We start from the raw sequence: 57,671 nt of genomic DNA on the forward strand, positions 1-57,671 counted from the left end.
TCCGAACGGTGTCGGCATCCCCAGCGGCCTCCGGCTTATCCGGAAGATCCATTACCTAGAACCTATCCCGGCCCCCAGACACTGTCGATGGGGACCGCTGCCCATACAGCCCTCCCCATGGGTCCAGCCCGGAGCGTGCCGGCTCCACGGAAGAGCCGGCTCAGTAGTGCGATGCGAACCGGTTCCGGCCCCACCACGCGAACGCCAGGCCGGCAGCGCCCACCAGCAGCACCCCGGCCATGATGGCCAGCAGTCCGGGGCTGCCGAAGAGGGTGCCGCCACCGTTCCGCGACACGGCGGCGGCCTGGGTAGGTGTGGCCGATTTCGTGATGGGCTTGTTCCAGTTCGATTCGGTGGAGGGTCCGGTGGCGGACGGCGACGCACTGGCCGCGGTGGTGCTGGGAGCGGCCGACGCCGTTTCCTCGGTTGGCGTATCGCCGGGTTCCGGAGCGAGCGTGGGAACCGGAGCGGGAGCCGGCTCTGCGATTACCGGCGGGGGCGCGGGCGCTGCCGGCGCGGGAGGCGCTGGCGCGGGTGGTGCAGGTTCCCCGGTGGGCTTGGGATCCGGTTTTCCCGGGTTGCCGGGCGGCGTTTTCTGGTCTTCGGCGTCGAGAGGGACCACTTCGCAGAACAGCAGGCACGTCGGGGTTGGCTCACTGGTTTCGGCGTGCGCCGGAACGGCGGCCGAAAGCCCCACCGAGAGCGCCAGTACCGTGCCGGCCACTGTAGCGGACACGTCGCGGAGCACCGAGGAGGATCGGGTCATGGGTTACCTTTTCGACGGCGCGCGGCCCCCACCGCGGCGAACTTGTGTTTCCGGTAGTCTGCTACAGCCACAACGGGGCCGCAAATCCTCCCGGACTCACGGCCCCGCCGGGCATGGTTGTTTGTCAGTCCCTGTTTTCGGGAGGCAAGGCCACCTGCAGTTTCCGGGCTTTGCCACGTCCCACGATGTAGCCTCGGCCCGGAATCAACTCCGGACTGATCCGGCCCAGCGACGTATTCAGCAGGCTGTCGCCTTCGATGTCACCCGGGTTCATGAGCAGGCCCCGGCGCCCCGACTTGAAGGGTTGGGACAAGGACCAGGCCGAGGACCAGGTGGAGGTCTCGGACTCGCCGATCACCCACTGATCGGCTTTGAGCGATGCCGTCACCAGTTGCGAGACGCCCGATTCGGCGATCGAATCGGTGAACTCGGTCAGGCCCTCGATGAAGATCGCCACCTTGCCGGGATTCCCGGTGGAGTGTTCAATCAGGTCCTCGACGACGTCGGCCAGGTCGTCCGCACCCACCACCGAACGGTTCCAGACCGGGAGCGAGGCCACAGCAGAGCGGCGCGAACCGATGTAGACCAGTTCCGTGTCCGGATTGGACCGGCGCAGGGCGTAGGCAAGGCTGACCAGTGCGACAGTCCGGCCGGCACCGGGAGGACCTGCCAAAAGCAGGGAACCCTGGGCCATGATCTCCGCCGGCTCGAGAGTTTCGTCGTCGACGCCGATGACCGGCAGATCCGGGCTGCCCGCGGGGAGCATGTCCAGGTCCACCTGCTCCGGTAGCCGCTGGATTTTCGGCGCCTGCTCCAGGCCCTGGCGCAGCATGGCCTGGCTGAGTTTGTGGACCTCGCGGGCCTGCAGAGCCAGGTTGGAGTTGCCGCCCAGGACGGCGAGCTGGACCTCCAGGCCGCCCAGGAGTCCACGGCCTGGCGGTGAGGAGCTGCTCAGGACGTCCTTGGGGACGTCCAGAGACAGGTAATCGTCCTCGGAGGAAAGCCGCAGGACCAGCCGGCGCTGAATGGAAGCGAGCAGCGATGCCGGTACGGAGTTGGGCCGGTCCCCCGTGACCACGAGGTGGATTCCGAGGGGCCGGCCGTCGGTGGCGAGCTGAAGGAAGATATCCCAGAGCGCGGACAGCCGGCTGTATTCGTAGGTCTCGCGGAATGCGGACATGCCGTCCACCAGCACAAAGATGCGTTTCTCGTCCGGCCGGTTGGCGAGGGTCCGGTATTCACCAATGGTGGACGCCCTGACGTCCGCGAACCGGGCAGACCGTTCCTCAGCGAGGTCCCGGAGCATTCGCAGCAGGCGGCCGACGCGTTCGACGTCGTCGCCGCTCATGATCTCACCCACGTGCGGGAGGTCCTCGAGCATGCTCAGCCCGGAGGAACCGCAATCGATCCCATAGATGTGGACCGGGCCCCCACGGGGCGTCACGGCGGCGGCAATTGCAATCCCCCGGAGGGCAGCCGACTTGCCGGAGCCGCCGGTGCCGTAGATGGCCATGTTGCCGTCCTGGTCCGGCTCGTAGAAGACTGTGGGCTGTTCCTGACGGGCGGGGTCATCCGCCACACCCAGCAGCAGCCGTTCGTCGGTGCGGGGATTTGGCAGCTTGGAGAAATCGTAGGTTTTGGCGAGCTCGTCGAGCCACGGTTTGCGCGGAGGCTTGATCGCCAGGGATTCCGCGGCACTGACGATGTTGGTGGTCATCCTGGCGATGTCGTTGGGGCCGGCGGGAGCTTCTCTGACCGATTTCTCCGGGGCAGGCGCTTCCCAGCTGGGACCGGAACCGAACGCCATTTCCACGATGTCGATCTGGGGACGCTGTGGCTTCTCGGTGGTCCAGCCGCCGGCGTAGCCGGTTTGGAACCCCTGGATGCGGCCGGGGCCGGTTTTGGCGGCGCCGCGGCCCGGGATGGTCGGGTCGAAGTAGGCCGCGTCAGGCACTCCGAGGATGTCGGTGGCGTCGTCCTCGTCCGCCATGCGCAGGGCAACCCGGAGGTTGGTATTGGCGCGCAGGCTGTCCTTGATGACGCCGGCAGGGCGCTGCGTGGCAAGGATCAGGTGCAGGCCCAGGGACCGGCCGCGGGCAGCAACATCCACCACCCCGTCCACGAATTCAGGTACTTCCGTGGCCAATGCAGCGAACTCGTCCACCACGATGATCAGGTAGGGCGGCGCCTCCGGATCGGCTTCGCGCTGGAGAGCCAGGAGGTCTTTTGCCTTCTTCCGGTTCAGCAGGTGCTCGCGGTAGTGGAGTTCGGCGCGGAGTGACGTCAGTGCACGGCGGACCAGGTGCTGGGACAGGTCAGTGACCAGGCCAACGGTGTGGGGCAGGTTAAGGCAATCCGCGAACGCGGCACCACCTTTGTAGTCGACAAAGAGGAAGCTGACCCTGTCCGGGCTGTAGGCGGCGGCCATGCCCATGACCCAGGACTGCAGGAACTCGGATTTGCCGGCACCGGTGGTGCCGCCCACCAGTGCGTGCGGGCCCTCGTTCTTCAGGTCCAGGTAGAGGGGTTCAATGCCCTTGGACCCCACGAGCGCCCGGAGTGTTCCGTTATCCTTCCGGTTGGGCACGGCGGAGGCATGGACGGAGTTATTCTCCTCCCAGCGTTCGGCGACGGCCTGGGGATTGTCCAGGAAGTCCTTGCCGATCAAGGTGGCGTAAGAGACAGCGCGCGGCAGGTCAGAGTCGTCGCTGACTGGCTTGCCGACGTCGACCACGGGCGCGAGCATCCTGGCAAGCTGGGCGGCCAGTTCGGCGTCGAGGCTTTCACAGCTCACGGGATAGGTGTGGCGGCCCAGCCGGACCTGGCCGGTGGTGGTGCCGTTCTCACCGTCCACCACCATGAAATCCCGGCACGCGGCCGGGAGGGCCTGGATGTCGGTGGCAACCCACATCACGTGGACGCCGGAATCCGGCCCCCGCTCAGCGAGGCGCGTCAGCCTGCCACGGTCAACCGGGGCATCATCCTCGACGATCACCAGCACGGCCGGCAGCACCGGCGCCGGAAGCTCGTCCTTGGCGGGGTTGAAGGCTGCCTTCGGCTCCGGGGCCGAACGTTTGGCCATCGCTTCCCTGGCGTCCAGCAGGTCCTCGAGCCTGGCCAGCAGGGTGGAACCGCCGGCCGAGCCTGCGGCGAGGTGGTCGCCGGTGAGGGGGCTGTGGCCCGAGCCAACGTGCGGCAGCCACTGCAGCCAGTCCCAGCGCTGCCGGGACTGGGCCGAGGTAATGGCAGTCACCACTGCCTCCGCCGGCGAGTGCAGCCCCACGAACTGCAGCACCATGCCGCGGGCCACATCGTCCACAAGGCCGCGTGCCCCGGCAACCCCGAAGGACCCCGCGGTCCGCAACTGGGAGACCACCGGAACACCCTCGATGTCCCGGAACTGCTTGAGGCAGTCCTGGATCTCCCGCATGTGTTCAACTTCGGTATCGTTGCTGGCCGGTTCGTCGAAGTTGATGCGTGACGGGCTGGTACCGAGCCCGAACCGGAGTCCCAGGAAGCCGACGTGCTCCGGCCGGTGGGTCCACAGGAGCGGGCCAAGTTTGTAGATGGAATCCACGGTGTCGCTGACTGACGGGGCTTCCTGCAGGCGTACCGCGCGTTCCACATGCTGCAGTTCGGTGATGTCCTGGCGGAAAGCCGCCATGGATTCGCGGAAGTGCTTAAGCTGTTCCTTCTGCTGGCGCCTGGTCTGCATCTTGTGGTCCACGTAGTGCCCCACGATGAACAGCGGCATCATCATCATAAAAACCACAGACAACACGTTCCGGGTGATGGCGAACATCACCCCGCCCATCAGGAGCGGGGCCATCAGCATCAGGTAGGGGAAGGCCTGGTGGTCGGGCCTTTTGGGCCCGGCCGGCGGTACGCGTTTGGGGGCGTCGAAGCGGGGAACCACCCGCGGGGAACGGTTGAAATCGACAAGCGGCGACGTCGGCGCTGCGCCGTGGTTGCGTCCCAGCGGAACCACAGTGAGGGTGGTGTCCCCCAGGGTCACCGTGTCAGAGGAGTTCAGCGTGGCCCGGGTGACAGGAAGGCCGTCCATCAGCAGCCCATTGGCTGAGTTGGTGTCAACGATTTCCACGATCTCGCCGACCGTGATGCGGGCGTGGCGTTTGGACGTCATGGGGTCGGAGAGGCGGATGTCCACGTCCCGGTCCCGGCCGATGTAGCTGGTGCCAGAGGGCAGCGAAAATTCCTGGCCGACGTCGGGCCCTGAAAGGATCCGCAGCGTGGCAACGGCGGGACCCCGGTTGGCGCCGGGGGCGTTGAAGAGTTCACTGACCTCGGTCAGGGAAACCACGGAACCCGGGCGCAGGCCCGATTCCAGCAGGTTATCCGTGCGGGTCAGGACGTTGCCGCGCATTCCCCCCGCCACAAACGCCTCGTCGATCCGCAACGAGAGGTTCTCCGGGGCGGCCGATCCCTTCCGGTCCGGATCAGCGGCCCAGAGTTGGGTGGCGATGTCCGCCACCGTGGCCAGCCCGTCCACCGTCACGGCCAGGTCCTTGGTTTCCGCCGGGTCCCGGCGGAGTGTCAGCCGGATCCTCATCCTTCGTCCACGCCCCTCATCTTTTCGAGCAAGTACAGATCATCGGCCGTGACCAGGTGCGAGGTGACAGCGTGCTCGACCAGCCTGGCGCGCCGGTTGGTGGCCAGCTTTCCGCCGCCGCCGCGCAGCCCCACCACGCCGACCCGGTCAAGTTTGTCGCAGACGTTGTCCAGCTTCCGGTTGAAACGGGTCAGGGCCCAACCGAGGGTCTTCGCCGCTGCGGCCGAGGACGGGATGGCACTGAATCCGGTTCCTTCCCGGCGGAGCATTGGTTCGGCGAGAGCCACAATCAGCGCCCGCTGCGAATCGGTGAAGACTACCGGGCCGATGGTGGTTTCCCCGTTGCTGTCGTCTTCGCGTGATTCCTGGCGGAAGGAGGGGGTCTTCAGGTGCACGGCGAACTCGTAGGTGGTGGGGCCGGCGGTGAAGATGACGTTGGTGTGGCTGAAAACCAGCGGAATGCGTGCGCCGGGCGAGAGCCAGGCCTGCATGCCCCCGGAGCCGTCTGCCACCGTGGCGGAGAGCATCCTGCCCACGTTGCTGAGCCACCAGATCCCGTCGTAGCGGGCTACCTGCAGGAACTGGCGGTGCAGGTACGGGTTGTCGTCCACCTCGAGGTCGCCTTCGCGGCCGATGTTGAAAATTTCCTCATCGGACGGTTCGTACCATTCACCACAGAAATCTATTGCTAGATCCCCCATTTTCCGTGCCTCCTCGATGGGCCGTGCCCACGTTCTAAAGCGTTTATGCGTCTGCCTGCAATCACTTGCGGATGCAGGCGATCGAATCTTCCTCCAGGGGCGAGAACATGCCGTCGCTCCTGACGAGCATCACCTGGATGCAGGTGGGCTCTGTGGGGTTGAGTGCCACCTGGGCTGCCGGTTCCGCAGTGGACTGGTATTCGCCGCTGCCGTCGATGGCGTAGACGCGCCATTTGTACGCGTCACCGGCTTTCGGCTGCGGGTTGGTCCAGGTGAACGTCGCCTTGCCGGTGGCATCCACGGTTCCCGCCAGGTCTGCGACGTCGGGGACGGTGCCGTTGTCCAGGGCGTCCGCCGGCGGCTTGCTGATCCCGGCCGATGGCGCCACCTTCGGCGCCGGCGAGCTGGTGGCGAGCACAATTCCCACGATGACGGCGACCACCAGCAGCGTCCCGCCGGCGATGGCGAGCCACAGATTCCGTTTGCCGTGATCAGCTGGCTCTCCAGCGGCGGCCTGGGTGACGGGAGCGGGACGGCTGACTGTCGCGTCGATCGCCGGTTCGGCGGAACCGGGCCGGCCCGGCCCGGCGTGCTGGCCCTGTCCGTACTGCGGCGAAAGCAGGCCCGGGCGCTGCACGGTGGAGTCCTGGGGAGTCCCGTACTCAGTGGCTGCGGGCGCACTGCCCCGCAGCATGGTGGCATGGGCCCACTCCCCGGCCGGGTTCGCACCGGGTTGCTGGCCGGACGGCCGGCCGGACTGCTGGCCGGCAAAGAGGTTGCCCGGCACTTGCGGCTGGGCCCCCGCCGGTTGCGTTGGCGCGGGTGTAAAGCCGGAGGGTGTGAAGCCCGACGGCGGCGCGCCGTTGCCGGGGCCCTGCGGCCGGGTGCGTGCCGGGAATGTCGGCGCACTGCCGGTGCGCTCAGGGTCGATGGCAGCGATGCTCCGGACACGGGTTTCCTCGAAGCCGTCATCCGGGTGGCTGTCATCCTGGTGCTGCTCTTCGAGGACCTCGAAGGGCGTGACCGAGAGGTTCAGTTCGGCCTGGATCCGTTGCAGGGCAAGGGCAAAGGCGTGTGCCGAGGAGTAACGGGACGCAGCGGACTTCGCCATCGCCGTGGACAGTGCACGTTCGAGCGAATCCGGGACGTCGGCCCGGCCCAGCCGTGGCAGGGGCGAGTTCGTGATCCGTGAAATCAGTTCACGCTGGGAATTATCGGTGCCCGGCATAACAAACGGGGATCTGCCGGCCAGCAGGGTGTACAGCGTCGCACCCAGGGCCCAGACGTCCACCATGATGCCGTCCACCGGGCCGTCAGAAAACTGCTCCGGCGGCGACCACGGGATGGACATGCCGGCGTCCTCGTCCGCGGTGTCGCCCAAGGTTCCTGAGATACCGAAGTCCGTCAGCGCGGGCCTGTTGTAGTCCGTCACCAGGATGTTTGCAGGCTTGATGTCGCGGTGGGCGATGCCCGCGCGGTGCGCGGTTTCCACCGCGGAGGCAACCTGGATTCCTACGGCCAGGACCTCGTCCACGCTGAAGCGCTGGCGGCGGTACCTGACGTCGAGGCTGGGCCGGGAGCAGTATTCCATCGCCAGGTAGGAGTGCCCGGCGTCGGTCACCTCCGCCTCGTAGATCGTCACGATGTACGGGTGGGAGGACAGCTGGGCCATCAGGTTCGCTTCGGATTCGAACCTCCGCCGGGCACCCTCGGTCTTGAGGTCCGAGAGCAGGACCTTGACTGCCACCTTCCGGCGCGGCCGGTCCTGCTCATAGAGATAGACGTCGGAGAACCCGCCGGAGCCCAGCAGGCTGATGTACGTGAACCCCGGAATAGGGGGCGGCGGCGCGATCGGCCGTTTGGAACTCAAAGAATCTCCTCAAAACGCAGCGAGATATCGTCCCCCAGTTCGGCGATGTCGCCGTCAAGCAGGATGGCCATTTCGTTCTGGGCCAGGCGGCGGGGCTGCTGTCCCTCGCGGACCAGGACTGTCCCGTTGGTGGCCTTGAGGTCGCAGAGCATCACATGCCAGCCCTCAAGCCTGACCTCAACGTGCGACCGTGAAATGTCCCCGCTCGGGCTCGCCACCTGGACCAGCCGCGGCATCCCGCCGCCCTGGACCCGGGAAACGGAAGGCTGGCGGCCGATCACCAAGGACTGATCGAGATCCACGAGCTCGCCGCTGGATACCCGCATCCTGCCCAGCCGCGGCCGCGCGACCTGGACGGCGTCGGCCGGCAGCGGCGAGCGGCAGAGCGCGCACTGCGCGTGTGTGGGCGGGTTGGCATGCCCGCGTTCGCAGACACGGGCCAGCACCAGCGGTCCGGTGGCGGCATCGGGCTCCCGCACCGGGGCGGGATGCGGCGCCATTCCGGCGAGGTCGCTCTTCATGATGGTCTCGCCGTCATGGTCCGGGTCGAAGCCGTCCGGGACAGCGGCGTGCCCGGCGTCAACTGCAGATCCCGGGGCTGGCGTCGGAATGGGCGCGGAAATTGAAGTTGATGCAGGCGCAGGCGATGCAGCACCCGGCGCTGACGGCGCGGGCGGAAAGTTGAACGACGACGGCGTCTGGGCACCGGAGGTGCTGGTCCCGCCGGTCCTCCACGGGACCGAATCGATCAGTCCGCCGCCAAGGACGGTTGACGGTGCAGGTTCAGCGCGCGGTGCAGGCGGGACTGGCTGATCAGAGACCGGCGGGGCAAGGGAGAAGCCGCTGAGGGCCTGGGGCGCTGGCCTGCTTGAATCCGGCTCGCTGGCTGCAGGTTCGGACTCACCGGACCCGGACCCGCTCGCCTGCGGCTCTGTTTGCGGGTTTTCAGCTGAGTGCTCTTCTGCTGAGTGGTCCGCTGCTGACTCGCCCGCCGCGTGTGCCGGGTCTTCGTCCTCAGGTTCGTCGCGGACGGCGGCGTCCTCAATGCGGCGGACGACGGTCTTTTCCCAGAGGTGGTCGTAGCTTCCGGTCAGTTCGTGGGCAGGCACCTGGTCGGCAAAGGATGCCGGGGCTTCAGGCTGCGCAGGCTCAGGGTCTTCCGAGGCGTACCGGGAGTCCTCGTCCGTCACACCCATAACCGTTTCAGCCGAAGCCTCGCGGTCCGTCTCCGCGGTGCCGCTGCTGTCCGGTTCAGCTGCCGGCCCGGATTCCTGTTCCTGCTCCGGTTCGCTTTCGGCCTCAAGGGAGGTTTCGGGGGCGGATGCAGGGGCAGTGCTGGATGCAGTCTTAGGGCCCGGTGGAGCTTCAGGGCCGGAGGCAGTTTCAGGACGGGCTGCAACTGCAAGCGCCGGTTCTGCTTCAGACTCCAGTTCAATGTCCGGCTCTGAGTACGTTTCGTCCAGCCCTGAGGCGGTCTGCGGCTCCCCGGCAACGGCAGCCGTCAGAGCAGGCGCAGGCACTGCTGCAGCGGCTCCAGCAACAGGCGCAGCCATTTCGGCAGCCGGCCCGGCAAATGCCACGGTCAGCGACTGGAGCAGGACCACGCCCTCCACCAACGGCAGCGCGTTACCCGGCTGGCCATCGCCGGCCACGGTGAGGACGTACCCCTCGGGAGCACCGAGGCGGCGCTCGGTCCACGTGGTGACATCCCGCCCATTCAGCTCCACGGAACCTGAGGGTAGTTGGACGACCAGGTCAAGGTCACCGCGTAGGAAAACCCGGAGGGATTCGTGGAAGGACACGATCCCGAACGCAGGGATCTGCGCCAGGGAAACTCCGAAGCCGCTGGTTACCGCATGAAGTACTTCGTGGACTTCCGGGTTCTTCCCCAGCAACTCCCACAATGACTGGGCAAGTTCCGGCGAAGACCCCGGTCCCAGCAGGACCGCCGTGCCGGACCGGATCACGCCAAGCCAGGTACCTGAAATGTAGTTGGCGGCAGCCATATCAGTGCTCCCCATTTTCTTCTTCCTGGTCCGCCGGCCTGCTGGCATCGACAATCTGCGCCCGCGGCAGCGTGACTTCCTGCTCGGCATCCGCGGTGCGGCGGGGCGCAGTGATGGCGATGCCGGCGTCGTTCATCACGTTCTTGGCGTCAATCACAATGACGGTGACGTTGTCCCGCCCGCCGTTGCGCAGCGCTGCCTGGATCAGGGCGTCCACCGCGTCCTGCGGGTGGCCAACAGTGCTGAGGATGCGGAAAATGTGCTCGTCGGTCAGCTCGGCGTTCAGGCCGTCGGAGCAGACGAGGATCCGGTCGCCTTCTTCAACCGGCAGCAGCCAGTAATCGGCCTCGGTCTCATCACCGGTGCCAAGGGCCCTCGTCACCACGTGGCGGCGGGGGTGCACGGCGGCCTGCTCAGGCGTGATTTCGCCGGCATCCACGAGTTCCTGGACCTCCGAGTGGTCCACGCTGACCTGGGCGAAACTGCCTTGGCTCAGCCGGTAGGTGCGCGAATCGCCGATGTTCACCACCAGCCAGTACGGCATTCCCATTTGTTCGACGACGACGGCGCCGGTGAGGGTGGTCCCGGCGCGCGCACCGGTCACCTCCCTGATGGAGCTGTCGGCGCGAAGCAGGTACTGCTGGAGGACCGAGGCCGTGACGGAGCGCTCTCCGGTGGCGAGCTGCGGCATGGCGGCCAGGGCCCGGACGCACATCCCGCTGGCGATCTCCCCTGCCTCGTGCCCGCCCATGCCGTCAGCTACGGCGAACACGGGATCTGAGGCAATGAAGGAGTCTTCATTGAGTTCCCGACGCAGGCCGCGGTCGGTCCCGTAGCCGTAACTCAGGCTGAGGCCGGAGGCGTGGTCATCGTCAGTGGAGACGCTGTCCGGTTGTAAATTCATGCCTGTCCTAGGTGGAAGGAACGGTCACCAAAATGGACAGTGGATCCCGGGCTGACAAAGGCGGGTACACCGGGCTGCAGCGGTGTCCGCTGGCCGTCCGGGGTGGTGACGGCGCTGCCGTTGGTGGAGTTCCGGTCGGTGACCCAGATGCCCGCACCGTCGGTCAGCAGGTGGAGGTGCGTCTTGGAAATCGAGCGGCCGGGGTCGGTAATGGCCAGGACCTGGGACTGCTGCTCCCCTGTCTGGCCCACCGGGTTCCGGCCCACCAGGACGTGGCGGTCCAGCTGGAAGTCCCGGCCGTCGTCGAGCTTGATCCGCAGCACGGCCAACGGTGCGGAGTACGCCGCGCCGCCGCGCATCTGCGTGCGGTCGTGGTCATCGTCCGGGTGGGCGTGTGCCGGCTGCGACTGAGCCGCCAGGGCCGCCGGCGCGTTCGGCACCTGGTAGCCAGGGGCCGACGGCGGGGTGAACGCCGACGGCGGGGTGAACGCCGACGGCGGGGCCGTGTAGGGCTGGGACGCTGCGACCGGTTGGGCAGGTTGGTTCGGCTGGGCAGCCTGCGGCTGGGCTGGTCCCTGCTGGAGCGGCGGCTGACCCTGGTAGGGCAACACCGCCGGCGTCGCAGAAGGCTGGTGCGCCGGCGTCGGGCTGTGCGGCGCCTGGTTCACCTGTGGCTGGTTCACCTGCGCCTGAGAGGCCTGCGCTTGATTCCCCTGCGCCTGATTCATCCGGCCGGCGCCGGCCACGGGCGAGGCAACCTGCTGGACGGGCGGCAGATCAAGGGGGGCGAAGCTGTAGGGGCCCTGGATCCCGCCCGAGGTGATGGGGTTACGGCCGGACTTCACATCGAACATGAGGGTTTTAGCCGCAGTGTCATGCCAGCCGCGGAGCCTGCTGTTGGGATCCCAAGTGTTCGAAACCACTACCAGGACTGCCCAGACAGCGCCGATCAACACCAGCGGACCCAGGATGAACATGGCGATGTTGAACCACTTGAAGATGATGACGGCCACGGCGGCCAGGAGCGCCAGAATGACCCCTGCGCCAATAATCAGGCCCCGGAGGGCTACTCCCCCGGCCCCGGGTGCGTAGCCGTCCTTGTCAGCGCTGCGGATTCCCATGACCCGGTTGCCCACGGTGTTGCCCGTGCGTCCTTCCAGGCTCATGAGGACCACCAGATAAACCAGGGTCAGCCCCAGCCCGATGCCGCCGTACAGGACCAGTGACGCCGTGTCATAGATGATGAACCCGCCGCTTTGGGTGCGCGTGATGCCCGCGAAACCGATGGCAAAGGTCACCACCAGCACTGCGACCGGCGCCAGCCAGTCGAGCACTGCGGCGCCAAGCCGCTTACCGGCCGTGGCCGGTACAAGCTCAAGTTTGGCTGCCATGCCCGTTCCTCCCCCTGGAGCCGTTTGTACTACCGGGATAGTACCGGGTATCTGTTGCTGCTGCCCCGCCGCACGATCCATCAGCGCCCGCTGGGCGTGATCCACATTGCGCCCGCTGCGGGCAGACCTGTTCGGCAGCGGAGCCCCGCAGGCTGTGCAGAACGTGGCGCCGCCGCGGATCTGTTGCTGGCACCGCTGGCAGCGCTCGGCCTCGTACGTCATGATTCAGTGTGTTTCTTCCTGCCAGGGTTCCGTAGAACAGTGGACTCATCGGCCTCCGAGGCCGCCGCCGTCGTCGCGGGTCCGCTTTCCTGAACTGCCGGACCGGGGTTGCCGGAGGTGTCCGGGCCGGTCTCCACCCTACCGGTGGTGGACGGTTGCGGCGTGGAACCATTCCGTGACGGCGCCAGTGGGCCCAGCCCCAGCCGGGCACCGCGCAGCTTGAGGGCGTTGCGGCCGTCGGCAAGCAAAGACCGCGGCGAGAAACGGGCCTGCTGGCGGCGCCAGAACCCCACCGTCCCGGTCATTTCCTTCAACGAACCGTCCACGATCTCCCAGTACGCCTTCACTTCCTCTTCGCTCGGCTGGCCCGCGCCGAAGATCGAGGCATCGGCCCGGTGCGCGAGCATGGTGGTGGTCTGCCCTGACGCGGGGAACGCATCGGCCACCACGGCAGCACTCTCGCGCCGGGTTGAGCGCGTATCGATTCCCGCGCCCATGTCCGTGGCCAGGCTCAGGACTTCATTCCAGCCGCCACCCACACGTTGCGCGGGGTGCCCCTCGGTGAAGCGGGCCTTCCGGCGCCGTGATTTGAGCAGCGCGATGAGCAGCAGCGGCAATGCCAGGATGGCGATCGGAATGAGGGCAATGCCCAGCGCCTGGAGCAGTGCACCCCAGAACAGCCAGGGATTGTTCTTCTTCTGGTCAGCGTCCAGCGCATCCGGCGAGGAATCCGGCGGCAGGTCCGCCGGCTCCTGCGGCGGGGGCGGCGGCTGGAGCACCTGGGGCTTGGGCTTGGACTTGTTTTCCGGGTCCGGCGGGATGGGGATGTTGTCCTTGGGCGGGGTGGGATCGAAGCTGACCCAGCCCACCCGGTCGAAGGCCACTTCAACCCAGGCGTGGACGTCCTTGCCGGTGATCTTCACTTCCCCGGCACCGTTCTCGGGACTGGTGGGCTCGGGGTAGAACCCCATCACAACCCGTGACGGTATCCCGAGGTGGCGGAGCATCAGCGACATGGACACGGCGTACTGCTCGTCGTCTCCCAGCATCTGCTTGGCGGTCAGCAGGTTCCGGATCCGCGATGAGCTGTGGCCGGAAACGCTGGGTAACTGCCCCTCGGTGACGAGCCCGTTGCTGAAGGCACCGGTCTTCTGGAAGTGTGCTTCGATCTGGCGCACCCTGTCGATCGCGGTGGGGGCATCGGCCGAGAGGTCGTTGGCCTGGGAGCCCACCACCGGCGGGACTTCGACCGCGTCCGGCAGGGTGATCTTCGCGAAGTCGTACTGGGTCAGCTGTCCGTGTTCGAGCTTGACGGGATCGGAGACCTGGACGCTGTACGAATCACCTTTGGACAGGCCCTTGGTGGTCACCGCAGTGTCCGTGCCTGCGTTGAAGTACAGGCCCGAGGCCGCGGCAGAGGCACTCTGGTCAAAGCTGAGGCCGGTGGTCTTCCGGCCGCCCGGGACGAAGTACCCCTGGTAGTCCTCGATGGTGATGTCGATCGAGTAATCGTTGGTGGGCACCACGCTTGACGTATCGGCCAAGGTGTTGATGGACTCCGTGTCACCCACCTTGCTGAAGCTGCCGGAGCCGTTGGGGTCCATGTTGTAGTTGGTGCCGTTGAAGGTATCCAGGGCACCCAGCCTGACCCTGCCGTCACGCGGCAGGCCCTTGACCACGAACAGGGTGTCGTCCTTTTTGTCCTTGACGAACGTCCGGAAGCTGGCCAGCGGTGTGATGTAGGCCTTGGGATCAAACGGCGGAACCACCACGTTGCGCAGGACCTTGCGGTCGGAACTGGCGGTGACCAAGGGCGCGGCCAGTGAAGTGATGGCCACGCTGGCGGCGATGACGGCGGCGGCGGTACCGAGCCTGCGGAGCCGGGCCTTCCGGGCGGTGGCCGTATCGGTCACGGGGCTGTTGACGGCGACCTTCCGGGTATCACTGCGCCGCAGCGCGTCGCGGCGGAAGGTGGCCCAGGCGATCGCAATAACTGTGAGCCCGATCCCGCGCTCCACCGTGAGGAAGGCTGCGTTGGTGCTGAAGGCAATGCCGGTGACGAACAGCGCCAGCACCGGGAGCAGCGGCCAGTAGGGGCTCTTGAGCCGCCAGGTGAGGATGCCGGCCATCAGGGCGGTGAGCAGGGAGCTGAGGAAAGGCACAATCAGCACGCCGCCCGCTGACCCTACCGGCACGCCGACGGTGAGCATGTCCTTCCAGGCGAAAACGACGCCCAAGAGCAGGGTCCGCAGGGAATCAAGGCTCGGCAGGAAACCGGCCACCGCGGCGTCGGGAACGGCCAGCACTGTGCCCAGCAGCAGGTACGCGCCCAAGGTGATCGCCGAGGTGATCAGCAGCCCCAGGCGCAGGTGCGCGTTGGCGGCTGCGATGCCAAGCCCCAGGACGATGCCGCCGAAACCCGAGATCAGGTAGTAGGGGTCACCGCCGTAGCTGAGGCTGAAGCCGAGCAGACCCAGCCCGAGCAGGAGGGTGAGGGCACCGGCGTCGAGCATAAAATGCCAGGCCGGCTGGCCGTCGGCAAAGGCTGATTCGTTCTGCCGCTGCTGCTGCTGGCGAGGCCGGAGGCCCGGTTGGGCGCTCATGCGGCGGCCTTTCTGAGGACGATGGCGAGGTCGGCGAGGTCGCCGAGCGTCAGTACGGTGAGGTCCGCGATGTTGGCGCGCGTGGGTGCTGCTCCGGTCTGGAGGCGGACGGCCAGGCTGCGGACGCCCGGCGGCACGGATGCAGCCGCTGATCTGAGCTGGGTGGGGGTGACATTGCTGCCCACCACAAAGAAAACCACCGACGCGTTGGGAACCGTATCAGCCAGGGTACGGGCGAGGTCGACGGCGGTCCGGCGCATGGGTGCCCCGACGATCCGTGTCATGTCGTCCAACATGTTCCGGCCCGTTTCGCAGCGAAGCGGCCCTTTCTGGGTGAGGACGTCCAGTTCGCGCTGCTCCCTGATGGCCTGCCTGCCGATCGAAGCGGCGGCCGAGATGGCCATTTCGAATTCCTGCTCTGACGCGTATTCGTCGGTGTTAATGGACAGCGAGATGGCCAGGTGGGCGCGCCGGGTTTCCTCAAACTGGCGCACCATCAGCTTGTTGGTCCGTGCCGTGGTTTTCCAGTGGATGTGCCGCCGGTCATCGCCCGGTACGTAGTCGCGCAGGGCGTGGAAGGAGACGTCGGCACTGGACAGGTCCGTGGTGGGCATGCCTTCAAGGTCGCGGATGAAGCCGGCCGCGGACCCGGCCAGGGCAACGGTGCGCGGGTGGACAAAAAGGTCCTCCGGCTCAGTCCACATGACCTGGCGCCGGAGCAGGTGCAGCGGGTCTGCCCGGACGGAGCGGACCGGTCCCACCACGATGACGGCACGGCGGGCGGTGGGGATGGTGAAGAGATCCTCATGCACCTGCTGGGGCTTCATCCGGGGCAAGTGGAAGATCGCGGTGGCGTTGCCCACCGGCAGTTCCAGCGCGGCCGGCAGCAGCGGGCGGGTCGAGGTATTGGAAACGGAAATGCTGCCCACCGCACTATCGCCAACGGCCACGCGGGTCCGTGCCAGGTCCAGGATCACACCGTAGGACGAACGGCCCATGATGAAACCGACGGCAATCAGGAGGAGAACAAACGCGGCGATGGCTGCGGCCTTCGCTTCCTGCCACCCGAAGGCCTGGCCGAAGCTCCACAGCAGGATGGACGCGGCCAGGACCGACCAGCCCAGGACGCTGACCACCGAGACCACCGGCCACACGAAGCGCAGCCATAGGCCGCGCACTTTCTGCCACGCCGGGGTCAGGGCGAGGGCGGCGGTGCTTGTGGCCTCGGCCCAGACGGCCGAGGGGTGCAGCCGGGTTGGCCGGCCGTCCCGGTGGAAGGGCTGCCGAAGCAGGTCAGCAAGCCGGGTCAACGGTGTGCTGCTGGACATAGGGGTGCCTTTGTTTGCGCTGGTGGGTGGTTGTTCTCAGGTCCGCGGGACCGTCAGGCGTTGGCGCGCTGCTGCGGTGCGGCGACGTCAGAGAGGACCCGGGCAAGGACGGCCTCCGGGGTGGCACCGGAGAATTCGGCCTCCGGGTCCATCACAAAGCGGTGGGTCCAGACGACAGGCGCGAGTTCCTTGACGTCGTCCGGCAGGACGAAGTTCCGGCCCTGGCCCGCGGCCCACACCTTGGCGGCCCGGACCATGGCGATGGCGCCACGCACCGAGACACCCAGCCGGGACTCGGGCGCGTTGCGGGTCTCCTCGCAGAGCCGGGAAATGTATTCGAGCACGGCAGTGTCCACGTGCACCGTGGCGGCCAGATCAGCCATGTCCGCCACAGCCTGGGTGGTGATCACCGCGGAAAGCTCCTTGGAGCGGTCCTTCAGGTTCGATCCGCCCAGGAGCCGGACCGTGGAAGCGTGGTCCGGGTAGCCGATGGAGGTCTTGATCAGGAAGCGGTCCAGCTGTGCTTCAGGCAGCCGGTAAGTACCCGCCTGCTCGATCGGGTTCTGGGTGGCCATCACCATGAACGGCCTGCCGGCCTCGTACGTGACACCGTCCACGGTGACCCGGGATTCCTCCATGACCTCCAGCAACGCAGACTGCGTCTTGGGCGATGCGCGGTTGATCTCATCGGCCAGGACGATGTTGTTGAAGATGGGGCCCTTGTGGAACTCGAACTTCTGCGTCTTCTGGTCATAGATGGTCACGCCGGTGACATCCGAGGGCAGGAGGTCAGGAGTGAACTGGATGCGGTTGTTGGAGCCCTGGACGGTGGCTGCCATGGCCCGCGCAAGCATGGTCTTGCCGGTGCCGGGGGCATCCTCGAACAGCACGTGCCCTTCGGCCAGCATCGCGGTGAAGGTCAGCCGGATGACGTGTTCCTTGCCCAGCACCGCCTGGCCCACGTTGGCGACGAGCTTTTCGAAAGTGCCTGCAAACCATTCGGCCTGCTCGGTGGTCATGGTCATGGAGTAAGTCCTTTGCTTGGGGTCTGAGTGATCATCGTTGCGGCATTCCCGTTGGCGGGTTGCAGCCCAGGGACACGGTATTGCACCTGGCGTAGTTCCCTGTTGCGCCGCCGCTGGTCAGGTGGTACCAGATTCCGGTGGGGTTGTTCGAGGTTTTGTACCAGACGGCGTATGAGTCGGTCTGTGCGGTATAGCCGGAGTTGAACCAGATGCCCGGACTGATGCACTGGTCCGGGTTCGTGTCGCGGTAGCTGTCCGTGCCCTGGCGGGGCTCCGTGCAGGTGCGAACGGGTGCGGTGACGCCCCACGATGTCGGTACCGGCGGCGGCGGTTCGGCCCCGCTGCGTGAGGTGTCCTGTCCGATCCTGCCCGGCTGGTTGGCGCTGATAGCGCGGACCCGGAGCTGGACGGTCTCGCTGTAGCCGACCGTCTTGGAGAAGCTCCGCTGATCGGTGTTCTGCCAGCCACCGTTATCCACGCTGTACTGGTAGCCGGTGACCGGACGCCCGTTGCCGCTGGGCTGGGTCCAGGTCCACGAAACCGTCCTGTCGCCTACACCGCTGCTGTTGCTGCCGGTGACCACCGGGGCAAACGCCAGCCCATACGGGTTCACCGTGTTGGAGGCCGGACTTGCGTCACCGGCGGTGGAACTGCGGGAGGACACAGCCCAGACCACCACGGCGGTATCAGTGCCGTTGGCTGCAGCCACCACAGCCCCGCCGGCAGGGATGCTGCCGCTGCCGCCCCCGGAGGTCAGCCGGTACATGTAGGAGATCTCGCCGGGGGCCGATCCGTTGCGTTGGGCATCGGTCAAGGCGGTGAACCGCACATCGATCTTTCCGCCGTTATTGTCCGTGTCCACCAGGGTGGCGGCCGGCGGGCTCACCATGCCCGGCTTGCCCACCGCGCGGACGGCCGCGGACTGCGCGCTGGTGCCGGAGGTACCCGCCTTGTTGGTGGCGGAAACGGTGAAGGTATAGCCCGCCTCGGAGTTGTCCACCGTGACGTTCTGGGTTGTTCCGGCAACCTGCTGGGTGGCCACCGCGGCACCGCCGCGCAACGTGGTCAGGGTGTAGGCCGAGACGGCATCCCCGTTGTTGTTCGGAGCGGTCCAGCTGACCTTCAGCTGGGTCTGTGTCCCTACGGATCCGGCCTGCGCGGCCGTGGGAGCTGCCGGCGTGGTGGGAATGCCTGCCGGAACTTCTGCTGCCGAGTAGGCGCTCCATTCGGAAGGTTCCTTGGCGTCATTTCGTGCCAGGACACGGACCTTGTAGGACACCCCGTTCTGGAGGCCCTTCCAGACGAAGCTGACCGCAGTCAGGTTCTGGATCTGCGCGTTCTGGCCAGCCGGCGGCGGCGAAATTTCCAGGTCGTAGGACTTGACCGGGGAGCCCTTGCTGGCCGGCGCCACCCAGTTCACGGACAGCTCCTTGTCGCCGAACTTCAGCCCTGGCGCCAGCGGGGTATCCGGCTTGACGTCGGGCCTGATTTCCGCCGACGCAGGCGAACGGTCAGATTCGCCGAACTCGTTGGTGGCCGTGACCTCGAAGTGGTACTTCGTGTTGTTGACCAGCCCGTTCAGCGTGCAGGTGTTGGCCGGGCAGTCCTGCCGGAAGCCGGATTCGCCGTACACCGTGTACTTGGTGATGGGTGAGCCGCGGTCCGCCGGTGCAGACCAGTTCAGCAGGGCCGTCTGGTCCCCCACGCTCTGCGCCTGCGGCGTGGTGGGTGCCAGCGGCTTGTCCTTGACGGTGAGGCGGACGCGGGCTGTTGCCTGCCTGGACGCTTCCCCGGTTTTGTCCGCCACCGTATAGGAGACCACCATGGACCCGGAGAACCCCGGGGCCGGCGTGACCACTACGGAGTCGCCTTGTACTTCCACGTTGCCGCTGCCGGTTTCGGTCGCTGCGGAGATGATTTTCAGCGCCGTCTCGGGGAACGGGTTGGAGTCGTTGCCCAGCACGTTTACGGTGACCGGCTTTCCTGCCGCCGCGCTGGGCTCCAGGTCGTCATTGGCCACCGGCTTGGGCCGGTTGGAGGCTGTCACTGCCAGCTGGTAGGTGGCGGTGGCTTCCAGGCCGCGGGAATCCTTGGCCTTGATCTGGACGGCGCCGGACGTTCCGGTGGCCGTTGAACCGTCAACGGACGTTTTGAGCGTCTTTCCGTCCACCCTGGCGTTGAAGCTGTCAGGGCTGCCGCCGACGAGTTCGTATTTCATGTTCTCAAGGTCGTCCCGGTCCGGGTCCGCGGTCAGGCGGCTCAGGTCCAGTTCCGCAGTCTCGCCCTTGGGCACCTCAACGGTGGCGCCCAGGAGGGTGGGAGCGTTGTTGCGGTTTGGATCGGGCAGGACCTTGGTGCGGATGCTGAGGGTTGATTTCAGGCCCTGGGGATCGTCCGGTCCGGAGCCGTCAGTGACTTCGAAGCTCAGCGAGCCGGGCCCCACGTAGTCGGCACCCGCGGTGTACTTGAGCGAGGTGGCGCTGCCTCCGGTGGGGTCGCCGCCGTCGGCTCCGATGAGCTTGATCCGGTCAGTCTGGGTGATCCGCGGGGAGCGTCCTTCCCGGACCTTGACCCATTCGTTCAGGTCAACGGTGACGGACTGGCCGGAGATCACTTCGATGACTTCGTCCTTGGCCAGGGTGGGGACCTGCTGCCCGATGCCCGGCACCCAGATGATCGCGGTGGACTTCTGCCCGTCCACGTCCTCCACGGTGTACGGGATGAGCTGCGGCTGTTCGGCGAGGTCCACGATCATGGTCCCGTCAGCGCCGGGCCTGGCTGTGGTGGCCTCGGTGTTGATCTTCAGGTTTTCGCCGACGCCGTCGGGGTCTTCGTCGTTCTTCAGGACCGGGACATCCACGGCGGTCTTGCCCATCGTCTGGGCGGAGGTCACGCGGTCGTCGCGGGCAATCGGGGCCTTGAGCGGCACGTCGTTGTCCACCACCACACGGATGGCGGCCTGGGCGGCAGCGCCGCGGTCATCCCCAATGGTGTACCGGACGTTGACGGTCCCGGCGGCGCCGGGGGCCTGCAGGATGATGCGTCCGCTGGTCTGGCTTACGGTCGCCTGCAGGGCAGCATCGGCTTCGATACCGTCGGTGAGGATACGGATCTGGTCACCGTCGGGATCGGTGTCGTTGCCGGTGGCGTCCACGGCGATTTGGCGGCCCGGACGGACCCTGACTTCGTCGTCCACCGGGGTGGGATTCTGGTTCGTCTCGCCGCGCGGGGCGATGCCCACCGTCACGGTGCCGGTATTGACGGCGCCCTGGCGGTCCACCACTTTGTACCGGAATGTATCGGTGCCGGAGCCGTCGCCGGCTGCCGTGAAGTCGATGAAGTTGCTGCCCACCGTGGCAGTGCCCATGGCGGGGGTGCTGTCGATGCCGGTCAACTGCACCGAGTCGCCGTCAGGATCAATGCCGTCAAGGGGTACCGGGATGCGGACCGTCCCGGCGGCCACCACGCGGGCCGTCAGGTTCGGCGGCTGCGGGCGGGAATTCTGGGCACCTTCGAGGGGAAGGACGTGGATGGTCACCGCGGCTGCGCTCTTTTGCCCCTGCGGGTCCACTGCGTTGTAGATTGCGCGCACGGTCTTGGGCTGCGGCCCGGCGATGAAGCGGAGGGTGTTCTCGGAGACGAAGCTCTTGCCGTCCAGTTCGTCCACTGCCTGGGGCAGGACGGGGTCGACGCTCAGTTCCAGGCCCTGCGGGTGGGTATCGTTCTGCAGCACCGGAATGGTCACGACGTCGCCCACGCGGACGTTTACCTCGTCAGGCTTGGGCTGGGGAGCTTCGACGACGGCGGGAGCCGGGACGGGGACCACGGAGACGCTGCCGGTGGCTGACTTCCTGCCGTTGGACATGGTGTATTCGAAAAGGAAGGGGTCCTTGGTGCCCAGCACATCGGTGATGCGCAGGACGCTGTGGTCGATCACGCTGACCGAGGCTGTGGTGTTTTCCGGGAGTTTGACGGACTGCAGCACCAGCACACCGCCGGAGGGATCGGAGTCGTTGGCCAGCGGGTCCAGCAGCACGCTGCCGCCGGTGGGCATCAGGGCAACATCGTGCACCGCAACGGGGTCGCCGGCGTCCTGGCCGGATTCCACGTCCACACGGATCAGGCCCTGGCTGCTTTGGGGGCCGTTGCTGGCGATATAGGTCAGGTACACGGGCCCGGGGGTGGTGCTCTTGAACGTGAAGGTGCCGCCGTCGGTGACCGGACCCAGCTCGGCGGGTCCGTTAGCCTCCACCTGGGCGAGGCGCAGAGCCCCGCCGTTGGGGTCGACGTCGTTCTTCAGCGGAGCGATCACGAGGTCCTGGCCCACCACAGCGGTGACGTGGTCGGCGTTCACCACCGGCGCCAGCGCGCCGGGCGGCTGGACGTTCACCACTACCTTGCCGGTCACGGTATCGCGGCCGTCCCAGATGGTCACGCTGATGTTCTTCTTGCCGGCAGTTGCACCGGAGTCCTGGTAGGTGAGCAGCCCGTCACGCCGCACCTTGACCTGGTCCTGGTCGTTGTCGGCCTTGGCCTCCATCAGCACCAGGTCGTCGCCGTCGGGGTCCATCCAGTCGGTGAGGATGTTCTGGCTCACGGTCTTGCCCTGTTCCACCAGCATGGTGGTGGAGTCGCCGCCGCGTTTGAAGAGCGGCGGCTTGTTTTCGTCAGGTCCAACCACGGTCAGTGCCACCTGGCCGCTGGCCGAGAGGCCACGGCCGTCGGCGGCGTTGTAGCTGAACGTTTCGCTGCCGGGCCGGGTGTCTGCGGGGACCGAGATTTGGAACGCGGTGCCGCCGTAGATGTTTTGCAGGGTTCCGGCTTTGGGCCCGGAATCGCCGACGGCGGCGGTCAGGACGTCGCCGTCTGGATCGGAATCGTTGTCCAGGACGCTGAGGATGGTGGTGCGGCCCGGGCGGACCCCGACGGCGTCGGGCTTGGTTTCCGGTGGCCGGTTGGGTTTGGTGCGGTCGGGCAGGACGTTGATGGTGTTGTTGTCCGCCGACTCCTGGTCCTGTTCATCGGATTCGTTCTTCGGCGGCACAACGTCGTCCCAGTTGTTCACGAGCTGCATGTTCTGGTTCACCAGCCACACGTTTCCGGAGTTCACATCATTGAGAACCACCAGATCCCGGTTCACCCGGAAAACATACGACGGCGACGCACTCGCCTTGGGCACATCCACGTTCTTGTCATCAGCATCATTAACACAGTCCCGCACATACTCATTCGCCCCGGACCACGCCGCATGCACACAACCGGCCAACTGCACCGGCGCCGCCGGCACACCCTCACCATCGAAGCCCACCGTCTTCGCCGTCGACCCATCCAACGGCTGCTTCAACAACGCCTTCGGCGTCGAAATCGCCACAAAATCACTGGCCGGCCCGCCCTGCTGCAACTTCGCATCCCGCGCACCCTCAAGCTGCAAACGCTTCCCGCCCGGCAGGAACAACTTCCCCGCCGCAGCATCCAGGACCACCGGCTTGTCCCCCACCACCGTGATCTGCAGGTCCCCCGCGCCCTTTAACTCACCCCACGTACTCGAATCCGTTGACACCACCACACCATTGACATCAACCCCGGTCACCGTGACAACACCGGACTTCGGATCCGCCGAATAAATCCGGTCATCCGCCCCAACAGCCGAGACCAGACCCTCGGAACCCACCAGCACCGGCTCCGACGCTTCCTGGTCAAAACCATTCACCGTGGACGGCGACACCGCCCAAACCTTGCCCGACGCCGGCTCCGTTACCGAAATCACGGCGGCACCAAAGCTCACCTCAGCCGACCCCGGCAACTGCTTATCCCCGCCCAGGCGCATGTTCGCGGGCGAAACCTGGTTCAGCGTCGAACCCGTCTCATCATCAACAAACACATCCCCGGCGCTCTGCAGGATGTCAAAGGTGGTGCTGGCCGGCGTCACCGCACCATCAAGAACACGGGACGGATAATTCAGCCGCCCCACGGCGTTCTTGGACTTTGAGACAACCCACACACCGCCGTCGTTCAACTCCACCTCGGTGGTCTTGAACCCCGGGTAGATGATGGCGCCGGCAACCAACGCAACGCCGGCCACGGCAAAAGCCGTACCGGAAATGAGTTTGTTATGCCGCTTTTTGAGACCGAGCTTCCCCAGCAGTGATGTCACAGCGTCAGATTTCCTTCAAGATGTTGGTTCCCCCGGCCGGCCCGAGACAAGGCCAGCGCTTCCGATAACAGCCTACCGATTGTTCTGCAGGCGGGCGATGGGCAGTTCTGCCCCGCGTTCCGGGCGCGGGCGGCTATGGTGTCGCTCCTACCGGGAACGTGCATGCCGGCACTCCGCTCTGTCCGGGCGGGCCAATCAAGGTGTGTGTGGAATTGATCCAGCGGGTGGCGTTCGGCGAACCCCGCATGATGTAGTACCACTGGCCGTCCCCGCTGTACGTGGTGCCGTGCGGCTTCCAGCACATGATGTCAAAGACGTCGGTATTGCCCATCCACGGCCGGTCGAAGTTGCTCTGGCCGTCACAGGTATTAGGACCCGGGTCATAGGACGTGGGCCCGGGCAGGTCCGTGCAGCTGCGGTACATCCCGGTGTTGAGCCGCGTGGTCCAGCGAGTCTTCTCGGGTCCGGACTGTGCGGAGGCAGACGCCACCGGGCCACCTGTGCCGCGGGAGTTGACTGTCTGGACTTCGATCCGGTGGGGTTCGCTGAAACCACCGGTGTTGATGGTCCGGCTTCCGGAGGCGGCAACGCGTTCCCAGCCCCCGTTGTCGATTTTGATCTGGGTGTAGGCGACGTCGTTTGTGGCCGTTGATGGGGAGTTCCAGCTGAAGCTGAGGTTCTTCTGGTTCTCCGCTCCGTTCTGCCCGGAGGCCGACGGCGTCCCGGGTGCGCCGTAGGGATTCGCGGTTGCTCCGGCGCTGGCATCGGAACTCGGCGCCACGCTGGAGTGCGCGGTGACCGTGATGGTGGTCGCGGCCCCGTTTGCGAAGCCTCCCTTGGTGTCCCCCCGGCTGACCGGCCCGGACTGGCCGGTGGTGGCGTAGTACGTGTAGCTGATCTCGCCATACGCGGACCCGTTGCGTTCGGCCGCCGTAAGTTCATTGAAGTTGATGATCACTTGACCGCCGGCGCCCCCGGTGTTGGCCTCGGCCACACTGACTCCGGAGACCTGGCTGAGCTTGCCGGTAGCACGCCGCGGCGCGGACGGCGCGCTGGCGGCACCCTTCCCGGCTTTGTTTTCGGCCTGGACGGTGAAGGTGTACGTGGCCTCTGAGTTGTTGGCCGTGAAGTTCGCGGTCCGGACGGTACCGGCAACCTGCTGGGTCTGCGCGGCCCCGCCGCCGCCGCTCATGGTGACGTAGTAGGTCTTGATGGCATCGCCGTTGGTGTTCGGCTCGGTCCAGTTGACCTTCAGCTGGTTGGACGTTCCCACCGATGACGCAACCGATGTTGTCGGGGCTGCCGGGGCAGCCGGCACTCCGGCAGGGTTGTCCTCAGCCGAGTACAGCCCCCAGTCGGAGGGCCCCAGTTCGTTGACGGCCTGGGCCCGGACCTTGTACCGCACGCCGTTCGTCAGGCCCGGCCAGGTGTAGGTCAGTCCGGTCACGCCGTTCTTTACGGCGATCCCGCTGGCCGGGGGCGGGGAGATCTCCAGGTTGTAGTTTTTCACTGCCGAGCCCTCGGTCTTCGCCGCGGCCCAGTTGATCACCATGTCCTTGTCCCCGGCCTTGACCGTGGGTGCCTCCGGCGGCGAAGGCTTCTCATCCGGCCTGATCTCGTTGGAGGACTGCGATGGGACGGACTCCCCCACCTCGTTGGTGGCAGTGACCGTGAAGACGTACTTCACATCGTTGGTCAGGCCGTTGAGGGTGCAGGTGGTGGTTGCACAGTCCTGGCTGAACCCGCTGGAGCTCACTGTGTACTTACTGATGGTGGCGCCGTTATCCGAAGGCGGCGTCCACTTGAGCACGGCCGTGCGGCTGCGCACATCCGTCGCCGTGGGGGCGGACGGCGCGTCCGGCTTATCCCGCACCGTGATGCGCACGCGGCCGTCGGTCTGCCGGGAGACGTCGTCGGTCTTGTCCATCACCGTGTAGCGGATCACCATCACGCCCTTGAAGCCGTCGGCCGGGGTGACCGTAATGGAGTCGCCGGCCACTACGGGCTGGCCGGCGGCGGATCCTGTTTCCACCGTGGCGGCGACGATCCGCAGCGGAGTGTCGCTGAAAGGGTTGAAGTCGTTGGCCAGGACGTTGATGGACTCGGTCTTGCCGGCGTTGGCCTTCTCGATCACGTCCTCGTTCGCAACCGGCATGGGCCGGTTGGAGGCCACCACGGTTGCGGTGACGGTGGCTCTGGCAGGCTCGGAGCGGCCGTCAGTGACCTTCAGCGGAATGCTGCCCTTCCAGCCCGCTCCCCTGCTGGAGTCTGCGGTGACCTTCAGGGTGGCGCCGTCCAAGGTGGCGTTGAATCCTTCCGGGAGCGTGCCGTCCAGCTCAAACCTGAGTTTCTCCTGGTCCCCGGGGTCCACGTCCTTGGCCAGGTTACCCAGTTCAAGGGTGGCGGACTCAGCCTTGGGCACGTCCAGGGAGGTGCCGCTGAAGGAAGGCTGGTTGTTGGCGTTGGGATCCGGGATGACCTTGGTGATGATGCTCAGTGTGGATTTGAGGCCCTGCGGATCCTCGGGACCGGAACCATCGGTCACCTCGAAGGTGACCGAACCCGGCCCCACGTAGTCCTCGAGCGCCGCGTAACGCAGCTGGTCCCCGCTGCCGTTGCCCGGCACTACGTTCTGCGGGTCGGCTCCCTGGACGCGGACCTTGTCCACCTGGGTGATCCGCGGCGAGCGGCCTTCCCGGACGCGAACATATTCGTTCAGGTCCAGGATGATCTCTTTACCTGCCATCACTTCGACCACTTCGGAGCTGGCCAGGGTGGGATGCTGTTCGCCCTGGCCGGGGACCCAGATGACAGCGGTCGCGCTTTGACCGTCGATGTCGGTGACGGTGTACGGGACCAGCTGGTCGTTCGGGGCGAGGGTCACAACAACGTTTCCGTCGCCGCCGTCGCGGGCGTTCGGGTTGCCGTCCGGGAGGCTGATCTTCAGCTCGGCGGCGACGCCATCGGGATCGGAATCGTTTTTCAGGACCGGGACGTCCACGGCGGACTTGCCGAGCGTTTCGGCCTGCGTAACAACGTCGTCCTTGGCCAGCGGCAGCTTGAGGGCGGCGTCCGGGCTCACGCGGACACGGATCACGGCACTGCCCTGGGCTTTTTTGTCGTCCTGGATCTTATAGGCCACGCTCTCGTTACCTGCGGTGTCCGGCGCGGTAAGGAGTACCTTGCCGCCGTCGGCTGCCTCCACGGCGAGTTCCGGGCGGGCCTCGAAACCGTTGCTGACCAGGCTGATAGGGTCCCCGTCGGGGTCCGAGTCATTGGTCAGGGCGTCGACGGCGATCTTGCGGCCGGGCCGGACGTCCACGGAATCATCGATGGCGATGGGCTTCTGGTTGTTGGCTTCCTGGGGTGCGATTCCGACGATCACGGTGCCGGTGTTTTCGGCGCCGATCCGGTCCCGAACCCGGTAACTGAACGTGTCCGTTCCGGCGGCGTTGCCGGCGGCGGTGAATTCGAGGTAGCCGTCCTTGACCACGGCTGTGCCCATGGAAGGGGCTTTGTCGACGCCGGTCAGCTGGACGGAGTCGCCGTCGGTGTCCACGCCGTCCAGCGGGACAGGGATTCGGACGGTCATGCCGGCCACCACGCGGGCGGTGAGGTTCCTGGGTTCGGGGCGGGTGTTGCGCTCGTCGTCGCGGGCCCTGATGCGGATGGCAACCTGCTGGGAGTCCGACTGACCGGACGCGTTGGTGACTTTGTAGATCGCGTAGACAGTCTTCGGGACCTCGCCGGCGATGAAGCGCAGCACCCCGCCCGAGGTGAAGGTGCGTCCGTCAGCGGCGTCCGGCTGCTGGGCCAGGACCGGTTCCAAGGTCAGCTGGCCGCCGTTGGGGTCCGTGTCATTCTCCAGTACGGGAATGGTGACCACGTCCCCGGTCCGCACTGTTCCCTCATCAGGTTTGGCTTGCGGTGCCTGGAGTTTGGCGGGCGCGGGGACCACCAGTACGGCGATCTCCCCGCTCGCGGAGGACTTGCCGTTGGAAATGGTGTACTTGACGCTCAGCTGGCCTTCGGCACGGAGGTCCGTGATCCTGACAACTGAATGGTCCAGCACGGAGACGCTGACCGGGAGCCCGTCCGCCGCAGTCACGGACTGCACCACCAGCACGCCGCCGGAAGGATCGGAGTCGTTGCCGAGGACATCCACCAGGACGTTGCCGCCGCTGGGGAGCAGTGCGGTGTCTCGGACGGCCACCGGGGCGCCGTCGCCCCCGCCGGGGACAACGTCCACGCGGACCAGCTGCTGGGCGCTGGCCGGACCGTTCGTGACGAGGTAGGTCACGTAGTGCGCACCCTCGGCGGCCGAGTTGAAGGTGAAGGTCTGCTGGTCCGCGCCCATGGTGGCGGTCGAGTTGCCGTCCGGGGCGACCTGGGCGAGCCGGAGCGCACCGCCCTGCGGGTCCGAATCGTTCTTCAGCGGGGCGATCACGGTGTCCACGCCGGCGACGGCCACGAGGTGGTCAGCGTTGGCGATCGGCGGCAGGGCCCCGGGGGCGCGGACGTCAACGGTGACCTTGCCCTCGGCGGAGGACCGGCCGTCCGAGACGGTGACCGTGACGGTTTTGCGCGCGGCTTCCGTGCCGGCGTCCTGGAAGCTGAGCAGCCCGTCCGGACGGACCTTGACCTGGTCCCGTGGATCGCTGCTGACTGCACCCACAACGAACAGGTCGTCGCCGTCGGGGTCAATCCAGTCCGTGAGGATGTTCTGGGCGACGTTCTTGCCGGCCTGGACCACCAGCGTGGTGTTGCGGTTGGGCTTTTGCCGCGGGGCGGAGTTCTCTCCCGGCGGGACGATGTTCAGCGTGACGTCGGCGCTGGCGGAAAGCCCGCGTCCGTCGTCGACCGTGTATTTGAAAGTTTCCGAGCCTGACTTGTCCGCCCCGACGCTGACCTGGAAGCCGGTGGCGCCGTAGATGGGCGCGAGCACCCCGGATTTGAGCGGGTCAGCGCTGCGGACGGTGAGGATATCGCCGTCGGGATCGGTGTCGTTGTCCAGTACGGGAAGGATGGTGGTCTTCCCTGCGCGCACGCCGAAGGTGTCCGGGTTGGCGGCCGGCGCGCTGTTGGGTTTGGTGCGGTCCGGGAGCACCGTCTGCTGGACTTCGTCGGCGGAGTCCTTGTCCGCGTCGTCGGAGGTCTGCTGGGGCGGGATGACGTCGTCCCAGTTGTTCACGAGCTGCATGTTCTGGTTCACCAGCCACACGTTCCCGGAGTTCACGTCATTGAGAACCACCAGGTCCCGGTTCACCCGGAAAACATACGACGGCGACGCACTCGCCTTGGGCACATCCACGTTCTTGTCATCAGCATCATTGACGCAGTCCCGCACGTACTTGTTCGCCCCGGACCACGCCGCATGCACACAACCGGCCAACTGCACCGGCGCCGCCGGCACACCCTCTCCATCGAAGCCCACCGTCTTCGCCGTCGAACCATCCAACGGCTGCTTCAACAACGCCTTAGGCGTCGAAATCGCCACAAAATCACTGGCCGGCCCGCCCTGCTGCAACTTCGCATCCCGCGCACCCTCAAGCTGCAAACGCTTCCCGCCCGGCAGGAACAACTTCCCCGCAGCAGCATCGAGCACCACAGGCTTATCCCCCACCACCGTGATCTGCAGGTCCCCCGCGCCCTTCAACTCACCCCACGTAATCGAATCCGTTGACACCACCACACCATTGACATCAACCCCGGTCACCGTGACAACACCGGACTTCGGGTCCGCCGAATAAATCCGGTCATCCGCCCCAACAGCCGAGACGGTTCCAGCCGATCCTGTGAGGACCGGTTCCGTGTTCTCCTCGTCGAATCCGCTGAGCGTTGAGGGCGAGAGCGCCCAGACCTTGCCGTTGGCGGCGTCCGTGACGGCGATGACATCGGCGCCAAAGTTCACGTCCGCCGAGCCCGGGAGTTTTTTGTCCCCGCCAAGGCGCATGTTCGCGGGCGAAACCTGGTTCAAGGTGGACCCGGCGTTGTCATCGACGAAGACGTTGCTGGCGTCCTGCAGGATGTCAAAGGTGGTGCTCGCAGGCGTCACCGCACCATCAAGGACACGCGAGGGGTAGTTCAGCCGCCCCACGGCGTTCTTGGACTTGGAGACAACCCACACACCGCCGTCGTTCAGGTCCACCTCGGTGGTCTTGAACCCCGGGTAAATGATGGCGCCCGCAACCAAGGCAACACCGGCTACGGCAAAAGCCGTACCCGAAATGAGTTTGTTATGCCGCTTCTTGAGACCAAGCTTCCCCAGCAGTGATGTCACAGCGTCAGATATCCTTCAAAAATTTAGGTTCCCCCGGCCGGCCCGAGACAAGGCCAGCGCTTCCGATAACAGCCTACCGATTGATTCATTAGCCGTGAGCTGGCTGTGCTGGCGCAACTCCCCAACACAGCAGCCGGATACCCCGACTATAGCCGAATCCCCATCAAGTGGATAAATTCGTGACGCCCGAGTAATGCCCGGGCAAAGCTAGTCCAGGATCAGGCCCTTGCCCTGGCCGCGCTTCAGCAGGACGGGGTGGATTTCGCCGAAGCCGCGGACGTTTTCGGAGGGCTGCGGGAGAAGGATGAAACGTTCGTCCTGGTCCAGGGCTGAGGCTGTCATCGAGTCGATCAGTACCGTTCCCGGGTCAGCCAGGCTGGTGAGGCGCGCGGCGAGGTTGACCGTGGGGCCGTAGATATCGCCGAGCCGGGACAGGATCCGGCCCCAGACCATGGCCACCCGTGCCTCGGGAAGGATTTCGTCCTCCGTAAACGCCTGGGCCAGGGCGAGGGAGATCTCGGCTCCCGCTGCCGGGGTCTCGGCAACGTAGAGCACTTCGTCACCAACGGTCTTGACCAGCCGGCCACCGCCCACCGAAATGATCTCGGCGCATTTGTTCTCAAAGCGCTGGACCAGGCGGGCGAGGGTCTTTTCGTTCATCCGGCGGGACAGGCTGGTGTAGGAAACCAGGTCAGCGAAGCCGACGGCGCGCGCCAGTGGCAGCGGTGCGTCGTCTTCGTCGCCCTCGCGGCCCTCTTCGCTGGCCTGCAGGCCGGCTTCCGCGCGAACGCCCAGCCTCTGGACTCCGGCGTTAAGCTGGCGCCGCCAGGAGTAGACCAGCATCTCTTCGAGTGCATCCACCAGCATCGGCAGTTCGTTGACCAACCGCTTGCGGGCCACGGCGTCCGTGACCCCCTGCTCGTGGACCATGTCCTCCACCAGCGCCTCGATCTGCCAGACCACCATCCGGTCTGTCATCTGGCCGATGGCGCGGGTCACGGAAATGGCGGCTTCCTCGGTGAGTACGCCGGTGCGGACCAGGTCCACCACGGTGGAGAGCGCGGCCTGGTCCCGCTCGGTGAAGGCGACGTCCTCGTCCCCGAAGTTCGGAAAGCCCAACGCCCGCCACAGCTTCCGTGCCGAGAGGAGGGACAGTCCGGCCCCTGCTGCCACTTCCCGGCGGCGCAGTTTCCGCTCACCGCCAAGGAGTTTGGTTTCAAGTGCTTTGGCAGCCAAGCGTTCCGCGGACAGGGTGCCGGTGGCCGGGTGGGCATTTCCGGGCGCGGCGGGATCCGGCAGCTGGTGCTGGTCCTCATCGTTCATCGTGTCCACCTTCTCTCAACTCCCACGGCAACGCCTGGTCCGGGTAATCCATGACGCCGGCGTCGTCGAATCTTCCGTCAGTCCCCTGATCCCCGGTCTCAGGCAATTCGTCCATGGCATCCAGCACGAAGTCCCGGAACCGGGCTGCTTCCGGGACATCCTGGATGACCACCACGCCGTGGTGACCGGATTCCAAGGATATATTCCCGGAGCGCAATATGCGCTGCAGCACCGTCTGGTGGACCGTTACATTGCGGATTGAGGCCAGATTCACCTGCACATCCCGGCGCCTCATCAGGCCATAGCGGGCAACAATGCGGCGGTTTGTCAGCGTGTAGCGTGTCCCCTGCCACCGGAGGAGCCGGGGCAGGCAGTAGGCCAACCATATCCAAACCACGGCAAGGATGCAGGCAAGAACGATCCAAGGGGTCCAGTCGGCGTTCAGCTCCGGAATCAGCCGGGCCGTTTCCCCCCGCATTGTCCAGGCACTGGCAAAAGCCGCAGCGGCCGGCGCGGCGATAAAGGCTACTACGGGACCTGCCAGTTTCCTCGGCTGCGGGCGGGTGGCCGTAATGACCTGCTCGCCCGGAACGAGGTCTTTACGCATAACCGCCGTTCGCACCCTCGGGAGGCTCAGTGCCCGGTGGGGTCCAGGGGCGCAGGTGAACAACGTCGCCGGCGGTCACCACATGCTCGCGGGAGTCCTTGTCCACCACGAGCAGTGAGCCGTAATCATCAAGCCTGGAGGCGTGCCCGATGATTTCGTGGTCACCGGGAAGTTGCGCCTTTACCTGCTTGCCCAGCGTCACCATTACAGATTCAACCCGTTTGTGCAGCGACGGTCCGCCCGCAAGTCCGGCCGCGGGATCGCCGTCGGCGTTGCAGAAGCCGCGGTAGAGCACGGCGAAGTGGGAGAGGTAACTCTTCAGGAGCAGGGTCCGGTCGGTGGTCAGCGGCTGTTCCAAGGCAACCGACGTGGCAGTGGGCACCGGCAGCTCTTTTTCAGTCAGGGTGACGTTCAGGCCGGTACCGAGGATGACCGGGGGCACAGCTCCATCACCCATAGGCCCTAACTGGGCGAGGATTCCGGCGATCTTCCGGCCACGGACCAGGATGTCGTTGGGCCATTTGAGCTCGGCCGGGATGCCCGTGGTCTCCAGCAATGTTTCCCGGAGCGCCAGAGCCCCCAGCAGTGAGAGCCACGAGTATGTGTGGGTGGGCAGGGGCCTGCCGTCGGCGTTGGCCGGCCGCAGGACCAGGGAAACGGACAGGGAGCTCAGCGGGGGCGACTCCCAGCGGCGGTCAAGGCGGCCGCGGGCTGCGCTCTGGTATTCCGCCGTCAGCACCGAGAGGTCAGGCCATTCCGCCGGCTCGACCGTCACGGACCGCAGGAGATCCGCGTTGGTGGAGCCGGTGGAGTCCACCACTACCACCTTGGCGATGCCGGTGGCTGCCAGGAAATCCTGGTCTGCCAGGGCTCCGCGGTTCAACGGATTGCCTTGGGCGTGTGAGTCATCCATGGTTGAATCCTATCGACTCACGGCTACCCTGCTGCCTTCCGGCCGGCCAACATGTCTGAACGGTGACGCGGCGGAACAGCGGCTCAGAGGAAGATGTCCGGAACCAGGTGGTCCTCTGCGGCGCCGAGGCTGTAGGGCCGGAAATCGGTGACTCCTGCCGCTGCGAGGACCTGTTCGTCGGTGTAGAAGTTGCCGCTGGGCGCACCGTCTGCGGCAAGGTTGCTGCCGGTCAGGATTGCATGGGCGGCATCGGCCATGATCTGCGGACCGCGGGCGGCCTGGACCATGGCCTGGCCACCGGGCATGTTCCGGATGGCAGCGGTATCGATGAGCGTGCAGGGCCAAAGCGAATTCACGTTGATGCGATCGGCCTTGAGTTCCTCGGCCAGGCCCAGGGTGGTGAGGCTCATGCCGTACTTAGCCATGGTGTAGGCGAGGTGCCTGCCCGCCCACTTGGGGTCAAGGTTCAACGGCGGGGACAGCGTAAGGATGTGCCCGTTGGCGGATTGACGCAGGGCAGGCAACGCCAGCTTGGACATCAGGAAGGTGCCCCGGACGTTGATGTCCTGCATCAGGTCGTAGCGCTTCATGTCGATGTCATCCGTGGTGGACAGATCGATCGCGGACGCATTGTTGAGCACAATGTCTATCCCGCCGAAGCGTTCGACGGCGGCTGCCACGGCATTGGCGACATCCTCATCGCTGCGGACATCACCCACGAGCGGCAGGGCCTGGCCTCCGGCGGCTTCGATGTCCGCGGCGGCAGTGTGGACGGTGCCGGCGAGCCTGGTGTGGGGCTGGCCGGTCTTTGCCAGCAGGACAATGTTGGCACCGTCCCTGGCCGCCCGGAGGGCAATGGCCAGCCCGATGCCGCGGCTGCCGCCGGACATCAGGATGGTGCGGCCCTCCAGGGAACCGGTGGATTGGTAGGGGGCCGCGGCGGTCCGTGCGTCGTTGCTCGAAGTCATGGATCCAACTGTAGCCGACATATGTTACTGGCGAGTAACATGCTACGAGCGCGGCGGAAGTAGGCCGAAAATTGTAGGTTTTCTACAGCGGCCCTGGCCCAGGGCTTCATTAGACTAGCGAGCAGGGTCCGTTTTTTGTGTGGAATCTACTTAATCCCGCAGCCAGCCGTGCCCGTACCACCGCAAGAAGCACCACATTGTGACAGCACCAATCTGCTACAGAGCCGGAGACACTGAATGAGCCACGATCTGACAACGACAGCGGGAAAGATCGCCGATTTCCGCGACCGCCAGGCCCGTGCAGAACAGCCCTCCGGCCCCGAAGCCATCGAAAAGCAGCACGCCCGCGGCAAGAACACAGCCCGCGAGCGCGTGGAGCTCCTGCTGGACGAAGGCTCCTTTGTAGAGTTCGATGCCCTGGCCGTGCACCGCTCCACCGCCTTTGGCATGGAAAAGAAGAAGTTCCTCGGCGACGGCCTCGTCTCGGGCTACGGCACCGTGGACGGCCGGCCGGTGGCGGTTTACAGCCAGGACTTCTCAGTGTTCGGCGGCTCCCTGAGCCAGGTGAACGGCGAGAAAATCGTCAAGGTCCAGGAATTCGCCCTGCGCAACGGTTGCCCGGTGGTGGGCATCCTCGACGGCGGCGGAGCCCGCATCCAGGAAGGCGTGGCCTCGCTGGCGATGTTTGCCGATATCTTCCGGAACAACGTCCACGCTTCGGGGGTGGTGCCGCAGATTTCGCTCATCATGGGCCCGTCGGCCGGTGGCGCGGCCTACTCCCCGGCCCTCACCGATTACGTGGTGATGGTGGATAAGACCTCGCACATGTTCATCACCGGACCGGACGTCATCAAAACCGTCACCGGCGAAGACGTGGACATGGAAACCCTGGGCGGGGCGCGGCAGCACAACGCCACAACGGGAACCTCAACCTACCTGGCCTCCGATGAGGCCGACGCCATCGAATTTGTCCGCGAACTGCTGGACTTCCTGCCCTCCAACAACCTCGCCGAGGCCCCCGTCCTGGAGCACCAGCAGGAGCTGGAACTCGACGACGACGACCTCGCCCTGGATGCGCTCGTCCCGGACTCGGCCAACCAGCCGTACGACATGCGCACCGTCATCAGCCAGATCGTGGACGACGCGCACTTCCTGGAGATGCAGTCCCTGTACGCCCCGAACGTGATCATCGGCTACGGCCGCGTTGAAGGCCATACGGTGGGAATCGTGGCCAACCAGCCGCTTCAGTTTGCCGGCACGCTGGACATCGCCGCGTCGGAGAAAGCCGCCCGCTTTGTCCGCCACTGCGATGCGTTCAACATCCCCATCATTACCCTGGTGGATGTTCCCGGTTTCCTGCCCGGCAAGGACCAGGAGTTCCAGGGCATCATCCGCCGCGGCGCGAAACTGCTGTACGCCTACGCCGAGGCGACCGTCCCCAAGCTGACAGTCATCACACGCAAGGCCTACGGCGGCGCCTACATCGTGATGGGCTCCAAAAAGCTCGGCGCGGACCTCAACCTGGCCTGGCCCACAGCGCAGATCGGCGTCATGGGCGCCCAGGGCGCGGTCAATATCCTCTACCGCCGCGAACTGGCGTCCGTCGCCGAGGCCGGCGGAGACGTTGAGGCCCGGCGAGCCGAGGTCATCACGCAGTATGAAGAAGAACTGCTCAACCCGTACCAGGCCGCCCAGCTTGGCTACATTGACGCCGTTATCGCACCATCCGAAACCCGGCCCCAGATCATCAAGGGCCTGCGGGCATTGCGTGACAAACGGGCCACCCTGCCCACCAAAAAACACGGAAACATCCCGTTGTGAGCGGCCAGGACAATCCGGCGGAAGAGTCCGCGGAACCCCTGTTCTCAGTAGTGAAGGGGCAACCGTCCGCAGAGGAACTCGCGGCGCTCACCGCCGTCGTCCTTTCCTTAAGCGGCACGGAAGCCGCTGAGGCGGGCAAGCCCACAGTCCGGCACTGGGTCCGCCGCCAGCAACTTCGGCTTGCCCCCACGCCGGGTCCCGGCGCGTGGAGGCGGAGCCGGGGTTAGGCTCTTGGGGTGACTACCGAAACCGCCCCCGCCACCCGTCCCCACACCGCTATTGATGCAGTGGCGGATGACTACACGGACACACTGATCCGGCTGGATCCTTCGTTTGCCACCATCCTGGGAATCCCGGGCCGCGAGACCGAGTACCCGGACCACTCCCCCGCCGGCATCGCCGCCTTCGCCGCGGAGGCCCGGAACGCGCTCGCTGCCCTGTCAGGCCTCGAACCACAGGATGATGTTGACGCCGTCACCCTGGACGCGATGCGTGAGCGGCTGGGCCTCCAGCTGGAAATCCACGAGTCCGGGTGGGATCAAGCCGCTCTCAACAACATCGCATCGCCCGCTCAGGACATCCGGGCCATCTTTGACCTGATGCCCACCGAAACGGCCGAGCAGTGGGAGCACATTGCCGGCCGCGCCCTGAACGTTCCCGGCGCCGTCCGCGGCTACATCGACGCACTCCGGACGGCAAGGGACGCGGGAAAGGTTTCAGCGGCGCGCCAGGTCTCAGCCGTCATTGAACAGGCCACCAAGTACGCCGCCGGGGACGGCTTCTTCGCGAAGCTCGCGGCCGGGGCGCGGACCGCTTCCGGTCCCCTGCCGGAGAAGGCCCAAGAAGAGCTCGACGCCGGCGCTGACGCCGCCCGCGGTGCCTACACGGAGCTGGCAGAATTTCTCCGCACTGAGCTGCTTCCCGCCGCCCCGCAGAAGGACGCGGTGGGCCGGGAGCGCTATGCCCTCGCCTCGCGCTCCTTCCTGGGCGCCGCCGTCGACCTCGAGGAGACCTACGCGTGGGGCGTCCAGGAACTCGACCGCCTCATCGCCGAGCAGGAAAAAGTGGCGGACACCATCAAACCCGGGGCCGGCATCGCCGAGGCCAAGGACATCCTCAACAATGATCCGGCACGGCAGCTCAAGGGCACCGACGCACTCAAGGCCTGGATGCAGGAACTTTCGGACAAGGCCGTGGCAGACCTCGCCGGAGTGCACTTCGAAATCCCCGACGTCATGAAAAAGCTCGAATGCCTGATCGCCCCCACCGATGAGGGCGGCATCTACTACACCGGCCCGTCGGACGACTTCAGCCGTCCCGGCCGGATGTGGTGGTCCGTCCCGGCCGGCGAGGATACCTTCACCACCTGGGCCGAGACCACCACCGTGTTCCATGAAGGAGTTCCCGGCCACCACCTGCAGGTAGCCACGGCCACCTACCGGCGGGAACTGCTCAACAACTGGCGGCGGAACGTCTGCTGGACCTCGGGCCACGGCGAAGGCTGGGCCCTGTACGCGGAGAAGCTGATGCAGGAACTCGGGTACCTCACCGACCCGGGAGACCATATGGGCATGCTGGACATGCAACGGATGCGGGCCGCCCGCGTGGTGTTCGACATCGGCGTCCACCTGGAAATGCCGGTCCCCGAGCGCTGGGGCACCGGCACCTGGACTCCGGACAAGGGCCACGCCTTCCTGAAGGAGAACCTGCCCATCAGCGAGGGCCAGCTCAGCTTCGAGTTCACCCGGTACCTCGGCTGGCCGGGCCAGGCACCGTCTTACAAAGTGGGGCAGCGGCTCTGGGAACAGATCCGCGCCGAACTTGAAGCCCGGCCCGGCTTCGACCTCAAGGAGTTCCACACCCGCGCCCTCAACATCGGCTCCGTAGGGCTCGACACCCTCCGCCGGGCACTGCTCTCCTGACCCAGGTCCCGTGGTCACCTCGGCCCGGCGAGGCTGCCTTCCTCTGCTTGCTGCTCCTTCGTCGCTCTGACGCAAGCTGCCGGAAGGCACCCCCGGCGGGCCTTTTGCTTCACCGGAGGCGAGAGATACAGCACACCCGCCCCGGGAATAACTTAACAATCACCCCTGGTTTCCAGAGTTTTCCGGGGATCTTCGAGCCGCGCCAGCAACATGTCCGCGTAATATTTCTCAACGTTCGCTCGCTGTGCTAGGCATTCGCGACCTAGCGTGTTCTGGTGAGCACTCAAACCCGCACCCCCGAATCCGCAGGAAAGACCGGCTTCCAGCTGCCCAAGTGGGCTGGCTCGTTCGGTTTCCAGATCATCGCCGCCCTCATTGTGGGGCTGGGCCTCGGCTTGTTGGCCAAGTACACGGGCAGCACCAAAACGGAGCCCAACGGCCTGGGCGCCACACTGCAGACCATTGGCTCCAGCTATGTTTCGCTGCTCCAGACCGCCGTGGTGCCGCTGATCTTCACGGCTGTGGTCAGCTCCATCTCGAACCTGCGCCAGGTCTCCAACGCCGCCAAACTGGCCTGGAATACCCTGATCTGGTTTGCCATCACCTCGCTGATCGCCGTACTGATCGGCATCGGGCTTGGTGTGCTCCTGCAGCCCGGCGCCAACACCGGCATCACCCAGGAAGCCAAGTACGCCGGCAAGTCCGGCGACTGGTGGTCCTTCCTGATCGGACTGTTCCCCAAGAACTTCCTGGGGCTCGGTGCCAGCTCCACCGTGACCGAAAGCGCCAACGCGGCCACCACTGTCAGCACCTCCGTCAGCTTCAACGTGCTGCAGATCCTGGTGATCGCCATCGCGGTCGGCGTGGCCGCGCTCAAGGTGGGCAAGGCGGCCGAGCCTTTCCTGAACCTCAATGCTTCCGCCCTCGCAGTGATCCAGAAGGTCCTGTGGTGGATCATCCGGATTGCCCCCATCGGTACCGTCGGCCTGATCGGCAACGCCGTGGCCGTCTACGGCTGGGACACCATCGGGGCCCTGGGCAAGTTCACCTTCGCCATCTACGTGGGCCTCGCCCTGGTGCTGTTTGTGGTCTACCCGGTCCTGATCCGCACCCACGGCCTGTCCGTGAAGCAGTACTTCTCCGGCGTGTGGCCGGCCGTGCAGCTGGCGTTCGTCTCCCGCTCGTCGGTGGGCACCCTGCCGCTGACCCAGCGGGTCACCGAACGCAGCCTGGGTGTTCCCCGCGCCTACGCCTCGTTCGCCGTGCCCCTCGGTGCCACCACCAAGATGGACGGCTGCGCAGCGATCTACCCGGCCATCTCAGCCATCTTCGTGGCCCAGTTCTTCGGCGTCCAGCTCGACTTCACCCAGTACCTGCTCATTGCCCTGGTCTCCGTCCTCGGCTCGGCAGCAACGGCCGGCACCACCGGCGCCGTGGTGATGCTCACCCTGACGCTCTCCACGCTGGGACTCCCGCTGGCCGGCGTCGGCCTCTTGCTGGCGATTGACCCCATCCTGGACATGGGCCGCACCGCGGTGAACGTGGCCGGCCAGGCGCTGGTTCCCACCATCGTGTCCAAACGCCAGGGCATCCTGGACGAGGCGCTTTATAACGCGCCCCGCAACGGCACGCCGTTTGTGGACGACGACGCCGACACCCCCGCCGGGGATACCGCCACCACCGCCGGAGGTACCGGTTCACCCGACGCCGGGCGGGAACTGGCCGAAGCGAAAGCCTGACATCCGTCACGTTGTGACGAAAAGCAGTCCCCGGGATTTATCCCGGGGACTGCTTTTCTTTGATTTCCCTGCTTAGCGGCCGCCGCCCCCGATCACCCCGGCTTCGACAGCCTTGGTGACGGCATCCGCTTCAGCCTGGGTCAGTTTGCCGTCCGTGACAGCCTTATCCAGCTTCGTCTTCAGGGCAGCAGCCTTTTCGGCCTGCGCCTCGCTGCGGAGCTCCGCCAGGGCGGTGGTGACCTTGGCCTCCTCGATGCCCAGTGCTTCAGCCAGGGACTTGGCGAGGGCCGCATCCCGGGCAGCAGTATCCGGCTTTTCGCCCTCAGCCGGCTTTGTGGCGGGCTTGTTGGCCTCGCGGGCGGCCTTCAATGCGTCAGTGACCTTGGCCTCCTCGACGCCCAGCTTGGTGGCGAGTCCGGCAGCGTCCACGCCGCGGATGCCGCCGTGGCCGTGACCGCCGCGCCCGCCCTTGCCGTCGGCCGGAGCGGCGCCGGTGCTGCCATCCGCCGGGGCGCTCGAGCTGGCACTGGGTGTGGGCGTGGGCGTGGTGGTTGCCGAGGCCATCCCGGCGATCCCGATTCCGGCTCCCAGGGCCAGGGCTGTGGCCGTGACGCCCAGCGTAATTCTCTTTGTGCGTACCATGTGTGTCTCCTGGATCTGCCGTCCGGTGACGGCTGGTCATGTTGCCCCATGCGGGACACTCCCAGTCTTGGGCCGCAGGATCAGCCGGAGCTGTCGGGAACCTTTCATCTTCCTGTGAATCAAGTTGCGCGCCGTGCAAACTTGCACGTAGTGTAATTTCATGTCCGAAATACTCTCGCGCCGTGAGCTCAACAAGGCCGCCACCCGCCAGGCGATCACCAACGCCGCCCTGACGCTGCTGCGGGGAAAGGGCCCGGGAAATTTCACAGTGGAGGACATCGCCGAGACAGCCGGCATTTCGCGGCGCACTTTCTTCAACTACTTCAGCAGCACCGAGGCTGCCTTGGCCTCTGTCACGCACGGGTTCCTGGACAGCGTCCTCCAGCAGTTCCGGCAGCGGCCCGCCAACGAGCCCATCCTTGAATCCGCCCGCGCTGCCCTGATGCAGCTTGCGGACCCCATGACAGTGGCTCCGCTCGCTGAACTCTTCACCCTGATGCAGGAGAACGCCCTGCTGTCCCGCTCGGAACTTGAGGCCTGGGACCACTGCACCGAACAGATCATCGGCGCAGCGCGGGAACGATTCGCTGCAGCGCCCGGCGCCGAAGTGGACGAGCTCTACCTCCGCTCCTTTGCCGGGTCAGTCATCTCCTGCGGCAAGGCGGCGATGGATGTGTGGTTTATCCGCTGCGGCGCCGATCTGTCCCCCACATCGCTATCCACCCTCCGCCAGCTCCTGATTGACGCCATGGGCCACCTCGGCACCGGCTTCAGCAGCGCAGCCACCGGCACCCCCGCTGCGCGAACCGCGGCATCGACCTCCACCTCCCCTACCCTCCTCAAAGAACGGCTCTGACATGGCCCTGTTGCTCTACCGGCTAGGCAAGTTCTCCTACCGCCACCGCTGGCTGGTCATTTCCCTCTGGCTCGCGGCGCTGGTTGCAGTCGGCGGATCCGCCGCCGCCTTCCACGGCACGCTGTCCAACAACTTCCAGATCCCGGGCACAGAGACCCAGCGGATCGCGGACAAGCTGAAGCAGGAACTGCCCTCAGCTTCGGGCGGTTCCGCCACCATCGTCTTTGAAGCACCCGCAGGCGGGTTCACGGACGGGAGCCGGGCGGCCGTTACGGATGCCTTGAACGAGCTCCGGGAGCTGCCTGACGTCAAGGGCACCGTGGACCCCTTCGCCACCCAGGCGCAGCTGGACCAGGCCTCGACGGCCATCGCCGAGGGTGAACAGCAGCTCGCTGCCGGCCAGGCCCAGCTGGACGCCTCCCGCGCCCAGCTCGACGCCGGAAAGGCGCAGCTTGCCGCGGCGGAGCAGCAGCTCGCTGCAGCCGGAGCACCGGCAGCCGTGATCGAGGCCCAGCTGGCCCAGCAGAAGGCAGCGATGGCACAAGGCCAGGCCCAGCTCGACGCCGGCGCCCAGGAACTCGAGGCCGCCAAGGCCAAACTGGAGCTGGGCAAACGCCAGGCGGAGGCATCCCAGGGCGTCCGCTTCGTCTCCGAGGACGGCCAGGCGGCTGTGGCACAGGTGCAGTTCAACACCTCCATCAATGCGCTCACCCCTGCCGTCCGCGACCAGGTGCAGGAGATCGCCCACGCAACATCCGCTGCCGGGGTCACGGCCTTGGCCAGCAAGGAAATCACCGAGGATATCTCGGAACTCTTTGGCGCAGCGGAAATCATCGGCGTGGGCATCGCCGCCCTGGTCCTGATCCTGATGCTTGGCACGCTCATTGCAGCCGGCTTGCCGCTGCTGATGGCGATCATCGGTGTGGGCGTCGGGGTGGGGATCACCTTTGCCCTGTCCGGCCTGTTCGACATGAGCTCCATCTCCCCCATGCTTGCGCTGATGCTCGGCCTGGCAGTGGGCATCGACTATTCCCTGTTTATCGTCAACCGGCACCGGACCCAGCTGCTGGCGGGGATGGATGCGGAGGAGTCGGTGGCACGCGCCACGGGAACGTCCGGCAACGCGGTGCTCTTCGCCGGCCTGACAGTCATTATTGCCCTGGCTGCCCTGGTGGTCCCCGGGCTGCCGTTCCTCAGCGTGATGGGCCTGGCCGCGGCCGGGACCGTGGCGGTGGCGGTCCTGGTGGCGCTTTCCCTGACCCCGGCCATGCTGTCCCTGATCGGACGCCGCATCATCTCCAAACGCGCCTGGGCAAAGGCCGAAGCCCACAACGCCGAAGCCGGCCATGAGGTGGCGGACGAGGCCCGGGACGAGGAGAAAAGCACCCGCGGCTGGGGCGGCCTGGTGACGCGCCACCCGGTGGTGGCCCTGATCGCCGGAGTACTCCTGCTGGGCACCTTGGCCCTCCCTGCCGCGCAGCTCCAGCTCGCACTGCCCGACGGCGGCTCCGAACCCGTCGACTCCGAGGCGTACCAGGCCTACAGCCTGACTGCCCGCAGCTTCGGCGAAGGCGTCACCGGCCCGATTGTGGTGGTGGGTGAATTCCCCGCCGGACTGGACGCCGCGAAGGCCCAGGAACTGCAGTACGACGTCGCGGACCTGATCCGTGGTGTGGACAACGTAGTGGCCGCCGTTCCGGTGGCGCTCAGCGAGGACCGCCGGACCGCCGTGTTCCAGGTCATCCCCGAAGAGGGGCCCGCCAAGGCAGGCACCGTGCAGGTGGTCAGCGAACTGCGCGAACGCGGCTCGCAGATCCAGTCCGAAACAGGAGTGACCATCGGCCTGACCGGCCAGACCGCCGGCAACATCGATGTCTCCACGAAACTCGGTGACGCCCTGCCGCCCTACCTGGCGATCGTCGTCGGACTTTCCCTGATCCTCCTGCTGCTGGTGTTCCGCTCCATCGTGGTTCCCCTGCTGGCAACGGGCGGCTTCCTCCTGTCGCTGGCCGCCGCGTTCGGCCTCGTGGTGGCGGTCTACCAGTGGGGCTGGCTGGGCGGCGTGTTCGACGTCGCCAACCCCGGCGCAGTGCTGAGCTTCCTGCCCATCATCCTGATCGGCGTACTCTTCGGCCTGGCCATGGATTACCAGGTGTTCATCGCCTCCGGCATGCGCGAGTCCTATATGCACGGCGCCCCGGCGAAGAAGGCCGTGCGCATCGGCTTCAGCCACGCAGCAACCGTGGTCACCGCCGCCGCAATCATCATGGTCAGCGTCTTTGCCGGCTTCATCTTCAGCCACCTGACCATGGTCCGGCCGCTGGGCTTCGCCATGGCGTTCGGTGTGCTGCTGGATGCCTTTGTGGTGCGCATGACGATTGTTCCGGCGCTGATGTACCTGCTCGGCGAAAAGACCTGGTGGCTGCCCAGGTGGCTGGACCGGATCCTGCCGGACGTGGACGTGGAGGGCGCCAAACTCGAACGCCTGGCGCCCGGCACGGACAAGGTCAGCGAGCCCGTCCACTAGGCTTAAACCGTGACCCGCCTGATCCTTGCCTCCCAGTCCCCCGCCCGCACCAAACTCCTCGCCGAGGCCGGCATCCGGCATACGGTGCTGGTGTCCGATGTGGACGAGGACGCAGTCCAGGCCCGCTACGGCGTCACGGATCCGCACGATACCGCGCTGCTGCTCGCCCGGGCCAAGGCGGAGGCGGTGGCAGCGCTGCCCGAGGCGGAGGGCGCGCTGGTGATCGGCTGCGACTCCGTCTTCGAGTTCAACGGCGAGTCGCACGGCAAACCGTACACCGCCGCCGTCGCCCGCGAACGCATGCTCCGGATGAGCGGGAACAGCGGGGTCCTGCACACCGGCCACTGGCTGGTGGACTGCCGTGCCACCGCCGCCGGGAACGAGCCATCCGACGCCTCCGGCGTGGAGGTGGAGGACGGAACGCCCGACGGCGGCGCACCGGCGCCGGGATCGGGCGCCACTCTCGGAGCGGTCGCCTCCGCGGAAGTCCACTTCATGGACATGGCACCGGAGGAAATCGACGCGTACATCGCCACCGGCGAGCCGCTGAACTGTGCCGGCTCGTTCACGATCGACGGCCTGGGCGGCGCCTTCATCCGGAAGGTCGACGGCGACCCGCACGCCGTCGTCGGGCTGTCCATTTCCACGCTGCGGAACCTCCTCGGGCAGGCAAACGTCCGCATCACCGAGCTGTGGCCTGCGGCCTAAAGCGAAACAATTCCGCAAGGCTTTGTAGCTTCCCTACAAAGCCTTGCCCGTTTACGCGCGGAATCAGCAAGTAATATCGGCGGAACCCACAAAATCGCGCTAGGCTCCCTGAAGGAAAGAAGGAGACGCCTTGTCAGCAAATTTGGAGCAGTCCGCCAGTCCCGTGCAGTCAAACCTCACCAAGGTGCTGATCGCCAACCGCGGAGAAATCGCCGTCCGGATCATCCGCGCGGCCCGCGATGAAGGCATTGCCTCCGTGGCTGTCTACGCGGATCCTGACCGCGATGCCCTGCACGTCCGGCTTGCCGACGAAGCCTACTCCCTGGGCGGGAACACCGCCGCCGAGTCCTACCTGGTGATGGACAAGATCATCGACGCAGCCCGGCAGTCCGGTGCCGACGCCATCCACCCCGGTTATGGATTCCTGGCCGAAAACGCCGAGTTCGCCGCTAAAGTGATCGACGCCGGCATCACCTGGATCGGCCCCTCCCCCGCCGCGATCTCGGCTCTGGGCGACAAGGTGCAGGCCCGCCACATCGCCGAAAAAGTCGGCGCCCCGCAGGTCCCCGGCACCGCCGATCCGGTGGAATCCGCCGAGGAAATCCTTGAATTCGTGGACAAGTTCGGCCTGCCGGTGGCCATCAAGGCCGCTTTCGGCGGTGGCGGCCGCGGGATCAAGGTGGCCCGCACCCGCGAGGAAATCCCCGAACTCTTCGAATCCGCCGTACGTGAAGCCGTCGCCGCGTTCGGCCGCGGCGAATGCTTCATTGAGCGCTTCCTGGACGCCCCCCGCCACGTTGAAACCCAGTGCCTCGCCGATGCCCACGGCAACGTGGTGGTGGTCTCCACCCGTGACTGCTCGCTGCAGCGCCGCAACCAGAAGCTGGTGGAGGAAGCCCCGGCACCGTTCCTCACCGAAGAGCAGAACCGCCGCCTCTACGAATCCTCCAAGGCGATCCTGAAGGAAGCCGGTTACCTCGGTGCCGGCACCTGCGAATTCCTGGTGGGCCAGGACGGCACCATCTCCTTCCTCGAAGTCAACACCCGCCTCCAGGTGGAGCACTGCGTCTCCGAAGAGGTCACCGGCATTGACCTGGTCCGCGAACAGTTCCGGCTGGCCCGTGGCGAAGCTCTTGGCTACGGAGACCCCGAGGTCCGCGGCCACTCCATCGAGTTCCGCATCACCGGCGAGGACCCTGGCCGGAACTTCATGCCCGCGCCCGGCACCATCACCACCCTGAAGAACCCCACGGGTCCCGGCATCCGGATCGACTCCGGCGTGGAGCAGGGCGATGTCATCAGCGGCAACTTCGACTCGATGCTCTCCAAACTGATCGTCACCGGAGCCACCCGCGCCCAGGCCCTGCAGCGTTCCCGCCGGGCCCTGGAGGAAATGGTGGTGGAGGGCATCCCCACCGTCATCCCCTTCGACCTCGCCGTGGTCACGAACCCTGCCTTCGCCCCCGCGGAGGGACCCTTCAGCATCCACACCCGGTGGATCGAAACCGAATTCGTCAATGACATCCCCGCCTGGACGCCCACCGGCACCGACGCTGAAACGCCCGACGCCGGCGAACGCCAGCGCGTGACGGTTGAAGTGGGCGGCAAGCGGCTGGAGGTAGTCCTGCCGGCTTCCCTGGCTTCGATGGGGACCGGCCCCGGTGCCGGTGCGAAGCCCGCCAAGTCCAAGAAACGCCTCCGTTCCGGCGGGCAGGCTGCAGCCGCCACCGGCAACGCCCTCACCTCTCCGATGCAGGGCACCATCGTCAAGGTAGCCGTGACCAACGGCGATGCCGTGACCGAGGGCGACCTCGTGGTGGTGCTTGAAGCGATGAAGATGGAACAGCCCCTGACCGCGCACCGCTCCGGGATCATCGTTGGCCTGGTTGCCGGGGCCGGCGAGACTGTTTCCGCCGGCGCCATCATCGCCACGATCGAAGACTAGACCCTGCCGGAGGCACACCATGCTTGCACCAAGTTTTGAAGAAGAAGTGGACCGCTACCACCTGGCAGTCCCGGAGATCACGCGCGGAAACCCGGGGCCGGTGAAGGACCTGTACTCCAGGCTCGACGACGTCACGCTGGCCAACCCGTTCGGCGGCATCGCGCGTGGCTGGGCGCAGGTGGAAGCCCGGCTGGACCAGGCTTCCCGGTATTTCCACGACGGCGAGATGCTCGGCTTCGACACCATCACGTCCTATAAAGCCCTGAACACCGCGTACCTCGTGGAAACCGAACATTTTAAGGCCCGGGTAGAGGGAGCCCCCGCCCCCGAGGAATTCGCGCTGCGCGTTACCAGCATCTTCAGGCGGGAAGAAGGGCTCTGGAAACTCGTCCACCGGCACGCGGACCCCGCAGCGCAGCCGCAGTCCCGGCATTCACTGACGGAGCCTGCCGGCCTCTGAGAAGCAGCCGACACGGTACCCCACCTGCCCCACACTGGAATCAGGGTTCGGCTCCGGGGCACACTTAGCGTGTGAAGCCTTTCCTGCTCCTGGCCTCCCGGGCCGAAGATGCCGCCGCCGAGGACGAGTATGCCGCCTACCTGAGGTACGGGCAGCTGGCACCGGGACAGCTCCGGCGCATCCGGCTGGAGGCCGCTCCCCTGCCGGACCTTGACCTGGCCGAGTACTCGGGCGTGATCGTGGGCGGCAGCCCCTTTACCTCCAGCGACCCGCCGGACCAAAAGAGCGCCACCCAGCACCGGGTGGAGCGGGAACTGGCTGCCCTGCTGGACAGGATTGTTCCCCTCGACTTCCCTTTCCTTGGCGCCTGCTACGGCGTGGGAACACTGGGCACCCACCAGGGCGCCGTCGTCGACCGCACGTTCGGCGAGCCCCTGGGCGGGGTGGAGATCGAACTGACCGAAGGAGGCCTCACAGACCCCGTCCTGCGCGGGATGCCGCGGAGCTTCACCGCCTACACGGGCCACAAGGAGGCCGTCACTGCGCTGCCGTCCGGCGCTGTCCTGCTGGCGACGTCCGCGGCGTGCCCGGTGCAGATGTTCCGGATCAAGGAGAACCTGTACGCCACCCAGTTCCATCCTGAGCTGGATGTGGACGGCCTGGTCACCAGAATCGACATCTACCGCCACGCAGGGTACTTCCCGCCGGAATCGGCCGAGGACCTCATGGAAAGCGCCCGCCAGTTCAGCGTCACCGAGCCCACCAACATCCTGAAGAACTTCGTGGCCCGCTACGCCGATTGAACGCCGCGGACACAGCAAAGCCCGGCGCGTCCCTGGAACTTCAGGGATCACGCCGGGCAGTGCCGTCAGTAACCGGGGTGGAACGTCCGGCGCCCGGGCGTCAGGCTACGTTGTTCTCGTAGTCCAGATCGCGGGTTTCCTTGCTGACAAAGAGGGCGATGAGGGTCAGCACCGACATAGCGGTGAGGTAAACGCCCACCAGCACGGGGCTGCCGTCAGCGAGTTCCCACAGGGCCACGGCGATGAACGGAGCCACTGCGGCACCCAGGATGCTGGACACGTTGTAGCTCACGGCGGAGCCGGTGTACCGCACGTTGGTGGGGAACAGTTCCGGCAGCAGCGCACCCATGGGACCGAACGTCAGTCCCATCAGCGAGAAGCCGATGATGAGCAGGGCCATGGTGCCCACAAAGCCGCCGCTGAACAGCGGGACAAACAGCAGGCCGAAGACGAAGATGCCTCCGGTGACGGCCAGCAGCATCTTGCGCCGGCCGTACTTTTCGGCGAGCGGTCCGGAGACCAGGGTGAAGATGCCGAAGAAGACGACGCCGGCAATCAGCATCCAGAGGAAGTCGTTGCGGGCGAAGCCCAGCCCGGGGACGAACGCTGCCGCGGCAGCTTCGGTCATCGGCTTGCCGGCCTTCTCGGCCGCGGCCTTGGCAGCATCCAGGGTGGAAGCACGGGTGCCGTAGGTCAGCGTGAACGTGGTCATGAGGTAGAAGAGCACGTACGTGGCGAGCATGATGAAGGTGCCCAGGATCAGCGGGCGCCAGCTGGTCTTGAAGACCCGGGCCAGCGGGAGCTTGGCCACCTCGTTGGATTCGAGCACCTTGGTGAAGGCAGGCGTTTCGATGAGCTTCAGGCGGACGTACAGGCCGATGATCACCATAACGGCGCTGAGCAGGAACGGAACGCGCCAGCCCCAGGCCAGGAAGTCCGCCGGGGAGAGGGCGTAGCTGGCCACCAGGAAGATCACGTTGGCGATGATGAAGCCGATGGGGGCACCAAGCTGCGGGAACGTGCCGTAGATGGCGCGCTTGTTGGCGGGGGCGTTCTCGGTGGCCAGCAGCGCTGCACCGCTCCACTCACCGCCGAGGGCCAGGCCCTGGGCGAAGCGCATGACCACCAGCAGTGCCGGGGCCCAGAACTGCCAGCCCGGCACCAGTGCGGTGGGCAGGCAGCCGATGAGGAAGGTGGCAATACCCATGGTCAGCAGCGATGCCACCAGGGTGCCCTTCCGGCCGAACTTGTCACCGAAGTGGCCGAAAACGATTGATCCGAGCGGGCGGGCAACGAAGGCCACACCGAACACGGCGAACGAGCTGAGCAGCTGCGTGGTTTCGTTCTGGTTGGGGAAGAACAGCGACGGGAAGACCAGCACAGCAGCCGTGGCGTAGACGTAGAAGTCATAGAACTCGACGGTGGTGCCGATCAGGCTGGCGACGATCACGCGGCCGCGCGAGTTCACCGCCTTGGGGGATCCTGGCTCCGCGGAGGTTTGGGTGGATGACATAGAAACACTTTCCTGAGGACCGGCCGGGCAACGTGAGACCCCGGCATGCAGTAGTTAGATTTCAATATTAGTTCCCGGCGTCCAGTCAATGGACAAATAGTCCACTATCTGGACCACCGTGATTTGTCTCACTTGATGGTCTCACACCGCCTCACGCCCCTTTTTTGCCGCCGATAGGCAAATGTCACAGCGCGTTAACAAACCGCGACGGTCCGCGAAACGCACCGTCTCTACCTTGGAAGAACAACATCCCCCAAGAGGAGGTACACCGTGACTGTTGATCGCAGCGCAGATGCCGGCACCGGCAATTCCGTAGATATAGACACCGACCCGTTGCACGAAGGCGTGTCCCCATCCGCCAGCGCACAGCCCGGCTCCACCCGTACAACTGACGCCGCCGCCCTGGAATTCCGCCCCGGCCGCTGGATCGCAAACTGGAACGCCGAGAACAAGGAGCAGTGGGAATCGGTTGGCCGCTCCATCGCCCGCCGCAACCTGAACTGGTCAATCTTCGCCGAATTCCTCGGCTTTGTGGTCTGGCAGCTCTGGTCCATCGTTGTGGTCCAGCTCCCCGCAGCCGGCTTCACCTTCACCACGTCGGAAATCTTCTGGCTGATCTCGATGCCCAGCCTGGTCGGCGCCACGCTCCGCATCCCCTACACCTTTATGGTTCCCCGCTTCGGCGGCCGGAACTGGACCATCGTGTCCGCGCTCCTCCTCCTGATCCCCGCCATCGGCCTGGGACTCTGCGTCTCCAACCCCGAAACCCCGTTCGGCGTCATGCTCTTCGTGGCAGCCCTGGCAGGCTTCGGCGGCGGCAACTTCGCCAGCTCGATGGCCAACATCACCTTCTTCTACCCGGCCCGCGAAAAGGGCTGGGCCCTGGGCCTGAACGCCGCCGGCGGCAACATGGGTGCCGCCGTCGCACAGCTCGCCGTCCCGATCGCGATCACCCTGCTCGCCGTGGGCAGCGTCAACCTGCCGATTGCCGGCTGGATGTGGGTCCCGTTCATCCTGATCGCCGCGTTCGGCGCCTGGAAGTACATGGACAACCTCACCAGCGCCAAGGGCGATGTGGCCGGCTCGGTCGCAGCCCTCAAGGAACCGCACCTGTGGATCATGGCTCTGCTCTACATCGGCACCTTCGGCTCCTTCATCGGCTTCGCCGGTGTGTTCCCGAAGCTCATCAAGGACTACTTCCCGGAATTCTCCTCCATCGGAGTCGGTACCGTGGCCCTGTCCCTCGCCTTCCTCGGCCCCCTGGTCGGTTCACTGGCCCGCCCCTACGGCGGACGCATGGCTGACCGCATGGGCGGCGCCCGCATGACCGTGGCCGCCTTCGCCGCCATGGCTGTCATCACCCTGACCATGATCTGGACCCTGCCGCTGAAAAACTTCTGGCTGTTCCTGGTCCTCTTCCTGATGCTCTTCACCGCCAGCGGCTTCGGCAACGGCGCAACCTACCGGATGATCCCCATCATCTTCGCCACCTCCAGCCGTGCAGCGAAGTCCGGTGCCAGCACCGTGGCAACCCAGCGGCTTGCTTCCTCCGCCCTCGGCCTCATCTCGGCCATCGGCGCCTACGGCGGATTCGTTATCCCGCAGGTCCTCAACGCCTCCAACACCGCCAGCGGCTCCTACACGCCGGCCTTCTACGGTTTCGTCGGCGCCTACGTGGTCATGCTGGTGGTCTGCTGGGCCTTCTACATCCGCAACGCCAACCGAAACGCGATGGGACACGTCTAACATGACCAAAAGCGCCGATACGCACTGCCCTTACTGCGCCCTGCAGTGCGCCATGACGCTCACGTCTCCAACGGGACTGGCCCCGGCTTCCGAGCCGGGGTCAGTCCCCGTGCCGGCCGAAACAGCTGAAACGGCTGCGCCGGGCACGGACTTTGCCGCCCCGGCGGCCCCCCTCCTGGAGGTCAGCGGCCGGGACTTCCCCACCAACCGCGGCGGCCTGTGCCGGAAGGGCTGGACCTCAGCCACACTCCTGAACCACCCGGGACGTGTCACCGAACCGCTCCTGAAGGGTACGGACGGCGTGCACCGTCCCATCGGCTGGGACCAGGCCCTCGCCCTGGTCACCACAGCCGTCAAGGAAACCCGGTCCCGCTACGGGAAGGACGCCGTCGGCGTTTTCGGCGGCGGCGGCCTGACCAACGAAAAGGCCTACATGCTGGGCAAGTTCGCCCGCCTGGCCCTCGGCACCTCACGGATCGATTACAACGGCCGGTTCTGCATGTCCTCCGCCGCGGCCGCCGGGATGCGCGCCTTCGGCCTGGACCGTGGCCTCCCCTTCCCGCTGGCGGACCTGGACAACGGCAGCACCATCATGATGCTCGGCTCCAACGTTGCCGAAACCATGCCCCCGTTTGTCCAGCACCTCAAAGGCGCCCGCGACGCCGGCGGCCTGATCGTGGTTGATCCCCGCCGCTCCGCAACGGCCGCTTTCACGGCCGACGGCGGCGGCATCCACCTCCAGCCCCTGCCGGGCACCGACCTCACCCTCCTGCTGGGCATCTCCCACGTGGTGGTCCACGAGGGCCTGGCCGATCACGCCTACATCACAGAGCGGACTGCCGGCTACGACGCCGTGGTCCGCAGCGTGAACTCCTTCTGGCCCGAACGCGTCCAGTCACTGACGGGCGTCCCCGCCGAACTGATCCGGGAAACCGCCCGCAGGCTGGCCGACGGCGCGCGCAAGGGCGGCAGCTACATCCTCACCGGCCGCGGCGTGGAACAGCACGTGGACGGCACCGACACCGCCACCGCAGCCATCAACCTCAGCCTGCTCCTGGGCCTGCCCGGCTCACTCCGCAGCGGCTACGGCACCCTGACCGGCCAGGGCAACGGCCAGGGCGGGCGCGAACACGGCCAGAAGGCCGATCAGCTCCCCGGCTACCGCAAGATCACCGATCCCGCTGCCCGCGCCCACATGGCCGGCGTCTGGGGCGTCCCGGAGGAAACCATCCCCGGCCCCGGCCTCCCCGCCGTCCAGCTGCTCAAGTCACTCGGACAGCCCGACGGCGTCCGGTGCCTTTTTGTGCACGCCTCCAACATTGCGGTGGCCTCCCCCGATGCCAACGCCGTCATCGCGGGCCTGCGCAGCCTGGACTTCCTGGTGGTCTGCGATTTCTTTATGTCCGAGACAGCTGCTGAAGCCGATCTCATCCTCCCGGTCCTCCAGTGGGCCGAAGAGGAAGGCACGCTGACCAACCTCGAGGGACGGGTCCTGCGCCGCCGCCGTGCGCTGCAGCCGCCCGCCGGTGCACGCAGCGAGCTGTGGATCATGGCGCGGCTGGCCGAAGCACTCGAAGCTCCCTCGACGTACAGCGAGGATCCGGAAACGGTCTTCGAGGAGCTGCGCCTCGCTTCCGCGGGCGGGCATGCTGACTACTCGGGCATCGATTACGCCATGCTGGACCGCGGGGAGGCCGCCTACTGGCCCTACCCCGCCGGCAGCACCGGCACGCCGCGGCTCTTCCTGGACGCGTTCGCGCACTCCGGCGGCAAAGCCGTCATGACCCCGGTGACGCCGCGCCGCCGTCGTACGCCCGCAGCTAATCCTGACCCCGCTGCCAAAACCATGACGCTCATCACCGGGCGCCTGCTGGAGCATTACCAGTCCGGCGCGCAGACCCGGCGGGTCTCCGAACTGCTCGCGTCCCAACCCGAGGCGAAGATGCAGATCCATCCGGCCGCCGCTGCAGGCATGGGGATCACCGAGGGTTCGTTCGTCTCGGTGGCCAATGAACGCGGCGAGGTGGTGTGCCGGGCCGAGCTCAGCACCGCCATCCGCCCGGAAACAGTCTTCCTGCCCTTCCATTTCCCGGAACTTGAAAGCGCCAACCGCCTCACCGAAGCGGCCACGGACCCCATCTCCGGGATGCCCGAGTTCAAGTTCAACAAGGTGTGGGTCCGGGCTGCCACAGCACCCCAGCTCCAGAACAACGTTCCCCAAATGACGGAGGCCTCATGAGCGAGCAAGTTGTCATTGTCGGTTTCGGCCCGGTAGCCGCCCGCCTGATCGACGAGCTGTTGCCCGCGGTCCGCGAAGGCCACGTCCAGCTCACGGTGGTCGGCGAGGAAACCGAGGCTGCCTACAACCGCGTCCTGGTGGCCGATCTCGGCGTGGGACGCACCACCGCGGAAGCGTTGGCCCTCTCCGACGCGGCGGAACTGGCAGCCGAGGGCGTTGATGTCCGGCTCGGCGTGCGTGTGCGCCGGGTTGACCGCGCCCGCCAGCAGGTGCTCCTCACGGACGGCAGCTCCGCCCACTACGAGCGGCTGGTCTTTGCCACCGGCTCCCGGCCGGTCATCCCCAACCTCACCGGCATCAACCCGGACCCGGCCTCCCCCGTGCTCCCGGCCGGCGTCACCGCGCTCCGCGACCTCGCCGACGCCGCCGTGCTCCGGCAGGCTGTCGACGGCGGCAAACGCGTGGTGGTGCTGGGCGGCGGTGTGCTCGGCCTGGAGACCGCCCTCGCGGCGGCCGAGGAAGGCGCCACTGTCACGGTGGTGCACAACGGCCCGCATCCCCTGGGACGGAACATCGACCGCGGCGGCGGCGCAGTCCTCGCGGCCGGTCTGCGCCGGTGCGGCGTCCGGATGGCCGGCAACGCCCGGTCAACGGGGGTGGAGCACAACGCGCCCGACGGCGGCTTCTCGGCCCTGCTGCTCGATGACGGTTCGGCGATTGACGGCGATCTCCTGGTCCTCTCGTGCGGCGTCCGTCCCCGGACCGAACTCGCTGAAGGCTGCGGCCTCTCCACCGGGACCGGGATCCTCGTGGACCACCGGCTCCGCGCCCACCACGAGCCGCACATATTCGCGATCGGCGACTGCGCTGAAGTCCGCTGCCCGGACCCCACGTGCGCCGAGTGCCGCTCCGCGAAGGGACCATCCGGCCTGGTGGGCCCGGGCTGGCGGCAGGCGGAATGGCTGGCCGAGTACCTCACACTGCTTGCCACCGGCACCCAGGAGAACGCGGACGCCCTGGCTGAGCTGCCCCAGGAACAGGCCGGCGTTATTGTCCTCAAGGCCCGGGGCCTGAACATGGCCGTGGCCGGCGACAACGCTGCCGAGCCCTGGGATGAGGAAGCACTGACCGCCGGAGCCGTGAACGGCCGCCCCCGTCTGCAGATCGCCCAGTGGGCTGACCCCGAGCACGGCCGCTACGTCAAGATGACCACCCGCGGCGGTGTGCTCGAAGGCCTGGTGGCAGTGGGCATGCCCCGGACGGCCGCCGAACTGGTGGGACTGTTCGAACGCAGTGCCGAACTGCCGGCCGACAGGTCTCTCCTGCTGCGCCTGGACGGCCCGGACCAGCCGGTTTCCGCCGGTGCCGTGGACCCGGAACGGACCGTCTGCCGGTGCGCCGGTGTCACCGGCACGAAGATCGCCGCTGCAGTGACCGACGGCTGCGGGACGGTGGCCGAAGTTTCGGGCGCCACACGCGCCGGGACCGGGTGCGGCGGCTGCCATGATGACATCAAGGGGCTCATCGAAAAACACTTTCAAGGGGCCGTCGCCTGAGCTGGCCTGACGGATGGCCTCTGGCGCGTCGCGTGGACGCCGGGCCCGTATGCGGGCGCGGGCGCGTAACGAAAGTCGGACCGGGAGCGTCCGGCGGGTAGCATCGGGGCCATGAGCGCCGACGACGACGACATCACCGACGAACTGCTGGCTGACGCCGGGAAGCTGACCGGGCTGGGCCTGGAACTGCTGGGCCTTGATCCCCACCCGGATGACATGACCCCGGAACAGCGCCTCCAGTTCGAGCCGGAGGACCTGGCCGAAATGGCGGCTGTCCCGCCCGAAGCCCGGCAAAAAGCCGTGAGCCAGACGCTCCTGCTGGCAGGGCTGCTCTGGAACTCGTCGGGCGTCCTGCTCGACCAGCTCTTCCGCGACCTTGGCACGCTCACCGGCCTGGAGGCCGTCACCCCGTCAGATATCGCAGGGTCTTCTGTGCTGTCCTCGCTGCCGCCCCGGTTTGCCTCCAGCTATGACGCGGCGTTCACCCAAAAGTTCATCGTCGTCTCCTCCGATGTCACGGCATCCCTGGGCCGCGGCTGGTCCACACCCGGCTGCCTTGCCGCCGAACTGGCAGTCCGCTGCCTGCTCGACCAGGCGGAAATCACCGAGGACATCTACGAACTGGACCTTCCGGAGGACTGGCGCGCGCGGGTTGAGGAAGTCCTGCTGGAGGATGCAGACAGCCAGGCGCTGTACTCAGAGGGTGCTGACGTTCATACCGACGACGGCGAACTCGGGTTTGAGCACTGGTTCAGGCCCTTGTCCCCCGGGGATGTTGTGCCGCCCTACGCCCGTTCCTGACCGGACGCGGCCGGAATTCCCGCGAGGAAATCCTCGGTGAACCGCTTCACGCCGTCCCATTCGGTGTAGACGTAATCGCGGGACGTATCGAGGTCCGTGGACCCCTTGTCCCGGACGATCTTCTTCATCATCTGGCGTTTGAGGAAGTTGTACTGGGTGTAAAGCAGGGCCCCGGCGAAGATCCCGACGTGGGCGGGATGCCAGCCGGTCTGTTCCTCGAATTCGGTGACGAAACCCTCAGCATCGTGTTCGTCGCTATGGGCTGCCAGGCTGACCGAGATCAGTGCGGACGGAAGCCGCTCCAGGCCGGCGCGGTTCTTCCGGACAAAATCAACCACATAGCCCTCGTGTTTGCCCATGTGGACCGAGGCTGCAACGATCACGGCGTCGTGTCCGCTGGGGATACTGCCGCCGCCGGAGTGCTTGAGGTCCACTGTTTCGGCCTCGTGTCCATGGGCACGGACCAGCTCGGCGATGTACTCAACGATCCGGGCTGTCTGCCCTTCAACGCTGCCATAGGGGATGTAGATGTTGGCCATGCTCCACTGTGGCCTGCAGGGCGGTGCCGAAGTAGGGCCGAACGTCCACGTCCTGAGGCAGAGACGGAAGTGTGGTGGTGCCGGAGGCTTACGCCGGGGCTTTGGGAATCATGATCCACAAGGCGATGTAGACCAACTCGCCGATCCCCACCACTCCGAAGATCACAAACCCCAGCCTGACCAGGAACTTCGGAATACCGAAGCGGGCAGAGAGCGCGGCGCACACGCCGGCGATGATTTTTCCGTTGCGCGGCCGCTCCAGTGCTGTACTCATGCCGCCACGCTACCTGATCAGGCCCACAACCGGCAGGTCGAAAGGCCCGGCGGCGGGTTCGGCGGAGAACACGCCCTGCTTCACCCCACCAAGCGCACCACCAACATGTAGATCCCCCACAACCCGGCAGCGAGCAGGATGCCCAGATAGGCCAGCACCAGCCTGGTGTCGCGGAGGTAGCAGTTCGATTTTGTGAGGCCCTTGCGGCGCGCCTTCCAGTAGCCGGCAAACCCGATGGCGGCGAAGACAGCCAGCGCCACCGGACCGGCTATCCAACCGAGCAAGGCAACGGTGGCGAAGATGCAGAGACGCAGCGGATCAAAGGGTGCCGCCGGATCTGGATCCTTCGCAGCGTCAGGTGCCAGGTGGTGCCCGGCTGCGTGTTTGGCGCGCATCAGCTGTGAGGGCAACGGCCCGTTGGCGATACGCCGGGCATCAGAAGCGGAACCCATCATTCCTCCTTTTTCGCTGGCTGACGCGATCCGCTGGCTGGCTCATACCTCGCTGGCTCATAACGCGCATCCGCCGGCTGGCTCCTACCTGGCGGATTCATACCTGGCGGAGCGGTAGAAGCCGCGTGCCCGTGGCCGTGCTCATCCGTTGCCTGGCCAGGGCAGGCCATGCCTGGACAGCGCAGAACGGGGCGCACTGGTGCCCGCCGTCGTCGCTCTTGGTTCCCACGTGGACGCAGCACTGGGTGAGCCGTTCCTCGATCATGGTCGAAATGTCCATGAACGGCTTGACCATGATGCGGGTGACCCGTTCGGCGAGGAGCCTGCGCAGCCGTTGTTGCTGGCCCGGGAGCTTGCCCGCTGCCAGGGTGGTGAGCGTGCCGATGCCGAGATCACACTGGGTGCAGATGTTCTTCCAAAGATCCATGGTCCGTGGGTGGGACAGCGAGGATTGCTCGCTCAGCAAATCCAGCAGCGAGGACTTCATGAGGTTGCGCAGCTCCAGCGGGATCGCGCTGTCAGCGATGCGGTTGGCGATGCTGTCAGGATTGAGTTCCAGCCAGGCCAGCAGCTGATCGTGCCCGATGAGGGCGGTCAGCGAACGCCAGACCCCGGAGTCGTCCTTCAGCATGTAGCCCACGGACGCGCAGTGCGGGTGCGAGCACGGGAGGGCCGTCAGATCGTGCCACGAGACCACCCCGCCGGTCTGCTCCGCGAGCCTATCCAGGACACCCGTGTGGGTAGGCCTGTCCCTGGCGTCGATGCCGTGACCCCGGCCTGAACCGAACACGGGCTGGAGCGCCACACCACCGACAAACGGGGTCTCCAAGGCCCGCATCACGACGGCGCCCACCTCGCCGTCGTTGACGCCCAGCGCCGCAGTCATCGTCAGGGTGGTGAAAACGCCGGCTTCGGACAGGCGCGCGATGGCGGCATCCTTGAAGCGGGTGAGATCTCCGCCGCGGTGGTGGATGGATGCTTCCTTCGACGGGCCGTCGTATTGGAGGTACACCTCCACCCGGTCCCGGTGTCCGGCCAGCAGGGCGAGCAAGTCGTCGTCGGTGGCGATCAGCATGCCGTTGGTGTTCACCATGATCCGGACGATCGGCCGGGAAACAAGCTCATCCAGGAGTTCGGCGAGGTGGGGGTAAAGCGTCGGCTCACCGCCGGAGAGCATCAGCACATCCAGCCGGCCGTTTTCGCGTGACAGCCGGGTGTCGATGTTGGCGAGCACCTCGCTGAGCGGGGCCACCCCCTGCAACTGGGGGCCGGAGGCGGTGAAGCACGTGGGGCAGCGCAGGTTGCAGTGCTCGATGATGTCCTGCAGGAGGATGCAGGTGTGCTGCGTCTGCATGGCGGGCAACCCGTATGCGTAAGCCTCCGGCACCTGGCGGTAGTTGTCCGCCTGATCCGGGATGTGTCGCTTGGTGGGCGCCTGCCACTTCTCCAGGTAACGCAGGATTTCCGGAGACTCGTCGTACAGCGTGCTGATCAGGC

General features: G+C 66.3%; 36 protein-coding genes (1 of these 36 running past the window's edge). 14 read left to right on the forward strand and 22 right to left on the reverse strand.

Features of this window, described 5'->3' with window-relative positions; genetic code table 11:
- Positions 1–160 precede the first annotated feature (160 nt).
- From ACP7AX_RS00005 to ACP7AX_RS00080, 16 genes are all read right to left on the reverse strand, one after another.
- Positions 161–766, reverse strand: a complete 606-nt coding sequence (locus ACP7AX_RS00005) for a hypothetical protein (protein WP_426224910.1) — start codon at positions 764–766, stop codon at positions 161–163.
- Positions 767–890: 124 nt separating this feature from the next.
- Positions 891–5,336 (reverse strand): FtsK/SpoIIIE domain-containing protein, encoded by a 4,446-nt coding sequence (locus tag ACP7AX_RS00010; RefSeq protein WP_426224911.1) that lies wholly within the window; start codon positions 5,334–5,336, stop codon positions 891–893.
- Positions 5,333–6,037 (reverse strand): hypothetical protein, encoded by a 705-nt coding sequence (locus ACP7AX_RS00015; protein WP_131682018.1) that lies wholly within the window; start codon positions 6,035–6,037, stop codon positions 5,333–5,335. The genes ACP7AX_RS00010 and ACP7AX_RS00015 overlap by 4 nt, the downstream gene beginning before the upstream one ends.
- A 61-nt stretch (positions 6,038–6,098) precedes the next feature.
- Positions 6,099–7,907, reverse strand: a complete 1,809-nt coding sequence (locus tag ACP7AX_RS00020) for a protein kinase domain-containing protein (protein ID WP_426224912.1) — start codon at positions 7,905–7,907, stop codon at positions 6,099–6,101.
- Entirely contained in the window at positions 7,904–9,928 is a 2,025-nt protein-coding gene (locus ACP7AX_RS00025; protein WP_426224913.1) for an FHA domain-containing protein, read from the reverse strand. Before ACP7AX_RS00025 ends, ACP7AX_RS00020 begins: the two co-directional genes overlap by 4 nt.
- Positions 9,915–10,817 (reverse strand): PP2C family protein-serine/threonine phosphatase, encoded by a 903-nt coding sequence (locus ACP7AX_RS00030; protein WP_426224914.1) that lies wholly within the window; start codon positions 10,815–10,817, stop codon positions 9,915–9,917. Before ACP7AX_RS00030 ends, ACP7AX_RS00025 begins: the two co-directional genes overlap by 14 nt.
- Positions 10,814–12,430, reverse strand: a complete 1,617-nt coding sequence (locus ACP7AX_RS00035; RefSeq protein WP_426224915.1) for an RDD family protein — start codon at positions 12,428–12,430, stop codon at positions 10,814–10,816. The genes ACP7AX_RS00030 and ACP7AX_RS00035 overlap by 4 nt, the downstream gene beginning before the upstream one ends.
- The gene (locus ACP7AX_RS00040) at positions 12,427–15,033 is read right to left on the reverse strand and encodes a transglutaminase domain-containing protein (RefSeq protein WP_426224916.1); all 2,607 of its coding nucleotides are present in this window, start codon (positions 15,031–15,033) and stop codon (positions 12,427–12,429) included. Before ACP7AX_RS00040 ends, ACP7AX_RS00035 begins: the two co-directional genes overlap by 4 nt.
- On the reverse strand, positions 15,030–16,361 hold the full coding sequence (locus ACP7AX_RS00045) for a DUF58 domain-containing protein (protein ID WP_426224917.1): 1,332 nt from the start codon (positions 16,359–16,361) through the stop codon (positions 15,030–15,032). The genes ACP7AX_RS00040 and ACP7AX_RS00045 overlap by 4 nt, the downstream gene beginning before the upstream one ends.
- A 53-nt stretch (positions 16,362–16,414) precedes the next feature.
- Positions 16,415–17,386: an AAA family ATPase gene (locus ACP7AX_RS00050; RefSeq protein ID WP_131682023.1), complete on the reverse strand. Its 972-nt coding sequence runs from the start codon at positions 17,384–17,386 to the stop codon at positions 16,415–16,417.
- 31 nt (positions 17,387–17,417) lie between these two features.
- A complete protein-coding gene (locus ACP7AX_RS00055; protein WP_426224918.1) occupies positions 17,418–23,540 on the reverse strand; it encodes an Ig-like domain-containing protein in 6,123 nt (2,040 codons plus the stop codon).
- Between the two features lie 133 nt (positions 23,541–23,673).
- Positions 23,674–29,820, reverse strand: coding sequence for an Ig-like domain-containing protein (locus ACP7AX_RS00060; RefSeq protein WP_426224919.1), 6,147 nt, complete (start codon positions 29,818–29,820; stop codon positions 23,674–23,676).
- A gap of 207 nt (positions 29,821–30,027) precedes the next feature.
- On the reverse strand, positions 30,028–31,143 hold the full coding sequence (locus ACP7AX_RS00065; RefSeq protein ID WP_131682026.1) for an adenylate/guanylate cyclase domain-containing protein: 1,116 nt from the start codon (positions 31,141–31,143) through the stop codon (positions 30,028–30,030).
- Positions 31,133–31,750 (reverse strand): PH domain-containing protein, encoded by a 618-nt coding sequence (locus tag ACP7AX_RS00070; protein WP_426224920.1) that lies wholly within the window; start codon positions 31,748–31,750, stop codon positions 31,133–31,135. Before ACP7AX_RS00070 ends, ACP7AX_RS00065 begins: the two co-directional genes overlap by 11 nt.
- Positions 31,743–32,663, reverse strand: a complete 921-nt coding sequence (locus ACP7AX_RS00075) for a biotin--[acetyl-CoA-carboxylase] ligase (RefSeq protein WP_426224921.1) — start codon at positions 32,661–32,663, stop codon at positions 31,743–31,745. The genes ACP7AX_RS00070 and ACP7AX_RS00075 overlap by 8 nt, the downstream gene beginning before the upstream one ends.
- Before the next feature lie 83 nt (positions 32,664–32,746).
- Positions 32,747–33,631, reverse strand: a complete 885-nt coding sequence (locus ACP7AX_RS00080; RefSeq protein ID WP_426224922.1) for an SDR family oxidoreductase — start codon at positions 33,629–33,631, stop codon at positions 32,747–32,749.
- A gap of 237 nt (positions 33,632–33,868) precedes the next feature.
- Here ACP7AX_RS00080 and ACP7AX_RS00085 point away from each other — a divergent pair, with 237 nt between their 5' ends.
- The 4 genes from ACP7AX_RS00085 to ACP7AX_RS00100 all read left to right on the forward strand — a co-directional run bounded on the left by ACP7AX_RS00085 (position 33,869) and on the right by ACP7AX_RS00100 (position 39,113).
- Positions 33,869–35,452 carry an acyl-CoA carboxylase subunit beta gene (locus ACP7AX_RS00085; protein ID WP_426224923.1) on the forward strand — a complete coding sequence of 528 codons (1,584 nt, stop codon included), beginning with the start codon at positions 33,869–33,871 and terminating at the stop codon, positions 35,450–35,452.
- Positions 35,449–35,679 (forward strand): acyl-CoA carboxylase subunit epsilon, encoded by a 231-nt coding sequence (locus tag ACP7AX_RS00090; RefSeq protein ID WP_426224924.1) that lies wholly within the window; start codon positions 35,449–35,451, stop codon positions 35,677–35,679. Before ACP7AX_RS00085 ends, ACP7AX_RS00090 begins: the two co-directional genes overlap by 4 nt.
- 9 nt (positions 35,680–35,688) lie before the next feature.
- A complete protein-coding gene (locus ACP7AX_RS00095; protein WP_426224925.1) occupies positions 35,689–37,374 on the forward strand; it encodes a DUF885 domain-containing protein in 1,686 nt (561 codons plus the stop codon).
- A gap of 275 nt (positions 37,375–37,649) precedes the next feature.
- On the forward strand, positions 37,650–39,113 hold the full coding sequence (locus ACP7AX_RS00100; RefSeq protein ID WP_426224926.1) for a dicarboxylate/amino acid:cation symporter: 1,464 nt from the start codon (positions 37,650–37,652) through the stop codon (positions 39,111–39,113).
- Between the two features lie 72 nt (positions 39,114–39,185).
- Here the strand turns inward: ACP7AX_RS00100 and ACP7AX_RS00105 are convergent, their stop codons facing one another.
- Positions 39,186–39,755 (reverse strand): hypothetical protein, encoded by a 570-nt coding sequence (locus tag ACP7AX_RS00105; RefSeq protein ID WP_426224927.1) that lies wholly within the window; start codon positions 39,753–39,755, stop codon positions 39,186–39,188.
- A 160-nt stretch (positions 39,756–39,915) separates the two neighbouring features.
- On the opposite strand from ACP7AX_RS00105, the gene ACP7AX_RS00110 reads away from it, so the two are divergent.
- The 6 genes from ACP7AX_RS00110 (at position 39,916) to ACP7AX_RS00135 (ending at position 47,054) form a co-directional block, all read left to right on the forward strand.
- Positions 39,916–40,611, forward strand: coding sequence for a TetR family transcriptional regulator (locus ACP7AX_RS00110; protein WP_131682034.1), 696 nt, complete (start codon positions 39,916–39,918; stop codon positions 40,609–40,611).
- 1 nt (position 40,612) lies between these two features.
- Complete coding sequence (locus tag ACP7AX_RS00115) at positions 40,613–43,138, forward strand: MMPL family transporter (RefSeq protein WP_426224928.1); 2,526 nt, start codon at positions 40,613–40,615, stop codon at positions 43,136–43,138.
- A 9-nt stretch (positions 43,139–43,147) separates the two neighbouring features.
- Entirely contained in the window at positions 43,148–43,846 is a 699-nt protein-coding gene (locus ACP7AX_RS00120) for a Maf family protein (protein WP_426224929.1), read from the forward strand.
- A 130-nt stretch (positions 43,847–43,976) separates the two neighbouring features.
- A complete protein-coding gene (locus tag ACP7AX_RS00125; protein WP_426224930.1) occupies positions 43,977–45,791 on the forward strand; it encodes an acetyl/propionyl/methylcrotonyl-CoA carboxylase subunit alpha in 1,815 nt (604 codons plus the stop codon).
- Between the two features lie 19 nt (positions 45,792–45,810).
- Positions 45,811–46,251, forward strand: coding sequence for a YybH family protein (locus ACP7AX_RS00130; RefSeq protein WP_426224931.1), 441 nt, complete (start codon positions 45,811–45,813; stop codon positions 46,249–46,251).
- Positions 46,252–46,322: 71 nt separating this feature from the next.
- Positions 46,323–47,054, forward strand: coding sequence for a glutamine amidotransferase (locus tag ACP7AX_RS00135; RefSeq protein WP_426224932.1), 732 nt, complete (start codon positions 46,323–46,325; stop codon positions 47,052–47,054).
- 100 nt (positions 47,055–47,154) lie between these two features.
- On the opposite strand, the gene ACP7AX_RS00140 is transcribed toward ACP7AX_RS00135, so the two are convergent.
- The gene (locus ACP7AX_RS00140; RefSeq protein WP_131682040.1) at positions 47,155–48,567 is read right to left on the reverse strand and encodes an MFS transporter; all 1,413 of its coding nucleotides are present in this window, start codon (positions 48,565–48,567) and stop codon (positions 47,155–47,157) included.
- 270 nt (positions 48,568–48,837) lie between these two features.
- Between ACP7AX_RS00140 and ACP7AX_RS00145 the strand changes: the two genes are divergently transcribed.
- The 4 genes from ACP7AX_RS00145 (at position 48,838) to ACP7AX_RS00160 (ending at position 54,909) form a co-directional block, all read left to right on the forward strand.
- The gene (locus ACP7AX_RS00145; protein ID WP_426224933.1) at positions 48,838–50,313 is read left to right on the forward strand and encodes an MFS transporter; all 1,476 of its coding nucleotides are present in this window, start codon (positions 48,838–48,840) and stop codon (positions 50,311–50,313) included.
- A 1-nt stretch (position 50,314) separates the two neighbouring features.
- Positions 50,315–52,552 carry a molybdopterin oxidoreductase family protein gene (locus ACP7AX_RS00150; RefSeq protein ID WP_426224934.1) on the forward strand — a complete coding sequence of 746 codons (2,238 nt, stop codon included), beginning with the start codon at positions 50,315–50,317 and terminating at the stop codon, positions 52,550–52,552.
- The gene (locus ACP7AX_RS00155) at positions 52,549–54,108 is read left to right on the forward strand and encodes an FAD-dependent oxidoreductase (protein WP_426224935.1); all 1,560 of its coding nucleotides are present in this window, start codon (positions 52,549–52,551) and stop codon (positions 54,106–54,108) included. Before ACP7AX_RS00150 ends, ACP7AX_RS00155 begins: the two co-directional genes overlap by 4 nt.
- A gap of 111 nt (positions 54,109–54,219) precedes the next feature.
- Entirely contained in the window at positions 54,220–54,909 is a 690-nt protein-coding gene (locus tag ACP7AX_RS00160) for a hypothetical protein (RefSeq protein ID WP_426224936.1), read from the forward strand.
- On the opposite strand, the gene ACP7AX_RS00165 is transcribed toward ACP7AX_RS00160, so the two are convergent.
- The 4 genes from ACP7AX_RS00165 to ACP7AX_RS00180 all read right to left on the reverse strand — a co-directional run.
- Positions 54,894–55,448, reverse strand: coding sequence for a flavodoxin domain-containing protein (locus tag ACP7AX_RS00165; RefSeq protein ID WP_426224937.1), 555 nt, complete (start codon positions 55,446–55,448; stop codon positions 54,894–54,896). The two genes, ACP7AX_RS00160 and ACP7AX_RS00165, sit on opposite strands and share 16 nt — an antisense overlap.
- An 88-nt stretch (positions 55,449–55,536) precedes the next feature.
- Positions 55,537–55,722, reverse strand: coding sequence for a PspC domain-containing protein (locus ACP7AX_RS00170; protein ID WP_131682046.1), 186 nt, complete (start codon positions 55,720–55,722; stop codon positions 55,537–55,539).
- An 80-nt stretch (positions 55,723–55,802) separates the two neighbouring features.
- Positions 55,803–56,174, reverse strand: coding sequence for a hypothetical protein (locus ACP7AX_RS00175; protein ID WP_426224938.1), 372 nt, complete (start codon positions 56,172–56,174; stop codon positions 55,803–55,805).
- Between the two features lie 97 nt (positions 56,175–56,271).
- A protein-coding gene (locus ACP7AX_RS00180) for a radical SAM protein (protein WP_426224939.1) crosses the window boundary here: on the reverse strand, positions 56,272–57,671 show its 3' portion. Its footprint extends 205 nt past the window's final position; the window shows 1,400 of its 1,605 coding nt (coding positions 206–1,605); its start codon lies beyond the right edge, outside the window — the gene reads right to left on this strand; its stop codon occupies positions 56,272–56,274.

The sequence above is a fragment of the Pseudarthrobacter sp. DSP2-3-2b1 genome (assembly GCF_049895945.1).
Taxonomy (GTDB): domain Bacteria; phylum Actinomycetota; class Actinomycetes; order Actinomycetales; family Micrococcaceae; genus Arthrobacter.

Excerpts from the sequence above, each read along its gene's own strand:
- ACP7AX_RS00160 (WP_426224936.1), top strand. The coding sequence starts at position 54,220 with ATGAGCGCCGACGACGACGACATCACCGACGAACTGCTGGCTGACGCC.
- ACP7AX_RS00030 (WP_426224914.1), bottom strand. The coding sequence starts at position 10,817 with ATGAATTTACAACCGGACAGCGTCTCCACTGACGATGACCACGCCTCC.
- ACP7AX_RS00005 (WP_426224910.1), bottom strand. The coding sequence starts at position 766 with ATGACCCGATCCTCCTCGGTGCTCCGCGACGTGTCCGCTACAGTGGCC.
- ACP7AX_RS00085 (WP_426224923.1), top strand. The coding sequence starts at position 33,869 with ATGAGCCACGATCTGACAACGACAGCGGGAAAGATCGCCGATTTCCGC.
- ACP7AX_RS00115 (WP_426224928.1), top strand. The coding sequence starts at position 40,613 with ATGGCCCTGTTGCTCTACCGGCTAGGCAAGTTCTCCTACCGCCACCGC.
- ACP7AX_RS00110 (WP_131682034.1), top strand. The coding sequence starts at position 39,916 with ATGTCCGAAATACTCTCGCGCCGTGAGCTCAACAAGGCCGCCACCCGC.
- ACP7AX_RS00050 (WP_131682023.1), bottom strand. The coding sequence starts at position 17,386 with ATGACCATGACCACCGAGCAGGCCGAATGGTTTGCAGGCACTTTCGAA.
- ACP7AX_RS00155 (WP_426224935.1), top strand. The coding sequence starts at position 52,549 with ATGAGCGAGCAAGTTGTCATTGTCGGTTTCGGCCCGGTAGCCGCCCGC.
- ACP7AX_RS00075 (WP_426224921.1), bottom strand. The coding sequence starts at position 32,663 with ATGGATGACTCACACGCCCAAGGCAATCCGTTGAACCGCGGAGCCCTG.
- ACP7AX_RS00165 (WP_426224937.1), bottom strand. The coding sequence starts at position 55,448 with ATGGCCAACATCTACATCCCCTATGGCAGCGTTGAAGGGCAGACAGCC.
- ACP7AX_RS00065 (WP_131682026.1), bottom strand. The coding sequence starts at position 31,143 with ATGAACGATGAGGACCAGCACCAGCTGCCGGATCCCGCCGCGCCCGGA.
- ACP7AX_RS00130 (WP_426224931.1), top strand. The coding sequence starts at position 45,811 with ATGCTTGCACCAAGTTTTGAAGAAGAAGTGGACCGCTACCACCTGGCA.
- ACP7AX_RS00080 (WP_426224922.1), bottom strand. The coding sequence starts at position 33,631 with ATGACTTCGAGCAACGACGCACGGACCGCCGCGGCCCCCTACCAATCC.
- ACP7AX_RS00150 (WP_426224934.1), top strand. The coding sequence starts at position 50,315 with ATGACCAAAAGCGCCGATACGCACTGCCCTTACTGCGCCCTGCAGTGC.
- ACP7AX_RS00170 (WP_131682046.1), bottom strand. The coding sequence starts at position 55,722 with ATGAGTACAGCACTGGAGCGGCCGCGCAACGGAAAAATCATCGCCGGC.
- ACP7AX_RS00010 (WP_426224911.1), bottom strand. The coding sequence starts at position 5,336 with ATGAGGATCCGGCTGACACTCCGCCGGGACCCGGCGGAAACCAAGGAC.
- ACP7AX_RS00040 (WP_426224916.1), bottom strand. The coding sequence starts at position 15,033 with ATGAGCGCCCAACCGGGCCTCCGGCCTCGCCAGCAGCAGCAGCGGCAG.
- ACP7AX_RS00070 (WP_426224920.1), bottom strand. The coding sequence starts at position 31,750 with ATGCGTAAAGACCTCGTTCCGGGCGAGCAGGTCATTACGGCCACCCGC.
- ACP7AX_RS00140 (WP_131682040.1), bottom strand. The coding sequence starts at position 48,567 with ATGTCATCCACCCAAACCTCCGCGGAGCCAGGATCCCCCAAGGCGGTG.
- ACP7AX_RS00175 (WP_426224938.1), bottom strand. The coding sequence starts at position 56,174 with ATGGGTTCCGCTTCTGATGCCCGGCGTATCGCCAACGGGCCGTTGCCC.
- ACP7AX_RS00105 (WP_426224927.1), bottom strand. The coding sequence starts at position 39,755 with ATGGTACGCACAAAGAGAATTACGCTGGGCGTCACGGCCACAGCCCTG.
- ACP7AX_RS00015 (WP_131682018.1), bottom strand. The coding sequence starts at position 6,037 with ATGGGGGATCTAGCAATAGATTTCTGTGGTGAATGGTACGAACCGTCC.
- ACP7AX_RS00045 (WP_426224917.1), bottom strand. The coding sequence starts at position 16,361 with ATGTCCAGCAGCACACCGTTGACCCGGCTTGCTGACCTGCTTCGGCAG.
- ACP7AX_RS00035 (WP_426224915.1), bottom strand. The coding sequence starts at position 12,430 with ATGACGTACGAGGCCGAGCGCTGCCAGCGGTGCCAGCAACAGATCCGC.
- ACP7AX_RS00025 (WP_426224913.1), bottom strand. The coding sequence starts at position 9,928 with ATGGGGAGCACTGATATGGCTGCCGCCAACTACATTTCAGGTACCTGG.